This is a genomic window from Corynebacterium sp. KPL1824 (assembly GCF_000478095.1).
Classification (GTDB): domain Bacteria; phylum Actinomycetota; class Actinomycetes; order Mycobacteriales; family Mycobacteriaceae; genus Corynebacterium; species Corynebacterium accolens.
The window spans coordinates 903,189-959,677 of the sequence record NZ_KI515750.1; the positions used below are offsets into that span (position 1 = coordinate 903,189).

A 56,489-nucleotide genomic window follows, 5' to 3' on the forward strand; every position below is an offset into this window, starting at 1 on the left:
CATTATTCCATGCCTGCCCTCCCCCGTGGCTACTTGCTAGATAGAAATTTCACCGGCTGCCGCGCGCTTGCCGATGTCCCCCCGAACAAACCCGCCCGCAAACTCAATGCCCTGGACGGTGGCGTAGGCATTCTCGCGCGCGGCGTCTAGCGTGTCGCCCTTGCCCAGCACGTTGAGCACGCGGCCACCATTGCTGCGGAATGCCCCATTGGAGTATTCCGTGCCGGCGTGCAGCACGCGCTCTGGATCCTCGAGGCCCTCGCCCGTAATGGCATCGCCCTTGCGGGGCGAGGCGGGGTATCCCTCGGCCGCCATGACCACGGTGATGGCATAGCCATCTTCCCACTGAAGGGGCTCGAGTTCTGCCAGCGTGCCGGTGGCAGTGGCGTTGAGCGCTTGTGCCAGCGGGGACTGTAGGAGCGAGAGCACCGCTTGGGTCTCTGGGTCACCAAAGCGGCAGTTAAATTCCACCACCGCTGGGCCCTCTTCGCCCCAGGCCAGCCCGGCATAGAGCAGGCCGGAATACGGGGTGCCGCGGCGCACCATTTCCTTGGCAACCGGGGTGCATACCTCGTCGACGATGCGCTGCACGTCGTCCCTGCCAAGCCACGGCAGCGGTGTGTACGCGCCCATGCCGCCGGTATTGGGGCCCTCGTCATTGTCGTAAGCGCGCTTGTGGTCCTGGGTGGGCAACAGCGGCACGACGGTCTCGCCATCGACAAGGCAAAATAGCGATACCTCAGGCCCGTCCAGGAAAGATTCCAGCAGCACGGGGTTGCCGGCGCCTAAGACCGCATCCACGTGGGCGCGGGCATCGGCGCGCTCGCTCGTGACCACCACGCCCTTGCCGCCTGCTAGACCATCATCCTTAACCACGAACTGCGGGCCAAAATTATCCAGCGCGGCCTCAATATCGGCCTCGCTAGCTCCTGGGCGCAGCTGCTGCGCGCGGGCCGTCTTGACCCCAGCGGCCTCCATGACTTCCTTGGCAAAGGCCTTGGAGCCTTCAATCTGGGCCGCGTCCTTATTCGGCCCGAAGACGGCGATGCCTTCTGCGCGCAGTGCATCCGCCACGCCGGCGACCAGCGGCACCTCGGGGCCGATGACCACGAGCTCGGCATTGATCTCCCGGGCGAGTTCCACCATGCGTTCTGGGTTATCTACCTGGGAGTATTCCGGGTGCAGGGTAGCCAGCGGTGCCATGGCCGCGCTGCCCGGCGCGACGTGGATCTCCGCAGCTTGTGGATCAGCGTGCAGTCCTTTCACGAGGGCGTGTTCACGGCCGCCCGAACCAATTACGAGAATGCGCATGCCCACCATCATAGCTGGGGTAGCCTGGCAGCTATGGCTTCTGTATTTAGCAAAATCATCACTGGTGACCTACCCGCCCGCTTTGTCTACCGCGATAAGACCTGCGTGGCTTTCTTATCCATCGAGCCGCTGCGCTACGGCCACACCCTGGTCGTGCCCGTAGAGGAAGTAGATAAGTGGACCGACCTGGATCCACAGACCTGGACGCACCTGAACGAGGTGGCCCTAGAAATCGGTGAGGCCATCAAGAACGCGTACGATACCCCGCGCACCGGCTACGTCATCGCCGGCTTCGATGTGCCGCACACCCACATCCACCTCTTCCCCACCGAGAAGATGGAAGAGTACGACTTTTCCAAGGCCTATGCCGCCGAGGACACCGACGATGCCGCCATGGATGAGGCGGCCGCGCGCATCCGCCAGCACCTGGGCACCAACGAGGACGGCTACCGCGAGGACTAATCCTCCGGTTCCTCCAGCGCGGGCAGGCGCACCGTAAAGGTGGTGCCCTGGCCCAGCTTGGAGTCCACACTGATGCTGCCGCCGTGCTGTTCCACTAGGGAATGCACGATGGCAAGGCCCAAACCGGATCCGCCGGTATCGCGCGTGCGCGAGGAATCCGCGCGGTAGAAGCGCTCGAAGATGTGGGCGGCGTCCTCGGACGACATTCCCTTGCCGTCATCGATGACGTCTACCAGGATGTCCTTGTTGTCGCGGCGCAGTTGAAGGGTTACCGTGGCATCCTCGCCGCCGTGGCGCAGGCCATTGGAAATCAGGTTCAGCAGCACCTGGTGGAGGCGATCCGCATCGCCATTGACCACTGGGATGGACTGCGCATTATTAACCACCTTGACCTCGCGCTCTGGGAAGGCAGCGCGCGCGGACGAGCCCACCGAAAGGGAAAGCTCCAAAAGGTCCACCGGCCGCAGGTCTAGGCGCGTGCCTTCCGCGCGGGTCAGCGCCAGCAGGTCCTCTACCAGCAGCGACATGCGCTTGGATTCCTTATCGATCTTGGAAAAGACCAGATCGACATCGTTTGTCGCCCCAGAGCGGTAAAGCTCCGTGTAACCGCGCAGGCTGGTCAGCGGGGTGCGCAGCTCGTGGGAGGCATCGCCGACAAAGCGGCGCATCTGTTCCTCTTTTTCTTGCGCCGTCACGACGGAGCGTTGCAGGTGGCCCAGCATGATATTGAGCGCGGCGGCCAATTGGCCGACCTCTGTATGCAACGGCCATTCGGGCACGCGCTTGTCCAGGTCGCCTGCCGCGATTTCCGATGCCGTCGATTCCACCACCCGCAGCGGCCGCAACGCCCTGCGGATGAACCAGAAGCCCACGCCGGCCATGGCCGCCAAGGCGATCGCTGCAATGGATACCTGCACCATGGCTAGGCCGTGCAGGATTTCCTTTTCATGGGTCATGTCCTTGGCAATGACGGTGATAACGCCATTGGAATCCGCAAAGGCCAGCGCGCGCCACTTGGTGTTATTTTCAATCGAGCCCACCGTCGTGGGGTAGCCACCCAAGGGAACGCCCTCTACGTCCGGGGTCGTAGACGTGGGCCCCGAATAGCGAATCGTGCCATCCGGAAGGTAATTGAGCACGACGTATTCCGTGGGCGGGCGCTTGGTGTGATCACCTAGGAAGAAGTCATTGCCCACATCGCGGGCCCAGGAGGACGACGCCGAGCGCAGTTCGCTATCGACGTTGTTATAGAGCACGTTGCGCATGATCGAGTTCACGGCAAAGGACGAGCCCGTTAACCCGAGGCCGGAGATAACCACGAGGAGAACCACAAGCCAGGTGCGAAGCGGCATCGCCTGCGGAATCTGCCTGATGTAGTCGCGCTTGGAGCGCTTCTTTTTTCCCTGCCCCTGCTGCGGCAGCTGGTCCAGCTGCTCATGCCACTTCTTGGGCGGCTGTTGCGGCTGCTGTGCCCGCTGGGGCTGGGACTGCGCCTGCGCGGGCCTGTCCGCAGCGGGGTTCTCCTGTGAATCTGCCATTATAAAACGTCAGTTTAGGATCGCGGGGTGCGCAGCACATAGCCAACGCCGCGCACGGTGTGGATAAGCTGCGTATCGCCGGTATCGATCTTGCGGCGCAGGTAAGAAATATAGGATTCCACGACGTTGCCATCGCCGCCGAAGTCGTAGTGCCAAACATTGTCCAGGATCTTGGACTTAGAGAGCACCACTTCCTTGTTTTGCATGAGGTAGCGCAGGAGGTTGAATTCCGTGGGAGAAAGCTCGATGAGCTCGCCGCCCTTGGTGACCTCGTGGGTATCGTCATTCAAGGTCAGATCGGCATAGCTCATGGTGGCGTCGTTGGAGGACTCCTCGGCGGCACCGCCGCGGCGCATGATCACGCGCAGGCGGGTAATGACCTCTTCAAGGCTAAAGGGTTTGGTGACGTAATCGTCCGCGCCAATGGTCAGGCCGTGGATGCGCTGATCCACGCCGTCCTTGGCGGTCAGGTACAGCACTGGGCCATCCAGGCCCTCCTGGCGCAGCTTGCCCAAGAGCTCAAAACCGTCCATGCCCGGCATCATGACGTCCAAAATATAGGCATCCGGGTTGACCTCGCGCGCCACGCGCAGCGCCTCATTGCCCGAGTTAGCGCTGTAGACCTCAAAATTTTGGAACTTCAACGATACCGTCAGTAGTTCCACGATATTCGGCTCGTCATCAACGACGAGGACTTTGGCAAGTTTATTGTCTTCCATGCGTCCTGTAGCTCCTATTACTTCCTGTTATCTGCACACCTGCGTGCGTGCAAGCTTCACTAAGCCATCATGGCAAACCCAGTTTCTAACCTACTGATAAGTTTCTGGCTGAAACCTGTGAAAGCAAAAAGCCACGCTTCCCCCTCCACCCGGACCGAAATCCGCGGTAGGAAAAGAAAGCGTGGCTAGCGCGCTATTTGGCAGTTACGGCTTAGAAGTCCTGCGGGCGCGGGATATTGCGCAGGTTGGACTTGGCCATGGACAGCATGGAGCCCACGCCGCCGCCGAAGACCGTGCGGGTAGCGGCCTTGGAGAAGCCCAGGAGCTGATCGAAGGTCAGCGTCGGTGGCAGGGACAGGGCGTTGGGGTCAGTGACGACATCAATAAGCGCAGGGCCGTTATAAGCCAAGGCCTTCTTGATCTGCTTTGGAGCCTGCTTCGGATCCTCGATGCGGAAGGTCTTGATGCCTGCGGCTTCTGCGATCTTGGAAAAGTCCACGGACTCGTGGTCGGTCTCGTGCTCCGGAATGCCGCCAACCAGCATCTCCAGCTTGACCATGCCCAGCGAGGAGTTATTGAACACGAACATCTTGACCGGCAGCTGGTGCAGCTTAACCGTCAGCAGCTCGCCCATGAGCATGGACAATCCGCCATCGCCAGAGAAAGTAATGACCTGGCGGCCAGGATTAGCCTGCTGCGCGCCGATGGCCTGCGGCAGGGCGTTTGCCATCGTGCCGTGGCGGAAGGAGCCGATCTGCTCGCGCTTGCCATTCGGGGTGATGTAGCGCGCGCCCCAGACATTGCACATGCCGGTATCGACGGTGAAGATGGCGTCATCGTCGGCTTCTTGGTCAATGAGGTCCGCGATGTACTCAGGGTGGATTGGAGTGTGCTTTTCCACGTTGGAGGTATAAGCCTCCACGACGTGCTCCAGCTTGTCGTAGTGCTTCTTCAGCATCTTGTCCAAGAAGGAGCGGTCCTTCTTCTCCTCCACGTGCGGCAGGATGTTGTCGATGGTGGCGGCAACGTCACCGGTCACGGGGTAGGAGATCTTGGTGCGGCGGCCAATGTGGGAGCCGTTGATATCCACCTGTGCCACATTGCCCTTAGGCAGGAAGTCGTTATACGGGAAGTCCGTGCCCAAGAGGATCAACAGGTCCGCCTCGTGGGTGGCCTCGTGCGCGGCACCGTAGCCAAGCAGGCCGGACATGCCCACGTCAAACGGGTTATCGTACTGGATGTACATCTTGCCGCCGAGCGCGTGGCCAATGGGGGCCTTGACCTTTTCTGCCAGCTTCAGCACCTGCTCGCGGGCATCTTTCACACCGGCGCCCACGAAGAAGGCGACGGAATCGGCCTCATTGATGGCCTGGGTCAGGGCTGCGGCCTCTGCCGGGTCCGGGTAAACCACCGGGCGGCCGGTGGAGATCTTGGATTCTACGAAGGTGTCATCATCAACCTCTTCGGTAGAAACGTCGCCGGGGATAACCAGCACGGAGACGCCATTGCCCGCCATGGTGGACTGGATGGCGTGGTGGAGTACTACTCCGCCCTGGTCACCGGACATGACCATTTCGCAGTAGCCGGAGCACTCCTGGAAGATCTGCTCTGGGTGGGTCTCCTGGAAGAAGTGGGAGCCAATCTGGCGGGAAGGAATGTGCGATGCTAGGGCCAGCACCTTGGCGCCATTGCGGTTGGCATCATAAAGGCCCTGGATGAGATGGGTATTGCCCGGGCCACAGGAGGCCGCACACACGGCGAGCTTGCCGGTGGTCAGCGAGTCCGCCTCGGCGGCAAAGGCCGCTGCTTCCTCGTTGCGCACGTGGATCCACTCGATGGAGGAGCGGCGCACCGCGTCCACGATCGGGTTGAGGGAGTCTCCCACGAGGCCATAAATGTGCTCGACGCCCTGCTTTTCTAGCGTCTCAACAAGTTGTTCTGCGTAATTACGTGCCATTAAACATCATCCTTAACTCTTTAACTGTTCTAGTACCACTGTGCTACTAAACGTGCAGGAAAGTCCAGCAATTCCTACATACTCACACCACCCGCCTACTTGTGAGGAAGGCAATACTAACCTGAAATATCACAGGCGTATTCGCTACGGTTGCTAGCGATGAGCATCGAGTCACCTGATACCGCCACTAAGCCCCCGCACCGCGCAGCCGCGGCGTCCTCCACCCCAGCGCAGCGGTGGTCCTTCTTTGCCGTGGTGTCCCTGGGACTGCTCATGGTGGGCCTGGATAATTCCATCCTTTATACGGCACTGCCGCAGCTCACACAGCAGCTGCACGCCACTGACATGCAGCAATTGTGGATCATCAATGCCTATACGCTGGTTCTATCGGGCTTGCTCCTCGGTACCGGCACATTGGGCGATCGCATTGGCCACCGCCTGATGTTCCTTATTGGCCTGGCCACCTTCGGCACCGCCTCCCTCGTGGCGGCTTATTCGCCCAATGCCTGGCTGCTCATTTCCGGCCGCGCCTTATTGGGTCTGGGCGCTGCCATCATGCTGCCTTCCACCCTGGCGCTTATCCGCCTGACCTTTCCCAATGAGGTAGAGCGCAATAAAGCCATCGGTATCTGGAGTTCCGTCGCCGTCGTGGGCGCTGCCGCAGGGCCCACCGTGGGCGGATTCCTCTTAGAGCATTTCTGGTGGGGCTCGGTCTTTTTGATCAACGTACCCATCGTGGCCATCGCCATTATTCTTACCTTCCTCCTTGGCCCGCCCAACCTACCGAACCCGCACAAGCACTGGGATTTCCCCTCCTCGTTCTATGCGCTAATCACCCTGTCCAGCCTGGTCCTGGCCATCAAAACGGCGGCGGCCACCCAGATCAATGTCGCGCTGCTAGTCTGTTCCATTGCCGCTTTCTTGCTCGGCGCCGCGGCCTTTGCCCACCGGCAAGCCCGGCTTAGTGATCCACTTTTAACCTTTGACATCTTCTACTCGCCCACCTTTACCGGTGGCGTGCTTACCGCCGGTGGCGCCATGTTTGGCCTTACGGGGCTTGAATTACTTACCACCCAAAAGCTGCAGCTTGTCGATGCCCTCTCGCCCCTCGACGCCGGCCTTTTCATCTCCGCCATGGCGGTTGCGGCCATCCCCACCGCCATTGTGGGCGGCAGCGTCTTGCACCGCGTGGGCTTTTTGCCCATCATCAGCGGCGGTTTCCTCAGCATGGGCATCGGCATGCTGGGCATCATCTGGGCCGACCGCGCCGATAACCTCGCGGTATTTATTACCGGCCTCATCCTCACCGGCCTGGGCGCGGGTTCCTCAATGTCCGTTTCTTCCACCGCCATCATCAATGCCGCCCCCTCCCACCGCGCGGGCATGGCCTCTGGCGTGGAAGCTGTCTCCTACGAGTTCGGCACGCTGCTTTCCATCGCCATTACCGGCTCCCTCGTGCCGCTGCTGATGACGCACAAGCTTCCCGATGCCCTCGCCCCGCAAGGCACCGACGCCCTCCTATCGCCCGCCACGCACGACACCGCCGCCGCGGCGTATGACTCCGCGTATTTCCTCACCGTCGGCGGGCTTGCCTGCCTGGCCCTAGTCTTCGCAGCACTGACCGCCTGGTGCTTCCGCGATAACCCGAAGTCTGGGGCGCTGTCTGCGCAAAGTAGCCGATAAATAGCCACCTAGCTAACTTGTAAACTTTTACCCCCTAACTGTTTGTGCAGCTAGGGGGTAATTTTTGAGCTGGAGACGAGACTTGAACTCGCAACCTACGCATTACAAGTGCGTTGCGCTACCAATTGCGCCACTCCAGCACCGCGGAATTTCTTCCGCTCGTTGCATGGTACCCGAGGACCTCGCCCAAGTGGAAAGCCGGTCCCCCTTGTATGCATTTGCGCCCCACAAGGGTTAAAGTTCAGGCTGAAATTATTACTAGTGTCCCACCGCTTTTTCGAGGGTTATTTTCGTGTCACTACTGTCCGCTATGCGGGAGCGCCTGCGCGTATCCGCAGGCCAAGTCGCCATCATTGACGCGGCCAAAGCCGCACCCCCACCATCGCCACTCGCCCCGGTCGATCTGACCGATGCCGCCCAGGTCACGGGCGTGATGGAGATTGCCGCGCGCATCGGCGAGCTGCTCATTAGCGCAGGATCCGCGAACTCGGATGCACGCGCGCAGGTGCACCTGGCGGCGTCGTCGTACGGTTTGCACTACTGCCACGTGGATATCTTGATGAATACCATCACCATCCACACCGCGATCGGCACGGGCGATAAGCGCCAGAACCTCCACGTCTTTCGCGTGGTGCCGGATGTGGGCGTGAACTTTTCCAAGCTTTCGGAAGTAGACCGGCTCATCCGCGATATCCACTCCGGTAGGGTGCCGCCCGCGATGGCGGAAAAGCGCCTGGATGACATCGACCGAATGCCGGCGCCGTATAAGCCGTCCACGGTGATGCTCGGCTGGGGCGGCATGGGTGGCCTGATTTCCATGATGCTTGGCGGCGATCTCCTCGTTGGCCTCATTGCCTTCGTGGTTTCCGCGCTGATTATGGGGCTTAATGATTGGTTGGCCAATTACCGCCTGCCGCCCTTTTATCAAAACGTCGTCGGTGGCTTCTTGGCCGTCTTCCCGGCCGCGATTTTGTATAACGTTGCCGCCGCCTTCGGCATTAATATGTCGCCGGCACAGATTATTGCCTCCGGAATCATCGTGCTGGTGGCGGGGCTGACGTTGGTGCAATCGCTTGTCGATGGCATTACCCGCTCTCCCGTCACCGCTTCCGCGCGTTTTTTCTCTGCGCTGTTGTCAACGGGCGCGATCATCGCCGGCGTGGGTGTGGGCATCCAGCTGGCCTCTGCCATGGGCTTTGATTTGCCGCCGATGGGTACCCTCGCGCCGCCGGTTTATCACAAGATTCCCCTCTTGGTGCTGCTCGGCGGCACGGGTTCGGCCGCATTCGCGCTGGCCTGCGGGGCTAATTGGATAGAAATTACCCTCTCAGGCCTCACGGCGGCCGCCGGTATGGTCTTCTACTACTTCGTGGTCGTGCCCTTCGGCGTCGGCCCGGTGATTGCCTCCGGCATATCCGCCATCGTGGTGGGCCTGGCCGGCGGCTTGATGTCCCGCCGGTGGGGCATCCCGCCACTCATCACGATGATCGTGGGCTATACGCCCATGCTGCCGGGCCTCATGCTCTACCGCGGCATGTATGCCGCCATCAACGAGCAGATGATTACCGGCTTTACCAACCTGGCCACCGCGCTGGCCATCTCCGGCGCGCTGGCAGCCGGCGTCGTCTTTGGCGAGCGCGTCGCCCGCCGCCTGCGCCGCCCGAAGTACTTCCGCCCGTACTCCGCCTTCAAGCGCATCGGCCGGTTCTCCTTCCACAAGGCAACGAACCTGGCGCGCAAGGCCCCGCGCATCCCGCGCGTGCCGATGTCCCCCTTCGCCCCGCGCGTCAACCGCCCCGAATTGCCGCCCACGCTGGGGCCAAAGCCACCGCAGCAGGCGCGCGCGCAACAGCACGCGCCGGGGACCACGCCAGCGGAGGAGTTGTGGCCAGCGGGCTCCCAGTGGCCGGCCCAGCCGCAGGATACCGAGCGCACCACCTACACGGTGCCCGGCCAGAAATCGCCCGCGCCGGAGGAATCCGATCACACCAAGCCCGGCGGGGAGGAACCCAAGGAGCCCTAAACGCCGCCGGTAGCGTACAATATTTAGCCTGATAGCTTTCCCAACATTCAGGAGGACTCGCCGTGCCACCCAAGGTCCAAGACACGCACCCACAGGCAGAACAAGATATTGCCCTGGCAGAGGAAACCGCCCGCGCCGCCCGCCGCGTGGTGGCCACCTACTCCCAAGACTTCTTGGACGGCGTGACCTTGATGTCCATGCTGGGTGTCGAGCCCAAGGGCCTGGTGCACAAGAAGGTATTGGCAGAACAAGCCGATGCCGCGCCGAAGAAGTCTACGAAGAAGGCCACCAAGAAGTCGACCTCCAAGGCTTCGAAGAAGTCCACCAAAAAGTCGACTAAGAAGACCACTAAGGCTGCCAAAAAGTCCACCAAGAAGTCGACGAAGAAAGCAACGAAGAAGTCGACCAAGAAGTCTTAAGTTAGTCTTGGGCTATGAGTGAGCGCGGCAATGACTTCGTAGTAGTGGCAAACCGCCTGCCGGTAGATTTAACTACCGCGGCCGATGGCAGCCAGGCGTGGACGCCCTCGCCCGGCGGCCTGGTCACCGCGCTCTCGCCGGTGCTGGAAGCGCACCAGGGCTGCTGGGTGGGGTGGCCCGGCGTTGCCGATGCCGCGCCCGAGCCCTTCCGCACCGAGGCCGGAGTGCTATTGCACCCGGTCAGGCTGACCGAGGCCGACTTTGAGGCCTTCTACGAGGGCTTTTCCAATGCCACGCTGTGGCCGCTCTACCACGATCTCATCGTCACCCCGACCTATGAGCGCGACTGGTGGGATGCCTACCGCGAGGTCAACCTCCGCTTCGCGGACGAGGTAGCCCACGTGGCCGCAGAGGGCGCGACGGTCTGGGTGCAGGACTATCAGCTGCAATTATTGCCGGGCATCCTGCGCCAAATGCGCCCCGATCTCACCATCGGGTTCTTCCTGCACATCCCCTTCCCCTCCCCCGATCTCTTCCGGCAGCTGCCCTGGCGCGAGGAAACGGTGCGCGGCATCTTGGGTGCCGATCTCATTGGCTTCCACTTGGAGGCTAATGCCCGCAATTTCTTGGAATTGGCCCGCCGCCAGGGCCTCGAGGTGCGCGGGGAGGCCACCACCCGCGACGTCACCGCCCATATTCGCCTCCCCGGCGGCCGCACCGTAGGCGTGGGCGCGTTCCCCATTTCCATCGCTGCGCAGGATTTCGGCCAATTTAGCGACGAGGATAAACGCCGCGTGGCCCAATTGCGCAAGGATTTGGGCAGCCCCAAGCGCATCATTTTGGGCGTGGATCGCCTCGATTACACCAAGGGGATCCTGCAGCGACTGGCCGCCTTCGAGGAGCTCTTGGAAACCGGTGCCTTGGATCCGGAAGAGGTCACCTTGGTGCAGCTGGCCACGCCCTCGCGCGAGCGCCTCGACCACTACAAGGCCACCCGCTCCCAGGTGGAGGAGGCCGTCGGCCGCATCAACGGCCGCTTTTCCCGCATGGGCCACCCCGTGGTGCACTACCAGCACCGCGGCGTGCCCAAGGACGTGCTGCGCTGCTACTACCGCATGGCCGATATCATGCTGGTCACGCCTTTTAAGGACGGCATGAACCTCGTGGCCAAGGAGTTCGTGGCCTGCCACGATGACGGTTCCGGCGCCCTGGTGCTCTCGGAATTCGCCGGCGCGGCCGCGGAGCTCGATGAGGCCTACCTGTGCAATCCCTTCGACATCGAATCCGTCAAACGCGCCCTGCTCAACGCCGTGCGGGCGCTTTCCGATGCCCCCTTCACCATGACCCAGCGCATGCTCACCATGCACGAACAGGTCATGAGCCACGATGTGCGGCTGTGGTCGCAGTCCTTTTTGGGCTGCCTGCGAATTACCCGCACCGGCACCACCTCGCACGCTCCCGATCCGCACGGAAAGGACTCCTAATGCTTCCTTCCCACCCCCGCGCACGCGCCGCTGCAGCGACCGCGCTGGGCGCCGTTACGCTGCTTACCGCCTGCGGATCCGAGGACGATGCCCCGCAGCCTGCGGGCGATGACCGGATTGTGGACAAGCAGTGGCAGGTCGTCTCCATCAATATCGCGCCCGACGCGGCCTCTACCATCCCGGAGTCGATTCCCCACGCGCCGGAATTTAGCTTTGGCGAATCCACCATGGTGGGCACCACTGGCTGCACCCGCCTTGCGGCCCGGCTGAGCTACACCGCCGATGATGAGCGTGAAAATATCCGCGATGGCAAAAAGCTGCACTTCGATGAGGTCAAATACGACGACACCGATAAGGACTGCGAGGGCGGTTCCGTGTGGGCCGATAACCTGCTGCGCAAGCTCATTAGCTCGGATAATGATTTCATCTACACCGTCAACAGCAATAACCAGCTCATCCTGGAGCTGGATACCGATGAGGTAGATTCGCCCTCCATCAAGCTGGTCTCCCGCGGGTAGCATGTGATGCCATGACGCTTTCTACCACCATTAAGGCCTTGGCCGCGGCAGAAGAGCTCGCCGTGGTCTCTGATTTTGACGGCACGCTTTCTCCGTTTGCCACCGCCATTTATGACGTGGAAATCAACGCCGATGCCGCCCGCGCCCTCGACCAATTGGCCCACCTGCCGCGCACCACCGCCGCGGTGCTATCCGGGCGCCACCTCGAGGGCCTGCAGCGCGTGTGCCCCCTGCGCGAGCCCGTCCTCTTCGGCGGCTCCCATGGCGCCGAGTCCTCCTGGCAGCAGACCGAGCTCACCCCCGCCATGCATGAGCACCTTGCGCGCAAGGAGGAAGAAATCCGCGGCATCATAGACCGCTTCCCCGGCGCGGAGCTTGAGGTCAAGCCCTTCCAGCGCGTGCTGCACCTGCGCTCGCTCGAGCTGGAGAACCCGGAGCAGGCCGCGGCCGCCTATGCGGCGGGCTTGGCGCTCGATACCGCCGGTTTCCCGCGCACTGCCGGCAAATCCGTCATCGAGTTCTCTGCCACCACCGCCACCAAGGGCACGTGGCTTGAAACCCTCCGCGAGCGCACCGGCGCCACCGCCATGGTTTTCTTGGGCGATGATGTCACCGATGAGGACGGCTTCCGCGCCCTCCACCAGCCGCCGGACGTGGGCGTCAAGGTGGGCGAGGGCGATTCCATCGCAGCCGTGCAGCTTGCCGATGTCGACGCCGTCGCCCACTTTCTCACCGAGCTCGCTACCGCCCGCGCGGCCGCGGTGCAGTAACCGACTTGCCCGGCGCGAACCGCGTCTGCAACACCCGCCGCGGCACCGCCTGCGCCTCGTCAGCACCTTGGGCTCCTGCTTTCGCGCGGGCCGCGCCCGCCGTATCTGTTGCGCCGGCGATGAGCTTTTCCAGCATGTGCCCGGCCGCAGCCCCCTTGGCCTTATTGGGCTGGATGACGGTGGCCAGGTCGAGGCGCTGCGCCGCATCGATGCCGTCAAAGCCGGTCACTGATAAATCTTCTGGCACGCTCAGCCCGCGCTCGCGGGCATAGGCCAGCACGCCGAGCGCCATGGAGTCGGTCGTGCACAGCACGGCCGTCAGCTCCGGATGGGCGTCGAGCAGGAGCTCGGCGGCGGCGCGGGTTGTATGGGCATCGTTAATGTGCTGCGTAATCACGGGCACGGACTCGGGCGCGATACCAGCCTCGGCGAAGACGTCGAGCGCGCCCATCACCCGCGAGCGCTGCACGTGCATCTCCGCATCTTGGACTTCCTGCCAGGAAATCGGGCCGTCGTGGCGCTGCAGGCGCAGGCGGATGGCGAGGATGCCAATGTGGCGGTGCCCGGCATCGATAAGCGCACGCGCCGCTGGGGCAATCGCCGCGCGATCATCAATGCCCACGAACGGCAGCCCCGCATCGGTGGGCTGATCGCAGACCACCAGCGGCAGGCCCCGGCCCCGCGCGGCCGCGAGGTAGGCATCGCCCGCGGCGACCGAATAGACCACGAAGCCATCGACCGCGGCCGAACCCACCAGGCTGGTCGCCTCCGCCTCGCCTTCCGGGCCGGCGGGAATCAGCGTCAGCGTGATCTGCGCGCCTGCCGATGCCTCCGCCATGCCCGCCAAGAAATCCACCGACGCCATGTCTTCGAAGGCATAGGACAGGTGCTCGGTCAGCAGCACGCCCACCGACCCGGCGCGGCGGGTGCGCAGGCTGCGGGCCGTAGGATCGGGCCCCGGGTACCCGCGAGCCTTGGCCGCCGCCAAAATGCGCTCCCTCGTTGCCGGCGAGAGCTGGTCAGGGCGGCTATAGGCATTGGATACGGTTGTGCGCGAAACGCCCAACTCCGCGGCGAGGGAGGCCAGTGTCTTCCGGGTGGGGCTGCGTTTAACCATGCCTGTTACCTTACCCTGCGCCCCACCACCCGATTTTCAATGCATGTTCAATTGACAACGATTGCCAGCAAACGCACACTGGAGGGTATGCACACGTCACTACGCGCAACAACAGCCCTACTCGCAGCAAGTGGCCTCCTTTTTACCGCCGCGTGCTCATCAGATTCTGATTCTGGATCCGGATCCGATGCCGGCTCCGGCGACTCCGGCGAAAAGAAGCTTTCCATCGTCGCCTCCACCTCCATCTGGGCCGATGTTGCCCAGGCCGTGGCCGATACCGCCTCCGGCATCGACATCGAGGTCGACCCCATCGTGGAAGGCAACGACACCGACCCCCACCACTTCGAGCCCACCGCGACCGATATAGCCAAGGCCAATGACGCCGACATGCTCGTGGTCAACGGCGGCGGCTACGACGCCTGGATTTACCAGGCCGTTTCCGATCAGGACAACATCATCTCCGCCCTGCCGCTGACGGACCACGGCAAGCTGGACGAGGATCCCGATGTCATGACCATCGATGCTGCGAAGGCCACCGCCAAGGATGACCCAGACAAGGTCACCAATATCGAGGGCAACGAGCACATCTGGTACGACCCCGCCGCCCTGGAGGAGGTCGCCGGATCCATCGCGGACCAGATCAACGAGAAGTACTCCGATGCCGGCGCCACCACCGAGAAGATCGACTCCCACGTGGACCAGCTGCGCGATAAGCTCAAGGAGCTTCCCGATGGCCTCAATTACGCCCAGACCGAGCCCATCGCCGATTACCTCATGAAGTACACCGACACCAAGGACGTCACCCCCGAGGGCTTCCGCAAGGCCACCATCTCCGAGGGCGAGCCCGCTACTGCCGATGTCGCCGCCTTCATCAAGGCCATTGACGATGGCGAGGTCGATCTCCTCATCTTCAACCCCCAGACCGAAACCGATACCGCTAGCCGCATCAAGTCCGCCGCAGAGGACAACGACGTCGATATCGTAGAAATCGGCGAAACCCCGCCAGACGGCAAGAAGTTCTGGGAATACTACGACGAAGTCACCAGCAAGCTGGGGAAGCACTAGTGCTCGTTGAATTCCATGAGGCCGCAGTAGACCCGCTGTGGTCGCAGCTTAATCTCGCCGTGGACAGCGGCGAGTTTATCGCCGTTTTAGGCCCCAATGGCGTGGGCAAGTCCACCCTGCTGGGCACCATCCTCGGCACCCGCACGCTGACCAGCGGCCGCGTCGACGTTAAGTGCCGGGTCGGGTTCATCCCCCAGCAGCGCATGTTCCCCGCTGACCTTCCACTGCGCGCCCGCGACTTGGTTTCGCTCTCCGTGGCGCACGGGGTATTCCGGCACCGGCACCCACCCCGTGGACGGGTGGACGAGCTTTTGGAAGAGGTGGGTGCCACGGGGCTGCGGGACCGGCGCGTCGGCCAGCTATCCGGCGGCCAGCAGCAGCTCATCCGCCAGGCCCAAGCCCTGGCCAATGACCCGGACCTCATTCTTGCCGATGAGCCCCTCCTCTCCCTCGACCCCACCCGGCAAAACGCCACGGTTGACAAGCTGGACTCGCTGCGCCGCGAGCGCGGGACGTCCATCGTCTTTGTCACCCACGGCATCAACCCCGTGCTCGGGGTGACGGATAAGGTCCTCTACATCGCGCCCAATGGCCACACCTTCGGCGCGGTCGATGAAGTCATGCGCTCCGAGGTCCTTTCGGAACTGTACGGTTCCAAGGTCAATGTCTTAAACGTCGACGGGAGGCTCATCGTTGTCTAATTTCTGGGAAGATACCCAATACCTGCTCAGCGTGGACTTCGTGCAGTCCTCGCTCATCGCCTCCGCGCTGCTGGGCATCCTGTCTGGCGTGATGACCTCGCTCATCGTGCTGCGCCAGATGTCCTTTTCCGTCCACGCCACCTCTGAGCTGGCGCTCATGGGTGCCTCCGCGGCGCTGCTTTTCGGCCTCAACCTGGGCTTCGGTGCTGTCGCCGGCGCCATCGTCGCCGCCATCATCCTGGCTATGCTGGGCTTTAAAGGCCAGCAAGACAGCGCCATCGGCGTGGTCATGAGCTTTGGCCTGGGCCTTTCGGTGCTGTTTTTGCACCTCTACCCCGGCAATTCCAATACGGCTATGACCCTTCTGACCGGCCAAATCGTCGGCGTATCCTCCGCCTCAGTGTGGCTGCTGGCCGCCACCACGGTCATCATCGTCGCCGCCGTCGGCTTCCTCTGGCGGCCCATGCTTTTCGCCTCCGCCGATCCCGATATGGCGCGCGCCGCCGGTGTCCCCACCCGCGCCATCTCCGTCGCCTTCGCCGTCCTCGTCGGCCTCGCCGCAGCGCAGTCGGTGCAAATCGTCGGCTCGCTGCTCGTCATGGCGCTGCTTATCACCCCCGGCGCGGCGGCAGTACAGATCACTTCCTCGCCCCTGCGCGCGGTGCTGTGGTCCACCATCTTCGCCGAAGTCTCCGCCGTGGGCGGTTTCATCCTCTCCCTGGCGCCTGGCCTGCCGGTCTCCGTCTTCGTGACCACCATTTCTTTTGTGATCTACCTGGTGTGCCGGTTCATCGGCTGGCGGCAGGGCAAGCGCGCCATCCGCGATGAGGTGGCGGCCAAGCATTTCCACGCCGATAACCGCACCGCCGCAGAGGCCCACCACGCCGACTAAACTCGGCGGGCATGCATATTCATCGCCGCACCGCGGATGTGGCTGGCCACACCCGCCGCTTCATCGTCATCGAGCCCGAGCACCTCGGGCCCAGCCGGACCTGCTGCTGTTTTTCCACGGCTCCCACCAGTCCGCCAACGTCATTCGCCGCTTTACCAACGGCACGGTGGACGCGCTTGCCGATGCCACCAATACCCTCGTCGTCTACCCCGACGGCATCGGCCACCACTTCAACGACACCCGCGCCAACCTGCCGGTCCGCGCCCGGGAGCTCGGGGTGGACGATGTTGCTTTTAGCACCTTCCTCATCGAGACCATGCAGCGCGAGTACGCCATCGCGCGCACCTTCGCCGCCGGCTATTCCAATGGCGGGCAGATGGTGCTGCGCCTGCTTTACGATGCCCCCTTCACCCTCACCGGCGCCTGCGTCTTCGCCTCCACTTTGGGCGAGGGTTCCAATCACGCGCCCACCCACCCCGATGGCTACCGGCCTACCCCGCTGCTGTTTATCCACGGCACCGAAGATCCGATTGCGCCCTATTATGGCGGGCTTGCCGCCATCGATGGGCAGCAAACTCGCGGGTGCGTGATTTCTGCTCCCGCCACCGCGGAGCACTTCGCCCTTGCCAATGGCTGCCGCCCGCCCAGCGAAAGCCAGCCCATTCCCGGGATAACCTCCACCTACTACGACGGCGACTTTCCCGTGGAGCTGTGGACCATGGAGGGCCTCGGGCACGTGATTCCCTCTAGCAAAGAAACGCCAGCGAGCATAGGGCCAAATACGGATTCCTTCAATGCTGTGGATAAAGTCCGCGATTTCTTCGGCTTAGGTGACGTGGAGGCGTAGTTGTCCACAGGGAGGTGGGGCATCGGCTAGCGCGGGCTTGCGGGGCCCTTTAGTCTCTGGGTCATGAACGCGCTGCAGACATTTCTCAAGGGCCTGGCACCCGGCATGGATATCATCGCCGACTGCCACGGCCTCTCGCTGCGCGCGCTGCTTGCGGCCGGCTGCCCCGATACCACCGCCACCCGCCTGCTCACGCTTGCCAATACCTACTTCGGCACCACCGCCTTCCGCCGCCAACAGCGCGAATCCATCGCCGCCAGCCGCGCCAACGGGCACAGCCTGACGGCCCTGCTAACCATCGAGCGTCACGCTGCCAAGCTGAAGAAGAAGCGCGATGCCTGGGCGCTGCGGCGCGAATTGTGTGGGATGAAGGGGAAGGTCTCGGATATTGATAAGCGGGGCCGCGCCCGCGTCAAAGAGCTCAAAGGCCCCGTCAAGCGCCAGCCCGGCGTGAAGATTTATCGCCGCGCCGACGGCCCGTGGACCATGTCCATTACCGGCCCGTCCGCCGATATCGCCGATATGCACGCCGCGATTGATAAAGACTCCCCGCTTGCTTCCGTGCAGAATATCTTCCACGGCGAGGCCGCCGCCCGCCCCAGCGTGACAACCAATGTCGTGCTTCGCCTCGACGAGCTCGATCGCATCGTCGATTTCGGCTCCGGCCCCAAGCCCGCCGCTGGCTCCAAGTCTGCCACTGACCACAAGCCTGGCTCTAGCACTAGCCCTCAGCCCGGCTCGAGCTCCAACGCCCGCGCCGGCTCATCAGCCGGCACAAACTCGAACCCCAGCGCCGGTTCCGCCTCTAACGCCGCCGCTGGCGCTGACTCTACCCATGGTTCTGACTCTGACGGCGATATCGTGGTCCAGCTGACCAATGGCGCCACGATGACCGGCGCCGAACTGGTGCGACGGGCGTTTACCGAGCACGGATACGTCACGCTCATTCATCCAGTGGAAGGTCCGGTCAACCTCTACCGCACCTCGCGCTTTGCTTCTGCAAAGCAACGACTGATGGCAGCGGCCGAAAACCCGGTCTGCCCATGGCCGGAGTGCCGTTATCCCGCCGATGAATGCCAGGTTCACCACCTCAATGCCTGGAAAAACGGTGGAGAGACCAACTCTCGAAACTTAACCATCGCTTGTCCGTACCACAATGGCGTGAACGACGATGATCCCAACGCCCCGCCCCTGCGCGGGCACTTAGCCCGGGTCAACGGAACCATCCGATGGCTGCCACCCTGGGCAAATAATGGTTAATTGTTGCAGGCCACAACGATTCGCACTGAGAACGTTGTGCCCCGCAAAGGACCTAGCGCGCCTTTGACGCTAGCTGCGCCGACAACCGCACCGGCGGCTGGGGAGGCGATTCTGCGCGCTCGACTTTGCCAGCACCGAACGCGGGTGGCGCTTATCCGTCGCGGCGAGCTGGCGCGGCGGGAATGGGTTATTTTTCGGCGACGCGGCGTTGGCGCGCGAACTCGGATAGGACCGAACCCGCGGCGACGGAGGCGTTGAGGGACTCAACCCACCCGGTCATGGGAATGGACATGAGGACATCGCAGGTCTCGCTGACCAAGCGCGAAATGCCCTTGCCCTCGGAACCGATGACGATGACGACGGGATCCGTGCCGCCTTCATAGGTATCCAGCGTGTGATCGCCGCCGGCATCGAGGCCGACGACCTGGTAGCCGTTTTTCTGGAATTCCTTCACGGTGCGGGTGATATTCGTTGCGCGGGCGACCGGCAAGCGGGCCGCGGTGCCAGCCGAGGTGCGCCACGCCACCGCGGTGACAGAAGCAGAACGGCGCTCTGGGATGATCACGCCATCGCCGCCGAAAGCGGCCACGGAACGGATCACGGCACCCAGGTTGCGCGGATCGGTGATGTTATCCAGGATGACGAACATGCCGGGGCGCGGGTTCTCGGCGGCGTTGGCAATCAAATCCTCCACCGCGGCGTACTTGTACGGCGGGATCTGCAAGCCGATGCCCTGGTGCATGCCATTTCCCGTCATGCGGTCCATCTCGTGGCGCTGAACCTCGATGATGGGGATATTGCGGGTATTGCACATCGACACCGCCTCAGAAAGCCGCTTATCGTTGCGTGTTCCCGCTGCGATATAAAGCGTGGTGGCCGGCACCTTGGCGTGCAAACACTCGATGACCGGGTTGCGGCCCACCACCATCTCTGCGGTTTCTTTCTGGTGACGCCCAGAGTTGCGGCGCTCGCGCTCCAGCTTCGCCTTGTGCTTGGCGTGGTAGACGCGGTCCTCGGCCTTCGGGGTGGGTCCCTTGCCTTCTAGGCCCTTGCGTCGTTGGCCGCCGGAGCCTTTGGTAGCGCCCTTCTTATTCGTCTTGCGGATGCCCGCGCCACCGCGGCCATGGGTTCGTGCCATCGTTTCAGTCCTTTCGAGGAAACCGTTCAATAACCAGCGGAAATAACGGCGTAAAGCTTTCTAGCGCTGGGTCAACGACCACGTGGGGCCGTCTGGGGTATCGGTAATGGTGATGCCGGCGGCGGTAAGGCGGTCACGCACGGCATCGGCAGTAGCGAAGTCTTTTTCCGCGCGGGCCTGCGTGCGCCGTTCCAGTTCTGCCTGGACCAGCGCATCAAGCGCCGCGTCTGCCCCGCTAGCTTCGCCTCCATCTTCCCACTCCAGCGGGTCAAATCCAAGTACGTGCGCCATCCCGCGCACCTGGGCGGCCTTCGCGCGGGCGGCGTCCTCGTCCCCGGCGGCCAGGTCCTTATTGCCCGCGCGCACGGTGGTGTGGATGGCGGCCAGCGCCTTGGGCACGGCGATATCGTCGTTCATGGCGTCCTCGAAGTCCGGCGTCCAGTCGCCGCGCTCGACGCTTGCAAAGCGCTTGACGAAGCCCTCAATACGCCGGTAGCCCGCCGCCGCCTCCGTCAGGGCGGATTCGGAGTATTCCAGTACGGAGCGGTAATGCGCAGAGCCCAGGTAGTAGCGCAGCTCTACCGGGCGCACGAGCTCCAGCATGTTGGAGATGGAAAGCACGTTGCCGAGCGATTTCGACATCTTCTCGCCAGCCATGGTCACCCAGTGGTTGTGCATCCAGTAATTGGCAAACTTATCGCCGGCCGCGTGCGATTGCGCGATCTCGTTTTCGTGGTGCGGGAATTGCAGGTCCAAGCCGCCGCAGTGGATATCGAAATTAGAGCCCAGGTAGTAGGTAGACATGGCGGAGCACTCCAGGTGCCAGCCCGGGCGGCCGCGACCCCACGGGGTGGGCCAGCTCGGCTCGCCTGGCTTGGCGGCCTTCCACAGGGCGAAGTCGAGCGGGCTGCGCTTGCCCGCATTGTCTGACTCGCCCTGTTCCATCTCCTCGACGCGGTTGCCAGACAGCGCGCCGTAGTCGGATCCCTCCGCCTTGGTCCAGGCCTCGACGTCAAAGTACACGGATCCGGCCGCATCGGCGGGGGTGGCCTCGGCGTCTTGGGCGGGAACGGGGTAGGCAAAGCCGGCATCGATAAGCCGCTGCATGTACTCGACCATCTGGGTGACAAACCCCGTCGCGCGCGGTTCCACGGACGGCGGGAGCACGCCGAGCAGGTTATAGGCCTTGGTGAACTCGCGCTCGTAGGTGGACACCCACTCCCACCAGGGGCGATTATTCTCGGCGGCCTTGGTGAGAATCTTGTCATCGATATCGGTGACATTGCGCACGAGCGCGACGTCATAGCCTTGCGCGAGCAGCCAGCGGCGCAGGATATCGAAAGCCACGCCGGAGCGCAGGTGACCGATGTGCGGCTGCGCCTGCGGGGTGGCGCCACACAAGTAGATGGAGGCGTGGCCGGGGCGGATCGGCTCGAAGTCGCGTTGGCTGCGGGTGGCTGTGTCAAAAATGCGCAAAGTACTCACGCCACCCAGTCTAAATCACCCGTGCGCGGGGTTAGTGTTGGCGCCGCCAGACAACGGCCGTTGCCACCGCCGCGCGGCCCTCTTTGCGGCCGGTAAAGCCCAAATGGTCGGTCGTGGTGGCGGAAATGGACACATCGGCACCGAGGATTTCCGAAAGCACGGCCTCAGCCTCCTCGCGGCGCGGGCCCATCTTCGGCGTCTGGCCAATGAGCTGGACAGCGGCGTTGCCGATGATAAAACCTTCCGCTTCCAGCAGCTCGCGGCACTCGCGCAGAAGCTGGGCACCGGAGACCCCATCGTATTCGGGCCGGCCCACCCCCACGAAGGAGCCGAGATCGCCGAGGTGGGAGGCGGAAAGGAGGGCATCGACAAGCGCGTGGGCTACGACGTCGCCGTCGGAGTGGCCTTCGCAGCCGGAGGCGTCATCGAAAAGCAGCCCGGCAATCCAGCAGGGCTTGCCGGCTTCAATCTGGTGGGCGTCGGTCGCGATGCCGACGCGGGGGATGATGGGCTCAGTCATGCTGCTCCTCTGCAAGGGCGTGGGCCAGGGTCAGGTCCGTGGGGGTGGTGATTTTGAAGGCGAGGATATCGCCCGGCACGGTCTCCACGCGCTGGCCGTGCCATTCCATGAGGCTGGCATCGTCCGTGGCGGTGAAATCCGGCTGGTCACGCCAATAATCCAGGTTGGCCTGGCGCAGCGCGGCGAGGCGGAAACCCTGCGGTGTCTGCACGGCGCGCAGGCGGGCGCGATCGGGGGTGCCAACCACGGCGTTACCGGTAACTTCCTTGATGGTATCGGTCACGGGAAGCACCGGAATAACGGCGGGCGCACCGGCAAGAACGCGCCGCGCCACGCGCTCGACCATCGCGGTGGGCGTAAGCGCACGGGCGGCATCATGGATGAGCACCACAGCATCCTCGTCCGGAATTGCCTGCAGCCCGGCCCAAATTGAATCGGCGCGCTCGCCACGGCCATGCACGAGGCGCACCGGGATATCTGCGCCCACGCGCTTGACGATGCCCCCAGCTTCCCCCTCCATGGCCGGGCTCACCACCGCGATGACCTCGTCCACGAGTCCGGAGTTGGCCATGGTGCGTATGGATCGCTCCAGGAGGGTGCGGCCGCGAAGTTCGACGTAGGCCTTGGGCACCTCCGCGCCGAGGCGGGTGCCTTGCCCGGCCGCGGCGATTAAGGCGATAACGCGGGGTTTAGTCTTCGTCGTCGAAGGAGAGGTCATCGAGATCGATGTCGTTGTCGATATCGGTGGTAATGGACTGGTCATCGACTAGACCTGCGGCGCGGTGGCGCTCGATGGTGGCGTCGATTTCTTCCATCATGGTATCGGCTTTTTTATCATCGACAGGCTGCGCCAGCGCCAGCTCGCCCACCAAGATGGTGCGGGCCTTGCCCAGCATGCGCTTCTCACCGGCTGACAGGCCGCGGTCCTGGTCGCGGCGCCAGAGATCGCGCACCACTTCTGCGACCTTGTTGATATCGCCGGAGGCCAGGCGCTCCTGGTTGGCCTTGTAGCGGCGGGACCAGTTGCCGGCTTCTTCCACGTCCTCATCGCGCAGCACGGAGAAGACCTTTTCCAGGCCCTCCTTGCCCACGACATCGCGCACGCCGACGTTATCCGCATTCTTCTTGGGCACGCGGACGACGAGATCGGATTGGTTAATGTGCAGCACGAGGTATTCCAGCTCTTCGCCGCCCATTTCGCGGGTTTCGATATCCTCGATGACCGCCGCGCCGTGGTGCGGGTAGACGACGACCTCGCCGACCTTATATTCCATTGCCACTCCTTATAATCCCGTGAATATGCCGATAACTAAGGCCGCCATTTTATCACGCGCGCCATGCCTACCACCGGATGCCCCCGATTACCCCCACGGACTACCCGCTAGCTTAGCGAGAAACTGTGTACTTTATATCAAAAGGGACTAGGCTAAAGATTTGATAAGCCCTGAGATCGCAATTGATGGAGGATGCTCAACGTGCAGTCCCTGAAGTCCGCCGCCCGTCGCGGTGCCATTATTTCCGTTACCGCCGTCTCCGCTTTGGCGCTGGCTTCGTGCTCGGCAGGCCACGTCGCCCAGACGGCAGAGAAGGTAGCTGCGGTTGATGGTGCTTCTGCCAGCACCGATGACGATAAGATTGCCGTCCGCGATGTCACCATCCTGGCCGAGCCAGACGGTGGCGCCGCGTTGAAGTTCAACGCTGTCAACCAGGGCTATGAAACCGATGTCATCACCTTGAAGTCCGTGAAGGTGGACGGCCAGACCGTCGAGATGAAGCAGCCCCAGCCGCTCAAGCGCGATCACTCCATCGTGGCGGACTCCCAGAAGAACCTGGACGCAACCCCAGACCACGATTCCGAGACCGTGCAGTACGTGGCCACCCACCTGGATAACGATGACTTTGGCTACGCCGGCCACCGCCCGGTGACCTTCGAGTTCTCCAACGGCACCATCGAGATCGACGCCACCGTCGCTGCCTCCCAGATGGAGTCCGGTAAGTACGACCGCGATGTGGAATCCCCAGAGGGCTACACCACCGACGCGAATACCGGTGACTCGCACCACTAAAAGCCCCCACCGCACGCGCGCCCTGCTCTCCCCGTGGAGCACGGGCGCGTTCGTTGTTTTTCCCGCCACGTTCTAGGCTCTACACCATGGCCAAAAAATCTCGCCCCGTCCACACCTGCTCTGAATGCGGTTATGTCTCCCCCAAGTGGCTCGGGCGCTGTCCCGATTGCGGTTCGTGGGGGACGATGGAGGAAAAGGCACCGGTGGTGGCGGGGGCATCGGCAAGCGGCGGGCAGGCAAGCGTGGCACCCACGAGCCCGGTACAGCCCATTACGCAGGTGGGCGCGCAGGCGACGAAGACGGTGCGCACGGGCATCGGCGAGCTCGACCGCGTGCTGGGCTCCGGTATCGTGCCAGGGTCCGTGGTTCTTATGGCCGGTGAACCCGGTGTAGGCAAATCCACGTTGCTTCTCGAGGTCGCCTCCCGATGGGCCCAGCTCGACCGCACCGTCCTCTACGCCACCGCCGAGGAATCCGCCGGCCAGGTCCGCGCCCGCGCCGAACGCACCGGGGCGCTGCAAGAATCGCTGTACCTCGCGGCGGAGTCCAACCTGGATGCCGTCTTTGGGCACGTCGATGCCATCAAGCCCGGGCTCATCATCGTGGACTCCGTGCAGACCATGCATGCAGTGGGGGTAGAAGGCGTGCCCGGCGGCGTCGCGCAATCGCGCGCCGTGACCGCGGCGCTGACCTCGCTTGCGAAATCCACCGGCATCCCCGTGCTGCTGGTGGGGCACGTGACCAAGGACGGAAACGTGGCGGGACCGCGGGTTTTGGAGCATCTTGTCGATGTCGTCCTAAACTTCGAGGGCGACCGCCAGTCCAGCCTGCGCATGCTGCGCGGGATGAAAAATCGCTTCGGCGCGACCGACGAGGTGGGCTGTTTCGAGCAAACCACCGGGGGTATTCGGGAGGTCGCGGACCCGTCGGGGCTCTTCCTTTCCCACCGGGGTACGACGCCGGATGGCTCCGCGGTGACCGTCGCCATGGACGGCGTGCGGCCCATCCTTGCCGAGGTCCAGGCGTTGACCGTTGACCCCGTAGCGAAGAACCCGCGGCGCGTGGTCACGGGGCTCGATGCCAACCGCGTGCCCATGGTGCTGGCCGTGTTGCAGGCGCGCGCCGGCCAGCGCACGAACGATAAGGATGCGTATGTGGCCACGGTGGGCGGGATGCGGATTACCGAAACCGCCACCGACCTCGCGGTGGCGCTGGCCACGTGGTCCTCGCTGCACGAGCAGCCGCTGCCGGCAAAGACCGTGGTCATCGGCGAGGTGGGCTTGGCCGGTGAGCTGCGGCCGGTGCCCAATGTTGAGCGGCGCCTGCAGGAGGCAGCGCGGCTGGGCTATAAGCGGGCGATCGTCCCGCGCGGGGAAATCAACCCCGTGGACGGCATGCAGGTGCGCCAAGTCGCGACGCTCGGCGAGGCCCTCGCCGCAGTCCAGCCGTAGTTCAACCGTAACTGGTGGCCGGTTCTTGCCGAGCTGTTGCCGAAGGCAGGGTCTTCCGGCGGCGCGGGCTCCCGCGCAGCCTGCTCCCGCGCGGCCGACTGCAAGGAGGCCGCGCGCTTAGCGGAGGGTGAAGTCCTGCGGCGGGGAGGAATTATCGCCGATGACCGTGTGGGCGAAGTAGGCGCCTGGCTCGGCGGTCGGGCGGTCGGTGCACTTGCCCGGTTCGGAGGCCTGGCGGGACCATTCGGCCTCGAATTTCAGGTTCTTGCCCGCGGGGAAGGTCTGCTCGCCGGTCTGCACGGAGGCGTAGCAATCGGTATCGGACCATACGCGCTGGTTATCGGCCATCTTGTAGACCTCGAAGCGCAGCGAGTTCTCGTCCAAGTCGATCTTGCAATCCGCGGCGGTGGGGTTGGTGACGGTCATGAAGAACTTCGGCAGTTCGCCGTCCGGCACGGAGTAGTTGAGCATGGAGGTGCGCACCTCCAAATCCTCAAGCGAGCAGGTGTCCTTCGCGGCGTGCACGGATTCCTCGGGCTCCTTGCTTTCCGATGCCCCATCCTTAGCTTCCGGCTCCGAGGCAGAATCGGATTCGGACTCGGACTCGGATTCGCTCGTCGAATCCGCGGACGTGGTGGAGGATTCGCTGGTAGTTTCTGCGGAGGTAGTTGCCGCCGAAGACTCTGAGGACGCGGCAACGGAATCGTCGCTTTCGCCGCCGAAGGCGGCCACCGCCGCCCAGATTAGCACCACGGCCAGGACGATCACGATGATAAGCGCGGCAACCCGGCGGCGCTTATAGATCTCTTCTGGAAGGGGCTTATTCTGGTTCACGCACTCAATTTTAAGTGGTAGACGCGCCAGGATCCGCTAAGCGCGCTCCGCGTGTCAACTCAACGCCGTAAGAGTACAATGGCTCCACGCGCGAGTCCTCGAGGAGGTAGCGGGCGCCGACGATGCCGAAGGAGCCATCGTCAAGCTGCTTGCGCACATTAGGGATGCTGGCCACGACCTGGGTGACGGTTTGGAGGGTGTGTTGGCGCTCGACATCGGCAAGCGTGGCATCAGGCCCCGCAGTCCACGCGGACGTCGCGACCTTCTCGATGATGGGTCGCTGCAGGCCGATGGGCAGCTCGCCGCCGCGGACAAAATCCACCGCGGCCGCCACCGCACCGCAGGACTGGTGGCCCAGGACCACCAACAGGTTGGGGTGCAGGTGGTCGAGCGCATAATCCAAGGAAGCCAACACGGAGGCATCCAGAATGTGGCCGGCGGTGCGGATGACAAAGGCATCGCCGAAACCGATATTGAAGATGTGCTCGATGGGCGCGCGGGAATCCGAGCAAGCCAGGACCACCACGCGGGGATCCTGGCCCTTGGTGAGCCCTTCGCGCTCATAAATCTTGTTGAGATCCATGATGGTGCCGTCGATGACGCGCTGGTTTCCGGCCTGGAGGGCCTCCCAGACGGCCTGCGGCTCGTGGGCAACGTTACTTAATGGCATGAAGTATATTTTAATGCCCTAGACTGTCCTGCGAGATGGATACGCACGCACTTCTTTCCTGGTTTGACGCCAATGAACGCGATTTGCCCTGGCGACGCCCCGGCACCTCCGCCTGGGGAGTGCTGATTTCCGAGGTCATGAGCCAGCAAACCCCCGTCGCGCGCGTCGCCCCCGTATGGGAGGAGTGGATGCGGCGCTGGCCCACCCCCGCGGACTTCGCCAAAGCCTCCCGCGCCGAGGTGTTGCGCGCGTGGGGCAAGCTCGGCTACCCGCGGCGCGCGCTGCGGCTCTGGGAGTGCGCGGGGGTAATGGACGAGGTTCCGTCAGATGTGGATGAGCTGCTGGCGCTGCCTGGAATTGGCGACTACACCGCCCGCGCCGTGGCGTGCTTTCACTTTGGCCAGAACGTGCCGGTGGTCGATACCAACGTGCGCCGTGTCTATGCCCGCGCCGAGGACGGCAATTTCCTCGCCCCGCCGCCCTCCAAACGCGAGCTCGCCGCTGTGGCCGCGCTGTTGCCCGAGCGCAACGGGCCCCGGTTTTCTGCCGCGCTCATGGAACTCGGCGCGCTGGTGTGTACTGCGAAAAATCCCGATTGCAAGCGTTGTCCCTTGCGCGCGACCTGCGCCTGGCAGCTCGCCGGGTGCCCCGAGCCTTCCGCCGCGGAACAATCCCGCGCCAAAAAGCGCGTGCAAAAATTTGCCGGGACCGATAGACAGGTACGCGGCAAGATCCTAGACGTGCTGCGCGCCGCCGATCACCCGGTGCCGCAGTCCGCAATCGACGTGGTCTGGCCCGATGCCGCGCAGCGTTCCCGCGCGTTGGCTTCGCTGCTTGACGATGGCCTCGCCGAGCAAAACCCCGCCGGCCTCTTCCACTTGCCGGACTAACCACCTGCCGGTTTAACCGCCCGCCGGGCCGGTCAGCGTTTAAGCGCAGCGACTCGCTACCGCCAGCGGCCGCGGAAGTTGAGCCCGCCGGGGAGGTTGACCCACATGCCACCGCGGGAATTAAAGGTCACCGGCCCAATCTTCGTGGACATGGAGGCACCGGATCCGGAAATGTTTATCCAGCTATTCTTGCCGGTCTTTTTGCGCGAACGATATTGAAGTCCCATAACGGGTCATTCTAGCAATACCCCCGTGCACGACGCTGCGCCACAGAACCATCGGGCCGCTGTACCGCCATACCGCCGGACAGAGGCATTCGCCCGCCCCGGCTGGTTAGCAAATTGACCATGGGTGGGCGCATACGAAAACCACCCAGGGTTCGCGGTGGAACCGTGGGTGGTTATGTGGCGCCGCGCGCGGCCGGTAGGCGCGGAGCCGGCACGCGCGGGCCGGGCTGGGGCGCGGCGGGACGAGCCAAGCCCGAGCCGGGTCGGGGCGAGCCGATTAGTTACATCGGCTGGCCAGCACCTGCTGGTGGCGGGTTCTTGCCATCATCGTCGGAGTTGCCGAGGCCCGGCTTTTCCGAAGGCACGTCCGGGGAAATGACATCTGGCTCGCCGTTGGTGTCAATGCCATCATTGCCGGAACCGGAACCGCCGTCCTTCGGGCCACCATCCTTCGGATCGTCGCCCTCGGGGCCGCCGTTGCCGTTGCCGTCGCCGTTGTCACCGTCGGAATCGGAATCCGAATCGGAACCGTCGGCGGCGTCTTCGGAGGGGTTATTGTCGCGCACGGAGGCATCGGCAAGCGAGGGCTCATCGATGTCATCCGGCAACGGCTTCGGGCGCGGGGTGAAGGTGAACGTAGCGCCGGAGTCGTCCTTGGACTCGCCGTCCCAGCCTTCGACGTCGACCGAGATGATCTCGCCGGCGCCAATCTCGCCGAAGAGGATCTTCTCCGAGAGCTGGTCCTCGATATCGCGCTGAATGGTGCGGCGCAACGGGCGGGCACCAAGAACCGGGTCGAAGCCGCGCTGGGCCAGGAGGTTCTGGGCCTTGTCGGTGAGCTCGATGCCCATATCGCGCTCCTCCAGCTGGGTGCCCACGCGGCCAATGAGCAGGTTAACCATCTGCACGATCTGCTCGCGGGTGAGCTGGTGGAAGACCACGACGTCATCGATACGGTTCAGGAACTCGGGGCGGAAGTGCTTCTTCAGCTCGTCGTTGACCTTCGCCTTCATGCGCTCGTACTGGGCGTCCGAATCGTTCTCGCTGGCGCCGGTAAAGCCCAAGCCCACCGGCTTCGAGATGTCCTGGGTACCCAGGTTCGAGGTGAAGATGAGGACGGTGTTCTTGAAGTCGACGACGCGACCCTGGCCATCGGTAAGCCGGCCGTCTTCCAGCACCTGCAGCAAGGTGTTGTAGATCTCCTTGTGGGCCTTTTCGATCTCATCGAAAAGCACCACGGAGAACGGCTTGCGGCGAACCTTTTCGGTCAGCTGGCCGCCCTCTTCGTAGCCAACGTATCCCGGAGGAGCACCGAAGAGGCGGGAGGCGGTAAAGCGGTCGTGGAACTCACCCATATCGATCTGGATGAGGTCATCATCCGAACCGAAGAGGAAGTTAGCCAGCGACTTCGACAGCTCGGTCTTACCCACACCGGACGGGCCGGCGAAGATGAAGGAACCGGAAGGACGGCGTGGATCCTTGAGGCCTGCACGGGTGCGGCGGATGGCGCGGGAGACGGACTTGACCGCCTCGTCCTGGCCAATGATGCGCTTGTGCAGCTCTTCTTCCATGTTGAGCAGGCGGGAAGATTCCTTCTCCGTCAGCTTCAGCACGGGGATGCCGGTCCAGTGCGCCAGGACCTCAGCAATTTGGTCCTCGCCCACCTCGGCGATTTCCTCCAGGTCGCCGGAGCGCCACTGCTTTTCCTTCTCGGAACGCTCCTCGCCCAGCTTACGCTCGTCATCGCGCAGGCCGGCGGCCTTTTCAAAGTCTTGGGCATCGATAGCCGCTTCCTTTTCCCGGCGGACTTCCGCGATGCGGTCATCGACCTCGCGCAGGCCCTTCGGGGCGGTCATGCGCTTGATGCGCATGCGGGCACCGGCCTCATCGAGGAGGTCGACGGCCTTATCCGGCAAGAAGCGGTCATTGATGTAGCGGTCCGCCAGCTGCGCGGCAGCGTGCAGCGCCTCATCGGTGTAGGACACGCGGTGGTGCGCCTCGTACTTATCGCGCAGGCCCTTCAGGATGAGGAAGGTATCATCCAGCGAAGGTTCATCGACCTGCACCGGCTGGAAACGACGCTCCAGCGCGGCATCCTTTTCGATGTGCTTGCGGTACTCATCCAGGGTGGTAGCACCGATGGTCTGCAGCTCGCCGCGAGCCAGCTTGGGTTTGAGCAGCGAAGCAGCGTCGATGGCACCCTCGGCAGCACCGGCACCGACGAGGGTGTGAATCTCGTCGATGAACAAGATGATGTCGCCGCGCTGGTTAATTTCTTTAAGAACCTTCTTCAGGCGTTCCTCAAAGTCACCGCGGTAGCGGGAACCGGCAACCAAGGAACCCAGGTCAAGCGAGTACAGCTGCTTGTCCTTGAGCGTTTCTGGGACCTTGCCGTTGACGATGTCCAGCGCCAGGCCTTCTACCACGGCGGTCTTACCAACGCCGGGCTCACCGATGAGCACCGGGTTGTTCTTCGTGCGGCGCGAGAGCACCTGCATGATGCGCTCAACCTCAGACTCGCGGCCAACGACGGGGTCTAGCTTGCCGTCCTTGGCTGCCTGGGTGAGGTTGCGGCCGAACTGGTCCAGCACGAGCGAGTTGGAGCGCTCGCCCGAGCCGCCGGAGCCACCGCGCCCACCAGCGCCGGCACCGGAACCTGCGCCCGCGCCGATGGGGCCTGGGGCCTGGTTCGAGTCGCCGCCGCCTTCTTGCTGGCCGCCCTCGTAGCCGGACAGCAGCTGGATAACCTGCTGACGCACGCGCGGCAGGTCCGCGCCGAGCTTCGTCAGCACCTGTGCGGCAACGCCGTCACCCTCACGGATAAGTCCGAGCAGGAGGAACTCCGTGCCGATATACTTGTGCCCCATCTGCAGGCCCTCGCGCAAGGACAGCTCGAGGACCTTCTTGGCGCGCGGGGTAAAAGGAATGTGGCCGGTGTGCGGCTGGCTGCCCTGGCCGATGATCTCTTCTACCTCACGGCGCACGTCCTCCAAGGAAATACCCATGGACTCTAGAGCCTTGGCGGCTACACCTTCTCCCTCGTGGATAAGGCCGAGCAGGATGTGCTCGGTTCCGATGTAGTTGTGGTTAAGCATGCGTGCTTCTTCTTGCGCCAAAACGATGACGCGACGAGCACGGTCTGTAAACCTCTCGAACATGACTCCCCTAAACTTTCGCTTCTAATGTGGTACCCACTGTAACGCCGCACGCCCCAAAGGATTTCCTCTTTTTGGCCCCCATTGGCCTATAAACGCCCCAAACCGCCCATACTCGCAGCTCACATGGGTGTACGCCGGTAGCGAACAGGGCCTTTTTGCCCTAGAATCTTCTTCATTCTCCCTGTCGCCTCGTAGATACAAAGGAATAAAACAGCCGTGCCGCACCTTCCCGAATTCTTTGCCTCCCAGCACAACCTGCACGAAAAGGCAGTGCTGGATGAGGGCCCTAATTCCACCCTTTTTGCCGTGGAGGATGGCTCCACGCAGGAGGAATTTACGGTGGAGATCTTCGCGGCGAAGGCAAAGGGCATCGTCAAGGCCTCTACCGCCCTGCACGGCCTGCACCACCCCGCGCTCGCCGCCCTGGTGGGCTCCGGCACGACGGCGGATGGCCAGGAATTCTTAGTCCGCAAGGCCTGCTCGGGTACCGCTTTACCCGCGCTTGCCGATGCCCCCGCCAAACCCCACGCCCAAGAAATCCTCACCCCCGTGGCAGGCGCTGTGGATTTCCTGATTAGCCGCAACCGCGCGGATTTCGCCGTCCACGGGCTCAAGGCCGATCGCGTGTTTGTGGATGAGGATAATAAGGTCGCCGTCCTCGCCGCCGCGGGTCCAGGTGGTGCAAGCACGGCGGAGGAATCCGCCGAGAACGATGGGGAGAAATCGGCGGAGGAAACCGCCGAGAAAGCTGCGAAGAGCGTGACCGGCGCCGATGCCGTCCGCGCCTTCCAAAAACTCGTCGCCGCCACGTGCCCTTCCTTCACGCCGGAGGAGGATTATTCGAGCGCCAAAGAGGTCGTGGCGGCGCTGCGCCCCGAGCGCGATCTCGATACCTCACAATTCCCGCCGGTACAGGCCGAAGAAACCGAGTCCCAGCCGCAGCAACACTTCCCGCCGCAACCGCAGCAGCAGTTCCCGCCGCAGAACCAGGCGGGACCGCAGTATCAGCCGCAGTATCAACAGCAATACCAACAGCAGCCGATGCCACCGATGAATGCGGCCCCGCCAAAGAAGAAGGGCAAGGGCGGGCTCATCGCGCTCATTTCCGTTCTGGCCGTCATCGCGGTGGCCGCCGCGGGAGCGTTGTGGTTCTTCCTGTCCTACCCCAGCTGGGATGCCAAGGAAAAGAACCTAGCGGATGCTTATCCGAGCCTGATTGGCTCGCGCAGCGGCCAAGACGGCGCGCTCGGCGCGGAGTGTTCCTCCCGCACCCCAGAGGACGGGCAAGAAGCGAAGATCACCTGCTCGGGGGATGGTTTCAGCTACACTGCCGCCTACTACCCCAGCGTGGAAGAACGCGATGCGGTCCTCCCGGATGCCGATCCGGTAGAGCTATCTAATGATAAGTGCACCATCCAAAGCTACGAGGCCTCAACAGATCCGCAGACCTACGTTATGGCTGTGGAAGGCACCCAGTCCATCTTCATGGTGTGGGGCGACGATGCCGAATCCGCGCGGCTAAAGCTGCCGCTGTGCGCGCAGTAGGCGCCGGAGGAGAGCTGGCGAGGCTGACCGGTCCGCGCTCTCCCGGCAGGGGTTACTCCGCGCGGCGCTAGTCCGCGCGGCGCTAGTCGGCGGCGGGCACGCGCTTGAGCAGCGGCGCTAGCACGAGCACGAAAAGCGAGAGCACGCCGGCGAAAAGGAAGGCCCAGTGTGCGCCTTGGGCGGTGGCGGCGGCCTCACTCATGCCCTCGGCCTGGCCGGACTTGGTGCCGCTGGTCAAAAAGGCCACGAGGAAGGCGGTACCGGCCGCGCCGGCCAGCTGCTGCAGCGTATTTAGAATGGCGGAGCCGTGGGAGTAGAGGTCATCGGGAAGCGAGGACAGCGAGACCGTCATCAGCGGGGTCATCATGAGCGCGATGCCCACGGCGAACAGCACATGCATGCAAATGACCATCCACACCTCGCTGTTTTCTGTCAGTAGGGTCATCAGCCAAATGCCGGTAGAAAACATGATGGCGCCGGGAATCAACAGGGGCCGGGGTCCAAGGGCGTCATAAATCCGCCCCACAATCGGGGAAATACCGCCCTGCAGGAGGCCGCCGGGCATCACCACGAGGCCGGTGACCAGCGAGGATACCGCCAGCGAGGTCTGCAGATAAATGGGCAAGATATTCACCGTACCCAGCAGCAGGGCGAACATGAGCAGTATGGCGATGACCGCGAGGGTGAAATTGCGGACCTTGAACGGGCGCAGATCCAAAAGCGCGCGATTTACCTTGGCCAGCCGGAGTTGGCGCACGGTAAAGGTGATGAGGGCGAGGATGCCGAGGAGGAGCAGGAGGGCATCGGCAAGCGAGCCGCCCTCCGCCATCTTTTCGATGGACGATAGGCCATATATAAGCCCGCCGAAGGCGAGGGCGGATAGGAATACCGACGGGATATCGAGCGGAGTATCCCTGCGCTCGCCCACGTTGACCAGGCGGAAGTAGCCGGCGATGCTGATGGCGGCGATGAGCGGGACCATGGTCCAGAAGATGACGTGCCAAGTCGCCATGCTCAAGATGAACCCGCCGACGGTGGGGCCCAAGGCCGGCGCCACGGAGATGACCACGGTGATAATGCCCATGACGGTGCCGCGGCGTTGCGGTGGAACCAGCGTCATGGCCACGGTCATAAGGGTGGGAATCATCAGCGCGGTACCGGCGGCCTGCAGCACGCGGCCGACAAGGAGCAGCCCAAAGGCCGGGGCGAGGGCCGCCAACACCGTGCCCGTGAGGAAAACGCCGGTAGAGGCGCCAAAAATCTGCCGGGTGGTGAATTTATCCATCAGGAACCCGGTGGTGGGAATGACCACACCCATGGTGAGCAAGAAGCCGGTCAGCAGCCACTGCGCGGAAGTCGCCGGGATGGAGAAATCCGCCATGATGGTGGGCAGCGCCACCGAAAGCGCGGTTTCGTTCAAAATCATCACCATCGCGGAGAGCACCAAGATGGTGAGGTTGGCTATGACCTCTGCGGAGATTTTCGGGGCGGGATTCTGAGACACCAAATCAGGATACTGAGTTGGCTTAACCTGCAAAACTTGGGGCGTATGATTTAGATGTCTTTTCCTGCACCCTCGATTCACGTTAGGCAATCCCACAGTGCATTTCCTCAATGATTCCCGCCCACCCTACGAGCTGACCTACTCGGATGTATTTATGGTGCCGAATCACTCGGATGTTGGCTCGCGGCAGGCGGTCGACCTCACCGCAGCCGATGGCACGGGCAATACCATCCCGCTCATCGTGGCGAATATGACCGCGGTGGCTGGCCGTCGCATGGCAGAGACCATCGCCCGGCGCGGCGGCATGGCCATCCTGCCCCAAGACCTCAGCCTGGAGGCCGCGGCGGAAACGATCGCCTCGGTGAAGGCCGCCGACCTGGTCTATGACACCCCTATCACCATCAAGCCGCACCACACGGTGGGCTATGCCAGCAACCTGTTGCACAAGCGCGCCCACGGCGCGGCCATCGTGGTCGACGGTGCGCTGCCCGTGGGCATCATTACGCCAAAGGATCTGCGCGGGCAGGATAATTTCACCGCCGTGGGCGAGCTCATGACCACGGATTTGGTGACCCTGCCGGTGGGCATCGACCCGCAGGAGGCCTTTACCCGCCTGCGCACAACCTCGCGCAAGCTCGCCCCAGTGGTCAATCCGGATGGCACGCTGGCGGGCATTTTGACGCGCAAGGGTGCGCTGCGGGCGACGATGTATCAGCCGGGCATCGACAAGCAGGGGCGCCTGCACATCGGTGCCGCGGTGGGCATTAATGGCGACGTTGAGAGCAGGGCGCGGGCGCTTGCCGATGCCGGCGCTGACGTCCTCGTCATCGATACCGCCCACGGGCATCAAGACAGCATGCTGGCGGCGCTGCGCAAGGTCAAGGCCCTGGATCTGGGCCTGCCGATTGTTGCTGGCAACGTGGTCACGGCCGCCGGCGTGCGCGAGCTGGCCGCGGCGGGCGCGGATATTATTAAGGTCGGAGTGGGCCCCGGCGCGATGTGCACCACCCGCATGCAAACCGGCGTGGGACGGCCGCAATTTTCCGCCGTGCTGGAGTGCGCCGCCGCGGCCCGCGAAGTCGGCGCGCACGTGTGGGCCGATGGCGGCGTGCGCGATCCCCGGGACGTGGCCCTGGCGCTGGCTGCGGGCGCGTCCAATGTGATGATTGGCTCCTGGTTCGCCGGCACCTTTGAATCACCCGGTGACCTGCACAAAGACGCCGATGGCTCGTTCTACAAGGAATCGTTCGGCATGGCCTCGCGCCGGGCGGTGCGCGGGCGCAATTCCGCCACCGAAGCCTTCGAGCGCGCCCGCCGGGAGATGTTTGAGGAAGGCATTTCCACCTCCCGCATCTACCTCGATCCGGAGCACGGCGGCGTGGAGTACTTGGTGGACCGCATCATCTCCGGCGTGCGCTCATCCTGTACTTATGCCGGGGCCGATTCGCTGGCTAGCTTCCACGAGCGCGCCACCGTGGGCGTGCAATCAGCCGCCGGCTTTGCCGAGGGCCAGCCGCGGGCCACCAACCGCTAGGGTGATTCAGGCGCGTGCTACTTTTGCAAGTATGTTGACTCGCTATGACCAGGCGGCCTCGCGCGCGGCCGCGCAGGTTATGGGGCAGTATTCCACCAGTTTTTCCCTGGCCACGCGCCTGTTGCGCGGGCGGGTGCGCGAAGACATCCGCCACCTTTATGCCGTGGTGCGCATCGCCGACGAGCTTGTCGATGGCACCGCTGACCAAGCCAGCATCGATGCCGCCGCCGCGCTCGACGCCTACGAGGCCGCTATCCTGGCAGCGCCCGAGAAACGGCTGCACACCGATCCCGTCGTGCACTCCTATGCCATTACCGCCAGGCGCTGCGGATTCCAGCGCGAGCACCTCGTGGCCTTTTTCGATTCCATGCGCGCAGACCTTAACCAGCGGGAGTATTCCGCTTCCGAGCTCGCCAAGTATATCTACGGCTCCGCCGAGGTCATCGGCCTATTGTGCGTGCAAGTCTTCCTAGCGGAAGAGACCGTCTCTGCCGCCGACCGCGCCGCGATGGACCGCGGTGCGCGCCACTTGGGCTCCGCGTTTCAAAAGATTAACTTCCTGCGGGACCTGGGCGAGGACTCCTCGGTCCTCGGCCGGGCCTATTTCCCGCAGGCTGCTGGTGGCGTGCTTTCCGAGGCCGCCAAATCCGCCCTCATCGCCGAAATCCGCCGCGAGCTCGCCGCCGCCGAAGAAGCCATTAACCTCTTGCCGCTTTCCGCCCGCGTTGGCGTGCGCGCGGCCGCCGATATCTTTGCCGAGCTCACCAACCGGCTCGCTGCTACCCCCGCCGCGGAGTTAAACACCACCCGCATATCCGTGCCGAATCGCACCAAGGCCTGGCTGGCCGCCCGCGCCGCGCGTGCGGTGCGCGCGGTGCGGTAGTGCACCGCGCGGAGATGGGCTCACGCGTAGATGAAGGACCCCCGCCAAATACCGCAGACTAAGGAGAATATGATGCGCGCCGTTGTCATCGGGGCCGGCATCGCCGGCCTGGCTACCGCTGCCCTACTGGGCAAAGAGGGCTACGAGGTCACCGTCGTAGATTCCCTAGAAGAAGTAGGCGGGCGCGCGGGCAGCTATACGGAGGCCGGGTTCCGCTGGGATACCGGACCGTCCTGGTACCTCATGCCGGATGCCTTCGACCACTTCTTTTCCCTCTGCGGCACCTCAACGGAGGCGGAGCTCGACTTGGTGGGCCTCTCGCCCGATTACCGCGTCTTTACCGGTACTACCCCCGTGGACATGCACTCTGGCGTGCAGGAAGTTGCCGCGCTTTTCGAGTCCCTCGAGCCCGGCGCGGGCCCACGCATACGCACCTATTTGGACGAGGCCGATGAGGTCTACCGCATGGCGCTAGACCATTTCTTGTACACCACCTTTTCCGCCCCGCTCAACCTGGTGCACCGGGATATCCGCAGCCGCCTGCGGTGGATTGCCGCGCTGCTGAGCACGAGCCTGCAGGATCACGTAAATGATCGCTTTTCCGATACCCGCCTGCGCCAGATTTTAAGCTACCCCGCGGTCTTTTTATCCTCCGAGCCCGCCGCGGCCCCCGCGCTGTATTCGCTAATGAGTCATACCGACTTGGTGGAGGGCGTGCGCTATCCCCAGGGCGGTTTCGCGGCCGTCGTCGAAGCCATTCATCGGCAGGCGCAGAAGTTCGGCGCTACCTTCCGCTTGGGCGAGGAGGTCACCGCCATTACTACCACCGCAGGGGCTTCCCGCCGCGCTAAGCGTTGGCCTTTTGCCGGCGCAACTTCTCCCCGGGTTACGGGCGTGCGCACCAATAAGGGCACCATCGCCGCCGATATCGTGGTCTCTGCCGCGGACTTGCACCATACCGAAACCCAGCTGCTCCCGCCGAAGCTGCGCACCTACCCGGAACGCTATTGGGCTCGGCGCAACCCGGGACTCGGCACGGTGCTCGTATTGGCCGGTGTAAAGGGCGCGCTGCCGCAGCTGGCGCACCACACGCTGCTTTTTAGCGAGGACTGGGATCCCGATTTCCGCGCGGTTTATTCCGGTCCGGAGCCCACCCGCCCACTGGGCGCTTCGCAGTCCATCTACATCTCAAAGACCTCGGCCACCGATCCGGATGTAGCCCCCGCGGGCCACGAGAACCTCTTCCTGCTCATCCCCGTCCCGGCATCCCAGACGCACGGCCACGGCGATACCTACCACGCCGAGGCTTCCCCGCGTGTTGCCGCGATTGCCGATGCCGCCCTCAACCAGCTCGCCCACACCGCCAACATTCCTGACCTGCGCGAGCGAATCACCATCACGCGCAGTCTCGGACCGGCCGACTTTGCCGAGCGCTACCATGCCTGGTCCGCCGGCTCTATCGGGCCGGCGCACACCCTTTTCCAATCCGCCTTCCTGCGGGGGCGCAATGCCTCGCGCAAGGTGGCTGGCCTCTACTACGCTGGTGCGACCACCGTGCCAGGCGTCGGCGTGCCGATGTGCCTGATTTCTGCAGAAAACATCATCAAGCGCCTGCGTGATGACCGCTCCGCTGGCCCGCTTCCCACAGATGATGATGCCTGAGGCCGCTCGCCGGCTCGTTCTCCACTTACCGCTCACTTCTCGCAGCGCAACCTCCTTTGTGCAGACTCCGGTGTGCAACCTTCGATGCACAACCTCCTTTGTGCACCCTCCTATGCAATAGGTCCTCGGTGCTAACTGAGCAAACTTGGCCCTGAAATGTAGCATTTTTCGCTCAGATATCACCGAGGAGGTTGCACTTTTGTGAAGTCGATAGAAGTACGTAGATGTAGGCGGAAGTAGGGAGAAGTAGGCACACAAAAAGGCTGCAGCCAAAGGGAGGCTGCAGCCGGTGTCGGGGCGCTAACGTGTGCCCGCGTGGGCGGGCACCGAGTGGGCGCCGGGTATGGCTACTTCTGTTCTGGCTTTACCAGCGGGAAAAGCACGGTCTCGCGGATGCCCAGGCCGGTCAGGGCCATGAGCAGGCGGTCCATACCCATGCCGGTGCCGGCCGTAGGTGGCATGCCCTGCTCCATCGCGGCGAGGAAGTCCTCGTCCAAAACCATGGCTTCCTCGTCGCCGCCGGCGGCAAGGCGGGCCTGATCCTCGAAGCGCTCGCGCTGGACGACGGGATCGACAAGCTCCGAGTAGCCGGTGGCCAGCTCGAAGCCGCGCACGTAGAGGTCCCACTTTTCGGTCACGCCGGGCTCGGAGCGGTGCTGGCGGGTCAGCGGGGAGGTCTCGACTGGGAAGTTCTTCACAAAGATGGGGCCTTCCAGTTGGTCCTCGCACAGGACCTCCCAGATTTCCTCCACCAGCTTGCCGTGGCCCCAGCCCTCGCCCTGCGGCACGTCGAGGCCGATGACCTTGGCAATGCCCTTCAGGGTCTCCACGTCGGTATCGATGGTGACCTCCGGCTGGCCGGGGAACTTGCGCTGCAAGGCCTCGTTCAGGGAAGGATACATCTCGATTTCGGGCCATTGCTCGCCGCCGAAGTCGAAATCGGTGCCGTCGGCAAGCGTGACGGTGGTGGAACCAAAGACCTCGCGGGCAACGGACTGGATGGACTCGCGAGTCATGCGGGCGCAATCGTTGTAATCGCCCCAGGCGGCGTAGGTCTCCAGCATGGCGAACTCCGGCGAGTGGGAGCGGTCCACGCCCTCATTGCGGAAGTTGCGGTTGATTTCAAAGACGCGGTCGATGCCACCAACGACGGCGCGCTTCAAGTACAGCTCCGGGGCAATGCGCAGGTAGAGGTCAATATCGAGAGCATTGGAGTGGGTGATAAACGGGCGAGCGGCCGCACCACCGTGCAGGGTCTGCAGCATCGGGGTTTCGATCTCTACAAAGTCCTGGCTTTCCAGGTAATTGCGCAGCGCGCGCATGACCTTCACGCGCACCATGGCGTTCTTGCGGGCCTCTTCGCGGATAATGAGGTCGTTATAGCGCTGGCGCACGCGGGTATCTTCAGCCATATCCGCGAAGGACACCGGCAGCGGGCGCAGGGACTTGGCCGCCATGGTCCATTCCTCAGCCATGATGGACAGCTCGCCGCGGCGGGAAGCAACCACGTGGCCGCTAACGGAGATGAAGTCGCCCAAGTCCACGTCGGACTTCCAGGCATCGAGGCGCTCCTTGCCCACCTTGGCCTGCGAAAGCATAGCCTGCATCTGGGTGCCATCGCCGTCCTGCAAGGTGGCAAAGCACAGCTTACCGGTATTGCGCATGAAGATAAGGCGGCCAGCGATGGCGTGGGTGACCTCGGTTTCCTCACCAGCGGCCAGGTAGGTCACGCCCTCTTCATTGCCCGGCTCTTCGCCCTCGGCCACTACGCGGAAATCATGGCGCAGATCCTTTAGCGCGATGGTGCGCTCGACGGATACCGGGTAGGCCTCCACGCCGGATTCGAGCAGGCGGTCGCGCTTTTCGCGGCGGATGCGCAGCTGCTCAGGGACATCGTTTACTTCAGTATTCTTCTGCTCGCTCACGTTAGCCAAGGGTAGTCGATCCCGCCCGCTACCCGCGATTTGGCCCAGCCATGTCTGCCAAAGCAACGAAAGAGCGCACAGACAGCAAGTACACACCATGATGAAGTGTCCCAGGTTTTGTTCCGTTTGAGTAGATGGGAAAATCTGGAACATGCTAAGAAAAATTTTGATCAGGATTTAAAGGACCGTGTGGTTCGTCTTGTAGAGGACCGCATCGTGGCGGAAAACATGTCAATGCGCCCCGCATGCCAGGCAGTAGCTCCAAAGTTGGGGGTTTCATGGCACACAGCTCGTCAATGGACTTAAGCCTGCTCGCCGTGCAGGAAGAACCCCAGAACCTGTTCCTGAAGACGTGGCTGCCGAAAATGCCAGGCTACGCCGCGAAAATCACCAGCTTCGAGATACCAACGAGTTGCTGAAGGCCGCGTCAGCTTTTTCGCCTCACGACCAGGCCCCAAGCCTCGATTATGATCCGGTTCATCGATAAATACCGGAATTGTTTCTCTGTCGAGTTCATCTGCAAGACGTTGAAAAATAACCGGGCTGGCGGGTTTATCACCTCGCGTGGTTATCGCCAGTCCAAAGCCCGAGGGCTTAAGTGCTCGTCGCCTTCGTGACGGTTGTGCTAATTGAACGCATTAGTGCTATTCATCGGGATAATGACGGTGTCTTAGGCGTGCGGACAATGTGGCATGCACTTCACCGTGATGGAATCTGTTGTGACCGGCTATTTGGTAGCAGTGTCGTGACCATCCGGTAGCGCTTGAGTGTGAAACCGGTAGCAGTTCACAATGCTCGGGACACTTCATTCCGGGAGATACACCGCTCGGGTGCGGCACGTACCGGAAGGACTCCGGTTACGACGGATTACCGTGCGGTGATAGCGCTGTCAGATGCGAGGTTTTGGTACCGGTGTACTGGGGACTCGGTACTGCTGTGTTCTGGGTAGTTGGTACTGCGGCGGGCCGACGGAGTCGGCTCGGCTGTTTCCTTTATTCGTCCGGTTCTATTGGGGAGGTGGCTTTGCGCATGTCAAAGTCTCCTATGCGGATTCGGTGGCCGCTATTGAGAGAGTGTCTAATGGTTTGTGTGTAGGTTCCCAACCTGCATAAGGAGATAAGCCAGAATGACTAGTGTGGCACGACGAGATCTAAGTTGATAAGGCCAAGATTGATGCGATTGAAAAGAAGCTTCTTGCTAACCCTGAAATCGCGAAACTGATTGATGACCTAGGCACGTCTACAACGGATGCCAACGACCTGGTTCGGGGCATGTTGCAAGTCTCGATCACTAGAGGTTTAAATGCTGAGATGGATGCCCACCTTGGCTATGAGCCCGGCGATAGGGAAGGCAAAGCTGCTGCTGGAACAGACAGTTACCGCAACGGCACCTACCCGAAAACCGTGGATTCTAACTACAGGCCAGTGACCGTTGGTGTGCCGAGAGATCGGGCTGGAACATTCTTGCTAACTATGGTCCCTAAGGAGTTGTCAAAAGATAAGTGTGCGGTTCGAGTCGACCTTATGGCCTAGATCGTTTTCCATTACTACGTGTTCTTTTAAAGAGATTTATCTTCTTCCTTCTGGGGTCCGAAAAGTTCAGGAGCGTGAACGGAAATGGGTATGGGGAAGCGTCGACCGGTAGATGGATCAGTCATCTCTAGGCACTCAACATGGAAGGTTTCGCGTACGAGTTCAGCGGTCATAACTTCCTCGGTGGGCCCTTCGGCCACAATGCGCCCCTCACGCATAGCTACGATTCGATCGGCGTAACGCGCGGCATGAACCATATCGTGGACCACCATGACCACCGTAGTCTCGGCACGGTTAAGCTCTCGGATGAGGTCCAAGATGGACAATTGGTGCGCGGGGTCGAGGTAAGTAGTTGGCTCATCAAGCAAGGTAATTGGTGTTTCTTGCGCCAACGTCATAGCGAGGAAAACGCGCTGGCGCTGGCCGCCCGAAAGGTCTGCGGCGGGGGTATCAAGCAGCTCGCTCACCCCAGCACGTCTGGCTGCACGCTCAACCGCTTCATGATCTCCGGCCCGCATCGTTGCTAGCGCCCCCGTATAGGGATAGCGGCCGTAGCCGATGACATCGCGCACTACTACACCTTCCGGGGCCACGGGGTGTTGTGGCAGGAAAGAAACTTCCCGGGCAAAAGCGCGCGAGGAATACTCGCTGATATCTTTTCCTAAGAGGTAGGCTGCACCTGAGCTGGGTGTAAGTTGGCGGCCCAAGGTCTTGAGAAGCGTCGACTTACCGCAGCCATTTGGCCCGATAAGGGCAGTTACTTGACCGCTGGCTAAGTGGAGATTTACATTCTTGACCACATCTGGACCACCGTAGCCCACGGTTAATGCGCTACACGTCAGTGTCATGTCTAGCCTCCGTTTCGCACTCGGGTCAGCCGAGTCAATAAGAAAATGAAGTAAGGTGCGCCAATCAACGCGATGAGCGCACCGACGGGAATTTCCGTGGGCGCAAAGGCCCACCGGCCTACCGAATCGCATGCGGTGACAAGGACCGCGCCGCCGAGCGCCGCCACGGGTATTTGCCGGCGCAGATTCGTACCGACCACCAAACGGGCAGCATGCGGGACGATAAGCCCGGCGAACCCCAAGACCCCGGCCGCGGCGACCCCTGCGGCGCCGAGGATGACCGCCAAGGCGATGGCTACGAGGCGCCACGTCCTAGTCCTAACACCGATACCGGCCATGGTGGAATCATCCAGCGCCAGCATATCCAGGTGTTTTGCCACCACCATCGCAACGGTTAGGGCGAAAAGGATAAAAGGGGCGACAATAGTGGCATCGCCAAGCGAGCGGGCGTAAAGCGAACCTTTCAGCCATGTCATGGCCGCGCCCGCTTCTGGGGCGGCGCGCACCAGCAGCAGTTCGGTGATTGCACCCAGCCCAAAAGATACCGCTACCCCGGTAAGCGGCAAGCGTACCGGGTCACTCGCCCCACGTCCAGCGAGGAGGAGAACCAGCGCGGTTCCCGCCAACGCACCGATAAAGACAATAAAAGTCAACAGGTGGGCCGGCAGGGCGCCTGCTCCCATGAGTACCGCAACGGCCGCGAGTCCACCGCCGGAGGTAATACCCACCGTATCTGGTGCGGCCAAGGGGTTGCGCAGCGCGGATTGCAATAGGCAGCCGGAAACGGCCATGGCAACGCCTGCGCATATACCCACCAAGATCCGCGGGGCGCGGTACTTCCAGATGAGCGGCTCTCCGGTAAAGAAAGCGGTGACAACCTCAGCCGGCGGCTTCATCACTGCACCGACGCCCATGCCGATAACTGCGCTACACACCAACGCCAGGGTGAGTCCTACTAGCACCACAATAAATCTCTTATGCCGCATGCTTGCTCCTCCCCAGCGTATGGACGGACCACAGCACCAGTGGCATGCCAGCCAAAGAAGTCACGATGCCCACTGGGGTCTCGGCCGGCGCCCAGATTGCTTGGCCAATCGAATCGGCAACTAGGAGCACCGCCGCTCCAACAATTCCAGCCACGCACAACCCCATGCGGTGATGCGGACCACACACGCGCCACGCAACTGCTGCGGCCATTAACCCCAAGAAACCAATCGGCCCGGTTGCGGCCACCGCCGGAGCAATGAGCACTACCGCCGCCACAATGGCAGCCAACCGAATTCGCTCCGGCTTCGCTCCTACAGCACCGGCCACGGCATCGCCAGCTACGAGTAAGTCCAATCTTTTCGCACTGACTAAGGTCAAGGGCACCACGACCAGCACGGAAACCAGCGCGGGGACAATTTCGCCCAGACGCACCCCTGCAAGCCGCCCAGAAAGCCATGACATCACCGTAGCCAGTTGAGCCTCATCGATTACTAGGAAAATGGAGGTCAAAGCGCTACACAGCGTGGAAACGGCAACGCCAACAAGTACCATGCGCTGGATCGCACCGCTCTTACCGACGCCCACAGTCACCCCCACAGCAATCCCTGCGCCCAACAGTGCGCCGGGCAGCTGGTCGACGCTCGAGGTTTCGCTTCCTACAAACATTGCGGTCGCGACTGCACCGAGTGCCGCGCCGGAGTTCACGCCAGTAATGGACGGATCGGCAAGCGGGTTCGCGGTAGCCGTTCGCAGCAATAGCCCACCCACACCTAAAGCGATACCCACCACCGTGGTAGCAAGGAGGCGGTCAAAAGCCACGCTATGTAACTCTTCTTCCAGCCACGGGGCATCAACTGGCACCCGAACATGGCGAAGCCGCCACCACCACACGAACGCGGCGACAGCGGTGGCAAGGACCAAGCAGGAACCGGTTTTAGTTCGTAGTGCCACTACTTTTCAGCTGTAATAATGTCATCGAGCATGTGCTCAGCAGAAAGCGGCCCGCGGGCGCGTGACCAGATATCTTGGTCTACTTCTACGATGTCACCGCTTCCTTTGACGTAGGGCGTCTTCTTAAACGCATCGACGTCCTTGTACATAAAGACCCGGTCAGCCTTCATACCGGGGAGCTTATCTCCAGTCAGCTCCGCTACATCGGTCTTGGATTCGATGGATGACTTCTCACCTTCAAAGGCGTAGTCATAGCCCACCTCACTCAGCAGGGACTGGGGGAAGGAAGGATTGACCCAGGTATAGAGCAGCTCGCTGGACCAACCGGCCACAACAGCACGGCTGCCTGGCTTTACCGTGTCCTTCGTCTGAGCGATCTTGTCCTCGATGCGCTGACGGACCTCTTTGGCTTTTTCCTCTTTACCGAGCTTGGCCGCGATCTCATCCATCGAGTCCAGCACGTCCGAGTAAGTCTCATCTGAGTAGGATTCGGTATCCGCAATCTCTTCTAGCTGCGGCATGATATTGGCCTGACGGGTAGGGCTAGCCAGGATCAGATCTGGCTCCAAGGATTGGATAACCTCTAGGTTCGGTTGCTTGGCTTGGCCCACTGAAGTGGCCTGCTCCAACTGCCCCTTCAAGGTGGTCGGCGCCTCCGACTTACCGATTTCCACGATTCCCACTGGGGTCACATCGAGAGCCTTGAGGATTTCCTCGTAGCGCCAATCGAGCGCCACAACTCGCTCGATCTTCTTATCTCCGTTCTCTTCCGTAGAAGAAGAATCAGAAGAACACGCCACAAGGCCTGCCCCTAGAGCTAAGGCGGATACGAGCGCGAGAACTACACGCCCTTTTGTAAACGATTTTAGCATAGCCTTACTTTATATTAATAAGAGTTTACTGTCTAGTGTCAGATGCGAGTGGGGTTGCCCGCAAATCGTGGGCACGTAGTCAAGATACCTAGTGGTTAGGCAGCTATTTCTTCTTCGTTTCTGGTTTGGGTGATATGGTTCTCGAAATCGATAGGGCTGACCATCCCGAGTGCGGAGTGCCGGCGTCGACGGTTGTAGACTACTTCAATCCAGTAGGCAACGGCCTTGCGTGCGGCATCACGGGTTGGCCAGCGCTTACGGTCGTAGAACTTAAGTTTTCAGCGTCGACCAGAACGACTCGGCCATCGCATTATCGAAACACACCCCGGTACGCCCCACGGATTGAGCAACGCCCAGATTGCGGCACGCCTCCCAGAGCTTCTCACTGGTGAATTGTGTCCCACGGTCGGCGTGAAACACCAGCCCGTCAGGAACATCACCGCGCAATGTATGCGCCATCCGCAGGGCCCGTTCGGCCAAACTTGTGTCTTGCACGCTATCCATAGCCCAGCCCAGTAACCTGCGGGAATGGCCGTCGCGGACCGCGCACAAGTACAACCATCCTTCACCGGTGCGCAGGTAGGTAATATCCGACATTGAAGTGTCCCAGGTTTTGTTCCGTTTGAGTAGATGGGAAAATCTGGGACACTTCAGATCGAAGCTGCTAGTAGTTACTACTATTAGAGCGTGATTATTAACGAACTTCGGGAATTAACGGCCAAAGCAGCCGCCCATGCGCAGCGCTTCCAAGACGGAGGAGACCACACCGTAGCCGCAGCTCTCCTGACCAAATCAGGAAAACACGTTCTCGGTTTAAACGCACACCATTTCCTTGGTGGCCCCTGTGGCGAAGTCTCTGCTTTAGCAAACCATGCCGCTAGTTATCCAGGGGATCCCATCCAAGCAGTAGTCGCCATATATGGACCTACCGGACAAGTAATTTCACCCTGTGGTAAATGCCGCCAGGTACTTTTTGATGTCGATCCATCTATCCAGTGTATTGTGCGCGGAAGCAACGGCCTCGTTGCGCCCACTGTGGAAGAACTTCTTCCATTCGCGTTTAACTTGCAAGACTTGGAAAAAGAGCAGCGCATCTACATGTGGGAAGGCTACGAGGATTCCATTCGGAGCGGAGAAAAGCGTCAAACAATCCGAGTAGATGATCCCTTCAATGAAGGAAAAGCCCAAATAGTCTTTGAGAAGGAAACCGGGGAAGTCGTCAGCTTACCCGCACAGGTCACAGCCGTTGTATCTACCCAGCGCGGGCTGCTGTCGGAAAAGCAAGCTAAAAATGACGGGTTCAATTCTCTATCCGAGCTTCACGAAGCTCTAGATACTCACTACCCCGGATTAGCGGATACAGACGAAGTTGACGTTGTAGAATTCGAGCTCCAGTAGACTAGCCAGACCGAAAATCGAATCATTCGCTACCTCGCCAAAAAGCCGCTGTTCGGAAATTTTTGAGATATTTCGTCAAGATTTACAAGTGCCGCCACCAAAGGGCTCCCAACTGGAGGAAGCGAGATAACGACTCCTCCATAAGTCCAGTCGATTGAGCCTTCGCCGTTAACCACGGTACTTCGGCACGACTGGCTCCATGCCGCGCCAGCAGGGTCCTTTAATCCCGCCCGCTACCCGCGATTTGGCCCAGATATGTCCGCCAAGCCACGCCGAGCGCGCAAAGGAACGCATAAGCCCCTCCACCGCGTCCACATAGTGGGATACCACCCCCTTAATTCACCCGCACTGCAAGAATTTGTGTGAACCGTGACATACTGTTCAGGCCTGTGATACAGAACACCCCACCTTCGACACGCAAGGAGACACAGCCATGAACTCTCTCATCCTTGTCATCATCGGCGTGGCGATGATGCTGGTCGGCTACCTGCTCTATTCCAAGTTCCTGGGCAAGAGCATCTTCCGGTTATCTGAGAACTACACCACCCCGGCGCACCGCCTCAAAGACGGCGTGGATTATGTTCCCACCAATAAATACGTGCTGTGGGGCCACCACTTCACCTCAGTGGCGGGTGCGGCACCGATTATCGGCCCGGCAGTAGCCGTCATTTGGGGCTGGCTCCCGGCATTCCTGTGGGTCACATTCGGCACCGTTTTCATCGCCGGCATGCACGACCTCGGTGCGCTATGGGCCTCGCAAAGGCACAAGGGTCAGTCGATTGGTACGTTGTCGGGGCGCTACATCGGCAAGCGCGGGCGCAACCTCTTCCTCATTGTGATCTTCTTGCTGCTGCTCATGGTCAATGCCGCCTTCGCCGTGGTCATTTCAAACCTGCTCATCTCCACGCCCTCGGCGGTCATCCCCACGTGGGGTGCCATTGCCGTTGCCCTACTTATCGGCCAGGCCATCTACCGCCTGAACTGGAACCTGCCGCTAGTGTCCCTCGTGGGCGTGATGGCGCTGTATTCGCTGATGGTCCTGGGTGACCGCTTCCCGGTCGTGCTGCCGGAGACGGTCCTGGGCATTCCCGCCAACGGCGTGTGGATCATCTTGCTATTTATCTACGCCTTCATCGCTTCGCTGCTGCCGGTGTGGGTGCTGCTCCAGCCGCGCGATTACATCAATGGCCTGCAGCTTTTCGTCGGTCTTATCATTTTGTACGGCTCCTTCCTCATCACCCGTCCGGAGCTCGCCGCCCCTGCCGTGCGCGAGAACGTTCCTGACGGGACCCCAGGCATTTTCCCGCTGCTTTTTGTCACCATCGCCTGCGGCGCCATCTCTGGTTTCCACGGCATCGTGGCCTCGGGTACCTCGTCGAAGCAGATTGATAAGGAAACCGACGTTCGCTTCGTGGGTTACTTCGGCGCGGTGGGCGAGGGCCTGCTGGCGCTCGGCACCATCATCGCCACTACCGCCGGCTTTAAGACCCTGGCGAATTGGGAGGAAATCTACGCCGAGTGGAACGCCGGCGGCGTCAACGCCTTCGTGCAGGGCGGCGGCGCGCTGATGAACGAGGGCCTGGGCATTCCCACCTCGCTGTCTGCCACCATCCTGGCGACGATGGCCGTGCTCTTCGCCGCCACCACCATGGACTCCGGCGTGCGCCTGCAGCGCATCGTGGTCCAGGAGATTGGCGAGATCATGGGCATCCGCATCACGGCGCTGGTTTCCACCATCATCGCGGTGGGCCTGGCCTTCGGCCTGACCTTCTCGGCGGGTGCGGACGGCTCCGGCGGTATGACCATCTGGCCGCTCTTTGGTACCACCAACCAGCTCATGGCCAGCCTATCCTTGGCCATCGTCGTGGTCATCCTCACCCACCTGCGCCGGCCTACCCTGCCGGTTATCATCCCGCTCATCTTCGTCACCATCATGTCGCTGTGGGCAGCGCTGCTACAGCTGAAATCCCTGTTTGCGGATCAGAACTGGCTGCTCTTCGGCATGGACGTCGTCATCGTCATCGCCTCCATCTGGGTCATCGTGGAGTCGATCGGCGCCATCTCCAACGCGCGCAAGGAACCACCGCTGGAGTGGACCGACGACGATACCGACGCTCCCCTTCCCCAGCATGCTCGACAAGCTTAAGGCCTTCGGCGCGGGACTCAATGAGTTCTACCAGGCCCCGTACCGCGCCGTCTTTGCCAAGGCCCAGCAGCAAGAAGATGACCTATTTATGATGCTGGTGGCCTCGGAGGCGCTCGGCATCCCCAACCCCGCCAGCTACTACACGCTGGAGCTATTGCCGCTGGTCTACGAAGATTTCCACGCCTGGCACACACGCATGGGCATGGATAAATCACCCCTGGAGAATATTCAATGCTGCTAGAAACCGCGCCCATCATGTTCTTTGGCGGCAAGGGCGGCGTGGGCAAGACCACCCTCGCCACCGCCACAGCCCTGTCGCTTTCCCAGGACCACAACGTGTTGTTGGTCTCCACGGATCCGGCGCACAACCTGGGGCATATCTTTGATGCCACGCTTTCCGATGCCCCCTCTCACCTCACCCCCTCCCTCTCCGCCATCGAGCTCGATCCGGCCCGCGCCACCGAGGAACACCTCGCGACCGTGGGCGCCTCGATGCGCCGGTTCATGCCGGAGCACTTGCACCGCGAGGTAACAAAGCACCTAGATTTGGCCCGGCAATCCCCCGGCACGCAGGAGGCGGCGCTCTTGGAGCGCATGGCCACCTTGGTCGCTAACGCGGACGAGTATGACTACCTCATCTTCGATACCGCCCCGTCCGGTCACACCTCCCGGCTGATGGCCCTGCCGGAAATCATGGCGGCCTATACCGATGGGCTGCTTGCCCGGCGCGAGAAATCCGATAAATTCGGCTCGCTGGTGCGCGGGATGTCCGCGGAGTCCGGTGCCGATAACGATCCGGTGGACCGGCGCAATCAGGAAATCCGAGCCACGCTCTTCCAGCGCCGCGAGCGCTTCGAGCACCTGCGCGCTGCGCTGACCTCTCAACGCACCGTATTTCATATCGTGCTCACCGCCGAGCGCCTGCCCGTCTTGGAGTCTTCCGAGTTCCACGCGGATCTCACCGGCAATGGCGTGCGGGTAGGCTCCATGTTGGTCAACCGCCGCACGCCTGCGGACCAAGGCGAGTTCTTGGCCTCCCGCCGCGCCGCCGAGGACGAGGCCCTAGCGCTCTTGCACGATAAGCTTCCCGATACCCCGGTTCACGAGATCCCCTGGCTCCCAGAAGAGGTGGGAAGCCCCGAAGCCGTGGCGCGGCTGGCGGAGCATCTATAGCGGTTTGTAGCGATCTCTAACGGCCATCCAGTACCCAGCGGCCCCGAGTGAGATCGCAATCTGCTAAAACAGAGAATATGACTTTGCTCACCAATGACTTCCTGTCCCAATTGCGCGAGGAGGCCGCAGCGGACTCCCAGCTGCGCGTCGCGCGCAATGCCATTACCAGCGTAGGGGTGGCCAAGGCGGCCCTCGACCGTGACCGCATTACCGCCCTCTACCCCACCACCGAGGTAAAACTCGATAGCCTCGGGGTTACCGACCAGATGCGCTCCGGGCGCTGCTGGATGTTTGCCGCGCTCAACGTGTTCCGCCACCGCGCGGCCAAGGAGCTCAATATCGATGACTTTGAGTTTTCCTTTACCTACCTGCAGTACTTCGACAAACTAGAGCGCGCCAACTTCGCGCTCAACCAACTGCTGGATCTCACCGAAGACGGCACCGACTGGGATGACCGCGACGTGGCTACTTCCCTCGAGCTCACAGGCGACGACGGCGGCTGGTGGTCATTTTTCACCAACCTCGTGGACAAGTACGGTGCCGTACCGGCCGAGGTCATGCCTGAGGTGCACTCGTCCGGCCACACCGACCAGATGAACCGCGATATCGCCACCATCATCCGCCGCGCCGCGCACCGTGCGGTGGAAGGCGAGGGGGATCGCGGGGGCATTATCAAGCAAGCCCGCACCGATATCCAACGCGTGCTCGCCATTCACCTGGGCACCCCGCCCGAGGAATTCACGTGGAGCTACCGCACCAAGGACGATCAATTCTTCCGCGTGCACTCCACCCCGCGCGAGTTTGCGGATAAGTACCTGCCAAAGTTGGACGAGTACGTCGTGCTTGCCGATGATCCCCGTACCACCAACGACAAGCACCGCCTCTACACCAGCGCCGGCGTGAACAACGTCGCTGGTAGACAGGCTGCCGACTACCTCAACGTCGATGTGGACGAGCTGCGCTCCGCCGCGCGCGCCAGCATCGAGGCCGGCGAACCTGTGTGGTTTAGCTGCGATGTCGACCGCCAGTTCTCCTTCCAGAACGCCGTGTGGGACGAGGGCCTCGTCGATACCGATGGCCTCTACGGCATCGATTCCACCATGAGCAAGGAGGAGCGCTTTACCTCCGGCGAATCTGCGCCCACCCACGCGATGGCGCTGACCGGCATCGATGGTGCACCCCGGGCATGGCGCGTGGAGAACTCCTGGGGCACCAAGCCGCCGCGCAAGGACGACGCCGACGAGGTACCCGGCAAGGGCTTTGCCACGATGTCGGACGAATGGTTCGGCGAAAACGTCTTCCACATCGTCGTGCGCAAGGAATTCCTCACTCCCCAGCAACAACAAGCGCTAGAGACCGAGCCCATCGAGCTTCCCTTCTGGGACCGGATGAACTAAGGAGCATCGAAAAATGAATGAGATCAATCCACAGGAAGTTCACACCACCAATGCCACCCTCACCAGCGAGCCGGCCATCAAGGCGGCACGGAATGCGGTGGCGCAGGAGGGCATCGATAAGCTGAGCGTCGACCGCGACCTCGTGCGTGAACTCACCACGGCGACCAGCCACAAGCTCGATAAGTGGGGCGCGGCCAATCAGAAGGCTTCTGGCCGCTGCTGGATATTTGCGGGCCTGAATTCCCTGCGCGGTGACATCATGGACCGCACCAACATCAAGGATTTCGAGCTTTCGCAGACCTACCTGTACTTCTACGACAAGCTGGAAAAGGCCAATTGGTTCCTCACCGCGGTAGATGAGCTCAAGGACCGCGATATGACGGATCGCACGCTGACCAAGCTCATGGATGACCCCATTGGCGATGGCGGCCAGTGGTCCATGTTCGTCTCCCTGGTGGAAAAGTACGGTGTGGTGCCCAAGTACGCCATGCCGGAGACCGCGTCCTCCGAGGCCAGCGCCATGCTCAACCGCAACCTGGAGACCGTCCTGCGCCGCGCCGCCCACCAGATCCGCGCGGGCAAGTCAGGCGCACAGGAGCACGCGCTTGCCGATGTCTACCGCATCCTCACCGCCAACCTCGGCCTCCCGCCCACAGATTTCCAGTGGCAGTACCGCGATAAGGACGATAACTTCCACCGCGAGGGCACTTTTACCCCGCAGGACTTCGCCCGCGAATACCTCCCGAAGGATCTGGGCGAGTACGTCTGCGTGGTCAATGACCCGCGCAATAACTACGGCGAGCTCTACACCGTGGACTACCTGGGCAACGTCGCCGGCGAAAAGGTCACCTACCTCAACGCCCCGGTCGAGGTATTGCGCGATGCCACTCGCTCTGCCATCGAGGATGGCCAGCCCGTCTGGTTCGGCTGCGATACCGGCCAGCAATCCGATGCCGATAGCGGCGTCTGGGCCAAGCGCCTGCACGATTATGAGGGGCTGTATGGGGTGGAAATGGGCATCGAGAAGCCGGACCGCCTCCGCCTCCACGAGTCCCTGATGACGCACGCGATGGTCTTTACCGGCGCGGATATCGCCGAGGGCGGCGACGTCACCCGCTGGCGCGTGGAGAATTCCTGGGGCACCGAGAAGGGCGATAAGGGCTTTTGGACCATGGCCGATGACTGGTTTGACGAGTACGTCTTCGAAATCGCCGTCCACCCGTCCCGCCTGCCTGAGCAATACCAAGAGGCGCTCAAGTCCGCCGAAATCACCACCCTGCCGGCGTGGGATCCGATGGGCGCGCTGGCGAACTAACGCGCCGCGAAAAATCGTGCCGCGAAGTCTGTAGCGTTCGCCGATGTAGCTGCGTTGCGTGAAGCCGTGCTCATTTGCGTGGCGTGACGCTCCGTTCTTTTGCGTGGCGTGACGCGGTAGCCTCACGCCACGTGGCGGACGTACAGCATGCAGGTAAGGTCGCGGTCCTCATCGATGGAGATTTCCTTCTCCCCCACCCGCTCAAAACCGCGGGAATCGTAGAACTGATAGGTGCAGCCATCGTCGGTGTAGAGATAAATATCCTTGCCGGGGTGGCGCTCCTCAAAGGCCTCAAGGAGCGCGGTGCCCACGCCCTTCACACCCGAGTTCGGGTCAGCGACGAGGAAACCGATTTCACCATCCACGGTGTTTTCGGCCAGGTAGCTGACCAACATATCCTCGTTCGCGGCATCGTAGTCCTCGCGGTGGCCGCCAGGGCGCAGGCTATTGAAGAGATCTACGGCCTTGACATAGGCCTTGCGCCACCACGGATACGGCAGCGCTGGTTCGCCTTTAATCGATGCCAAAATCACGCCGAGGAAGCGCCCGTCATCGGCGTAGGCGGCCAAGATATCGGTGGCCTGGGCGCGCTCTAGATCCCAAAAATAACGGCCGTAGGCACGCTCAAAGCGCGGGTTCTTCACAAACCAGTGCAGGTGCATGCCTTCGATGGCAAACTCAATCGCCTTGGGTTCATCGCGCGGGTCAAGGTCGCGGATGTGAATTTCGGTCATTAGTCCTCCGGGGATTGGTTTTGTTCGCGCTGCTTTTCGCGCTCGATCTCGGCCTTAGCCTCGTGCTCTTCAATATTAGTGAATCCAATCCCCAGCGGCAGGCCGACGTTGTCAATTAACCTGACTCCGCCAATGGTGGCAGCAACCAGCAGGCGGGCATCACCCTCGGCGGGTGGCTTGCCCAGATCGCGGCCTCGTACTTCTAGGTATTCCGGTTCTACTCCGGCGGCTTCTAGGACACCTGCGGCAACCTCGCGGACCTTGTCCGCGCCCGCCTCTGCCGCATGTGCCCCGGCGGTAAGCGCGGCGGACAGGGCGGCTACGTCCTCTCGCTTATCCTCGGGCACGCGGGTATTGCGCAGGCTCATCACCACGCCATCGGGCATGCGCACGGCGGGAACGCCCTGCACGCGAACCCCGAGGTGCAGGTCCTGCACTGCATGGTGAATGCCTAAGAGCAGCTCGTAGTCTTTCTCCCCGATGAGGACATCGGTAGGCGACAGCGCCATCATCAGCGTGAGGTATAGGGTGAGCTCGCCGGATAGGTCTGGCTCTAAGGCTGCTGAGCCAGATTGGGTGCCCGGCGTCTGCTCGGCAGCGGCGGAGTTCGCGGCGTCGTGTGCGTCCGCGACGCTGCGAGCCACGATGGTAATCCGGCGGCCATGAGGCCAGAGTTTTTCGGGAATGTAATCCCAGATGACGTCCACGCCCTCGGCGCGCAAGAGATCCACATCTTCGGCGCGGGGTTCTTGGAGGGCCACGACGGTCACCGCGCCGCGGATGCGGCGGGCCGCGCGCACCAGCGCGATGTGCCCCGCATGCACGCCGGTGGTTAGTGGCACAAAGGCTACGGGGCGACCGGTCTTGCGCAGGGCGCTTCCCACCATGCGGATGCGGTCGACCTCGCTGACAACGGTGGCTTGTCCCATCTTCAAGCTCATCGCGATTCCTCCTGCAGGGCCCACATTTCTAATTCTGTGCGATCTTCTACTTCGCCTAAGCGCCGAGCGGTTTCTAAGTAATGGCGGCGCATTCCGGGATCCGTGGCGCCGCGATAGGCCGCAATGATGTCCTCTGTATCAATGTCGAATTCAGACGGTGGGATCTCATCAAACTCGGCAAAGAAATTGGCCTCAACTGCTGCGGCTAGGTGCAAGCGGCTGAGCATTTCTATGTAGTAGGAACGGGCGGCAAAGGCGGGACGTTCGGCATCGGAAAGCGGCACTGCCTGCCCCCGAAATTCGGCCACTACGAAGTCAGCGATGTTTTCGCCCAGCTCATCCAGCGTGGATACTGCCCAGCGCCCACCTGCCATGGGTGCTATGGCCGCCACGATGCAACCATGGGTCTCCAGCGGATCGAGGCCTTGCACGCCCCGGGACAAGCAGGTGTGGAAAGCGATAAGCCCCTTGTGCACGTGGTCCTGGACAAGCTCGACGGCAGCATCCAGCCGTGCCTCACCCACGGCCAGAATCAGCGCCTGGAAGGAGCCAAGTTCGGCCGGATCATTGAGCATCTCCACGGTGTGGCCGGCACGCTCCATGGCATTGGCCAGGGAGATCCCGGCGAGGCTGCGTCCGAAAAGGGCAACGCGCATGCGCGGTGGACGCATTTATTTATCCTTCTTCATCTGTGCCAACAGCTCCGAAACGGACACGGAACCATCGCGCTGCTCGTCGCTGCGGCGGCGGCCACGGGTCTGCTGCTGGCGGCGCGATGCCGTTTGCTTCTGCTCGGCCGCCACGTGGTGGCCCGAGCCCTTGTATTCCTCGCGCGCGTCCTTGCCGGTTGCCTGCTGCGGGATATTCTGGGTCACCGCATCGGAAGCGGGCTCAGCTGCGGTGTCATCTTCCGGCTTGCGGTGGCTGCCGCGGGAACCAGAGTGTGCCGCTGCGCTATCGGTACCCGCGTGCTGGGAGCCGTGGCGCTTGATGTCGGAGTCTCCGCCCGAATCCCAGCGCACGGCCTGGAAGCTGCCGGTATCGAAGGAAACGTCCTTCGGTTCCTTCGCACCCGCGGCCTCGCTGGACGTGGCAGGCGTGGGGGCATCGGCAAGCGGCTCTGCGTGGGCGGGCTGAGCGGCGCTGCGCTGCGCGCGGGTGTTTTCACTGATGATGTCATTGAGCGGGTTGGAGTCCGCGTGCGCACCAGTTGGCTGATTGCCCAGGCGGCCGGCGATGGCATCGGCAGAAGGCGCGCCGGTAGAAGCCTGCTCAAAGTCGATCTCTTCTTCCCGGTGGTGGGACGCCGCGGCGGTCTGTGCCTCCAGCTCCATAATGCGTCGCGCCTCCGCGTGCAAGGCGGCGGGCTCGTAGGTGAACTCGTGGCCGGACAAATCCTCGATTTGCTTGCGAATAGAAGCGAGCTCGGTGCGGATCTCATCGAGGATCTGCTGATCCGGCAGCTCCTTGCCTTCGGCCGCGCGGGCCTGCTTGAGCTCCGCGCGGTGGGCGCGCTCCTGCAGCTCCAGCTTGGTCACGGATTCCTCGGCCTGGCGGCGGTAGCGCATCACCAAGAAAAAGCCCACCACCGCGGCCCACAGGGCGGCAATCAGCGCAATCTTGAGCGCCGCTGCCGAGCCGGAAATGAGCATGACGATGCTGGCGATAACGGCCAAGATGACGAGGGCGATAATCCCAATTTGTCCCAAATCCGGCGAGGACGACGAGTTTTTGGAAGAAGAGCGCGGCTGAGTCATGCTCCCTAATGTACCGCTTGAAGCCCGTCTGGTGGCGGCGGGGTCTCGCAGTGTCGCTCCAATCGCAGGCCAGCCGCGGACATGGCGACGCCGCCGATAGCAGAAGCGAGCACTCCCACCAGATCATCGGAAGCGGCGACAAGGGTGCCCGCATTCGGGATCACGTACACGGCCACTCCG

At 62.4% G+C, this 56,489-nt stretch carries 53 protein-coding genes, 1 tRNA gene and 2 pseudogenes (2 of these 56 cut by a window edge); 28 read left to right on the forward strand and 28 right to left on the reverse strand.

Annotated features, from left to right (window positions below; genetic code table 11):
* Together purB and purD are read right to left on the reverse strand one after the other, a co-directional pair.
* Positions 1-3: the 5' portion of an adenylosuccinate lyase gene (purB, locus tag HMPREF1267_RS10515; RefSeq protein ID WP_005279575.1), read on the reverse strand. 1,437 nt of this gene lie to the left of the window's left edge; the window shows 3 of its 1,440 coding nt (coding positions 1-3); the start codon lies at positions 1-3; its stop codon lies beyond the left edge, outside the window.
* A 33-nt stretch (positions 4-36) separates the two neighbouring features.
* Complete coding sequence (purD, locus tag HMPREF1267_RS10520) at positions 37-1,311, reverse strand: phosphoribosylamine--glycine ligase (RefSeq protein WP_034667392.1); 1,275 nt, start codon at positions 1,309-1,311, stop codon at positions 37-39.
* Between the two features lie 33 nt (positions 1,312-1,344).
* Between purD and HMPREF1267_RS10525 the strand changes: the two genes are divergently transcribed.
* A complete protein-coding gene (locus HMPREF1267_RS10525) occupies positions 1,345-1,773 on the forward strand; it encodes an HIT family protein (protein ID WP_005279571.1) in 429 nt (142 codons plus the stop codon).
* On the opposite strand, the gene HMPREF1267_RS10530 is transcribed toward HMPREF1267_RS10525, so the two are convergent.
* The 3 genes from HMPREF1267_RS10530 to HMPREF1267_RS10540 form a co-directional block, all read right to left on the reverse strand.
* Complete coding sequence (locus HMPREF1267_RS10530; RefSeq protein WP_023029210.1) at positions 1,770-3,311, reverse strand: cell wall metabolism sensor histidine kinase WalK; 1,542 nt, start codon at positions 3,309-3,311, stop codon at positions 1,770-1,772. The two genes, HMPREF1267_RS10525 and HMPREF1267_RS10530, sit on opposite strands and share 4 nt — an antisense overlap.
* 14 nt (positions 3,312-3,325) lie before the next feature.
* On the reverse strand, positions 3,326-4,030 hold the full coding sequence (locus HMPREF1267_RS10535) for a response regulator transcription factor (protein WP_005279568.1): 705 nt from the start codon (positions 4,028-4,030) through the stop codon (positions 3,326-3,328).
* A gap of 211 nt (positions 4,031-4,241) precedes the next feature.
* Positions 4,242-5,987: a pyruvate dehydrogenase gene (locus HMPREF1267_RS10540; protein WP_023029211.1), complete on the reverse strand. Its 1,746-nt coding sequence runs from the start codon at positions 5,985-5,987 to the stop codon at positions 4,242-4,244.
* A 159-nt stretch (positions 5,988-6,146) separates the two neighbouring features.
* Here HMPREF1267_RS10540 and HMPREF1267_RS10545 point away from each other — a divergent pair, with 159 nt between their 5' ends.
* A complete protein-coding gene (locus HMPREF1267_RS10545; RefSeq protein ID WP_023029212.1) occupies positions 6,147-7,670 on the forward strand; it encodes an MFS transporter in 1,524 nt (507 codons plus the stop codon).
* Between the two features lie 67 nt (positions 7,671-7,737).
* Here the strand turns inward: HMPREF1267_RS10545 and HMPREF1267_RS10550 are convergent.
* Positions 7,738-7,810: transfer RNA gene (locus tag HMPREF1267_RS10550), tRNA-Thr, on the reverse strand.
* 152 nt (positions 7,811-7,962) lie between these two features.
* Between HMPREF1267_RS10550 and HMPREF1267_RS10555 the strand changes: the two genes are divergently transcribed.
* The 5 genes from HMPREF1267_RS10555 (at position 7,963) to otsB (ending at position 12,884) form a co-directional block, all read left to right on the forward strand.
* On the forward strand, positions 7,963-9,693 hold the full coding sequence (locus HMPREF1267_RS10555) for a threonine/serine exporter ThrE family protein (RefSeq protein WP_023029213.1): 1,731 nt from the start codon (positions 7,963-7,965) through the stop codon (positions 9,691-9,693).
* A gap of 62 nt (positions 9,694-9,755) precedes the next feature.
* A complete protein-coding gene (locus tag HMPREF1267_RS10560; protein WP_023017948.1) occupies positions 9,756-10,112 on the forward strand; it encodes a hypothetical protein in 357 nt (118 codons plus the stop codon).
* A 14-nt stretch (positions 10,113-10,126) separates the two neighbouring features.
* Positions 10,127-11,596, forward strand: coding sequence for a trehalose-6-phosphate synthase (locus HMPREF1267_RS10565; protein ID WP_023029214.1), 1,470 nt, complete (start codon positions 10,127-10,129; stop codon positions 11,594-11,596).
* Positions 11,596-12,114, forward strand: coding sequence for a hypothetical protein (locus tag HMPREF1267_RS10570; RefSeq protein ID WP_023029215.1), 519 nt, complete (start codon positions 11,596-11,598; stop codon positions 12,112-12,114). Before HMPREF1267_RS10565 ends, HMPREF1267_RS10570 begins: the two co-directional genes overlap by 1 nt.
* 11 nt (positions 12,115-12,125) lie before the next feature.
* Positions 12,126-12,884, forward strand: a complete 759-nt coding sequence (gene otsB / locus HMPREF1267_RS10575; protein WP_023029216.1) for a trehalose-phosphatase — start codon at positions 12,126-12,128, stop codon at positions 12,882-12,884.
* On the opposite strand, the gene HMPREF1267_RS10580 is transcribed toward otsB, so the two are convergent.
* The gene (locus tag HMPREF1267_RS10580; protein WP_023029217.1) at positions 12,856-14,001 is read right to left on the reverse strand and encodes a LacI family DNA-binding transcriptional regulator; all 1,146 of its coding nucleotides are present in this window, start codon (positions 13,999-14,001) and stop codon (positions 12,856-12,858) included. The two genes, otsB and HMPREF1267_RS10580, sit on opposite strands and share 29 nt — an antisense overlap.
* 39 nt (positions 14,002-14,040) lie before the next feature.
* Between HMPREF1267_RS10580 and HMPREF1267_RS10585 the strand changes: the two genes are divergently transcribed.
* The 5 genes from HMPREF1267_RS10585 to HMPREF1267_RS10605 all read left to right on the forward strand — a co-directional run bounded on the left by HMPREF1267_RS10585 (position 14,041) and on the right by HMPREF1267_RS10605 (position 18,766).
* The gene (locus tag HMPREF1267_RS10585) at positions 14,041-15,066 is read left to right on the forward strand and encodes a metal ABC transporter solute-binding protein, Zn/Mn family (protein ID WP_034667242.1); all 1,026 of its coding nucleotides are present in this window, start codon (positions 14,041-14,043) and stop codon (positions 15,064-15,066) included.
* Positions 15,066-15,767: a metal ABC transporter ATP-binding protein gene (locus tag HMPREF1267_RS10590; protein WP_023029219.1), complete on the forward strand. Its 702-nt coding sequence runs from the start codon at positions 15,066-15,068 to the stop codon at positions 15,765-15,767. Before HMPREF1267_RS10585 ends, HMPREF1267_RS10590 begins: the two co-directional genes overlap by 1 nt.
* The gene (locus HMPREF1267_RS10595) at positions 15,760-16,659 is read left to right on the forward strand and encodes a metal ABC transporter permease (RefSeq protein WP_023029220.1); all 900 of its coding nucleotides are present in this window, start codon (positions 15,760-15,762) and stop codon (positions 16,657-16,659) included. The genes HMPREF1267_RS10590 and HMPREF1267_RS10595 overlap by 8 nt, the downstream gene beginning before the upstream one ends.
* Before the next feature lie 166 nt (positions 16,660-16,825).
* On the forward strand, positions 16,826-17,506 hold the full coding sequence (locus HMPREF1267_RS10600) for a PHB depolymerase family esterase (protein ID WP_023029221.1): 681 nt from the start codon (positions 16,826-16,828) through the stop codon (positions 17,504-17,506).
* Positions 17,507-17,569: 63 nt separating this feature from the next.
* A complete protein-coding gene (locus HMPREF1267_RS10605; protein WP_023029222.1) occupies positions 17,570-18,766 on the forward strand; it encodes an HNH endonuclease signature motif containing protein in 1,197 nt (398 codons plus the stop codon).
* A 187-nt stretch (positions 18,767-18,953) separates the two neighbouring features.
* On the opposite strand, the gene rlmB is transcribed toward HMPREF1267_RS10605, so the two are convergent.
* The 5 genes from rlmB to HMPREF1267_RS10630 are packed head-to-tail and all read right to left on the reverse strand — an operon-like array spanning position 18,954 to position 23,183.
* Entirely contained in the window at positions 18,954-19,904 is a 951-nt protein-coding gene (gene rlmB, locus HMPREF1267_RS10610; RefSeq protein ID WP_023029223.1) for a 23S rRNA (guanosine(2251)-2'-O)-methyltransferase RlmB, read from the reverse strand.
* A 60-nt stretch (positions 19,905-19,964) separates the two neighbouring features.
* Complete coding sequence (gene cysS, locus HMPREF1267_RS10615; protein WP_023029224.1) at positions 19,965-21,389, reverse strand: cysteine--tRNA ligase; 1,425 nt, start codon at positions 21,387-21,389, stop codon at positions 19,965-19,967.
* A 31-nt stretch (positions 21,390-21,420) separates the two neighbouring features.
* Positions 21,421-21,909 (reverse strand): 2-C-methyl-D-erythritol 2,4-cyclodiphosphate synthase, encoded by a 489-nt coding sequence (gene ispF / locus HMPREF1267_RS10620; RefSeq protein ID WP_023029225.1) that lies wholly within the window; start codon positions 21,907-21,909, stop codon positions 21,421-21,423.
* Entirely contained in the window at positions 21,902-22,627 is a 726-nt protein-coding gene (ispD, locus tag HMPREF1267_RS10625) for a 2-C-methyl-D-erythritol 4-phosphate cytidylyltransferase (protein WP_023029226.1), read from the reverse strand. Before ispD ends, ispF begins: the two co-directional genes overlap by 8 nt.
* A complete protein-coding gene (locus HMPREF1267_RS10630) occupies positions 22,599-23,183 on the reverse strand; it encodes a CarD family transcriptional regulator (RefSeq protein WP_005279544.1) in 585 nt (194 codons plus the stop codon). The genes ispD and HMPREF1267_RS10630 overlap by 29 nt, the downstream gene beginning before the upstream one ends.
* 192 nt (positions 23,184-23,375) lie before the next feature.
* Between HMPREF1267_RS10630 and HMPREF1267_RS10635 the strand changes: the two genes are divergently transcribed.
* Positions 23,376-23,975, forward strand: a complete 600-nt coding sequence (locus tag HMPREF1267_RS10635) for a hypothetical protein (RefSeq protein ID WP_034667245.1) — start codon at positions 23,376-23,378, stop codon at positions 23,973-23,975.
* An 86-nt stretch (positions 23,976-24,061) separates the two neighbouring features.
* Positions 24,062-25,426, forward strand: coding sequence for a DNA repair protein RadA (gene radA / locus HMPREF1267_RS10640; protein WP_023029228.1), 1,365 nt, complete (start codon positions 24,062-24,064; stop codon positions 25,424-25,426).
* Positions 25,427-25,543: 117 nt separating this feature from the next.
* Here radA and HMPREF1267_RS10645 read toward each other — a convergent pair whose 3' ends face one another.
* Positions 25,544-26,260 (reverse strand): hypothetical protein, encoded by a 717-nt coding sequence (locus tag HMPREF1267_RS10645; RefSeq protein WP_023029229.1) that lies wholly within the window; start codon positions 26,258-26,260, stop codon positions 25,544-25,546.
* 10 nt (positions 26,261-26,270) lie between these two features.
* Complete coding sequence (locus HMPREF1267_RS10650) at positions 26,271-26,930, reverse strand: carbonic anhydrase (protein WP_023017962.1); 660 nt, start codon at positions 26,928-26,930, stop codon at positions 26,271-26,273.
* 35 nt (positions 26,931-26,965) lie between these two features.
* Here HMPREF1267_RS10650 and HMPREF1267_RS10655 point away from each other — a divergent pair, with 35 nt between their 5' ends.
* Positions 26,966-27,820, forward strand: a complete 855-nt coding sequence (locus HMPREF1267_RS10655) for an A/G-specific adenine glycosylase (protein ID WP_023029230.1) — start codon at positions 26,966-26,968, stop codon at positions 27,818-27,820.
* A gap of 56 nt (positions 27,821-27,876) precedes the next feature.
* Here the strand turns inward: HMPREF1267_RS10655 and HMPREF1267_RS12840 are convergent, their stop codons facing one another.
* The gene (locus HMPREF1267_RS12840; protein ID WP_081443674.1) at positions 27,877-28,047 is read right to left on the reverse strand and encodes a DUF4236 domain-containing protein; all 171 of its coding nucleotides are present in this window, start codon (positions 28,045-28,047) and stop codon (positions 27,877-27,879) included.
* Between the two features lie 281 nt (positions 28,048-28,328).
* The gene (locus tag HMPREF1267_RS10660) at positions 28,329-31,205 is read right to left on the reverse strand and encodes an ATP-dependent Clp protease ATP-binding subunit (RefSeq protein WP_023029231.1); all 2,877 of its coding nucleotides are present in this window, start codon (positions 31,203-31,205) and stop codon (positions 28,329-28,331) included.
* A 216-nt stretch (positions 31,206-31,421) separates the two neighbouring features.
* Here HMPREF1267_RS10660 and HMPREF1267_RS10665 point away from each other — a divergent pair, with 216 nt between their 5' ends.
* Positions 31,422-32,750, forward strand: coding sequence for a hypothetical protein (locus HMPREF1267_RS10665; RefSeq protein WP_023029232.1), 1,329 nt, complete (start codon positions 31,422-31,424; stop codon positions 32,748-32,750).
* Between the two features lie 82 nt (positions 32,751-32,832).
* Here HMPREF1267_RS10665 and HMPREF1267_RS10670 read toward each other — a convergent pair whose 3' ends face one another.
* Positions 32,833-34,254, reverse strand: a complete 1,422-nt coding sequence (locus HMPREF1267_RS10670) for an MDR family MFS transporter (protein WP_023029233.1) — start codon at positions 34,252-34,254, stop codon at positions 32,833-32,835.
* Positions 34,255-34,351: 97 nt separating this feature from the next.
* Between HMPREF1267_RS10670 and HMPREF1267_RS10675 the strand changes: the two genes are divergently transcribed.
* The 3 genes from HMPREF1267_RS10675 to crtI all read left to right on the forward strand — a co-directional run bounded on the left by HMPREF1267_RS10675 (position 34,352) and on the right by crtI (position 38,333).
* Positions 34,352-35,788, forward strand: a complete 1,437-nt coding sequence (locus HMPREF1267_RS10675) for a GuaB1 family IMP dehydrogenase-related protein (protein ID WP_023029234.1) — start codon at positions 34,352-34,354, stop codon at positions 35,786-35,788.
* A 31-nt stretch (positions 35,789-35,819) separates the two neighbouring features.
* Positions 35,820-36,671: a squalene/phytoene synthase family protein gene (locus HMPREF1267_RS10680; protein WP_023029235.1), complete on the forward strand. Its 852-nt coding sequence runs from the start codon at positions 35,820-35,822 to the stop codon at positions 36,669-36,671.
* 69 nt (positions 36,672-36,740) lie between these two features.
* Positions 36,741-38,333, forward strand: a complete 1,593-nt coding sequence (gene crtI, locus HMPREF1267_RS10685) for a phytoene desaturase family protein (RefSeq protein ID WP_034667247.1) — start codon at positions 36,741-36,743, stop codon at positions 38,331-38,333.
* A 347-nt stretch (positions 38,334-38,680) separates the two neighbouring features.
* Here crtI and lysS read toward each other — a convergent pair whose 3' ends face one another.
* Positions 38,681-40,258, reverse strand: a complete 1,578-nt coding sequence (gene lysS, locus HMPREF1267_RS10690) for a lysine--tRNA ligase (protein WP_034654464.1) — start codon at positions 40,256-40,258, stop codon at positions 38,681-38,683.
* Positions 40,259-40,363: 105 nt separating this feature from the next.
* Here lysS and HMPREF1267_RS13420 point away from each other — a divergent pair, with 105 nt between their 5' ends.
* From HMPREF1267_RS13420 to HMPREF1267_RS12850, 3 genes and pseudogenes are all read left to right on the forward strand, one after another.
* Positions 40,364-40,564, forward strand: a complete 201-nt coding sequence (locus HMPREF1267_RS13420; RefSeq protein ID WP_232018276.1) for a hypothetical protein — start codon at positions 40,364-40,366, stop codon at positions 40,562-40,564.
* Between the two features lie 316 nt (positions 40,565-40,880).
* Entirely contained in the window at positions 40,881-41,018 is a 138-nt protein-coding gene (locus HMPREF1267_RS13605) for an IS3 family transposase (RefSeq protein ID WP_349819793.1), read from the forward strand.
* A 430-nt stretch (positions 41,019-41,448) separates the two neighbouring features.
* Positions 41,449-41,742: pseudogene (locus HMPREF1267_RS12850) on the forward strand (transposase); the annotation flags it as partial.
* A gap of 74 nt (positions 41,743-41,816) precedes the next feature.
* On the opposite strand, the gene HMPREF1267_RS10695 reads toward HMPREF1267_RS12850, so the two are convergent.
* From HMPREF1267_RS10695 to HMPREF1267_RS10715, 5 genes and pseudogenes are all read right to left on the reverse strand, one after another.
* Positions 41,817-42,638 (reverse strand): ABC transporter ATP-binding protein, encoded by an 822-nt coding sequence (locus HMPREF1267_RS10695; RefSeq protein WP_023029238.1) that lies wholly within the window; start codon positions 42,636-42,638, stop codon positions 41,817-41,819.
* A 2-nt stretch (positions 42,639-42,640) separates the two neighbouring features.
* Complete coding sequence (locus tag HMPREF1267_RS10700; RefSeq protein ID WP_005284805.1) at positions 42,641-43,624, reverse strand: iron ABC transporter permease; 984 nt, start codon at positions 43,622-43,624, stop codon at positions 42,641-42,643.
* Entirely contained in the window at positions 43,614-44,576 is a 963-nt protein-coding gene (locus HMPREF1267_RS10705) for an iron ABC transporter permease (protein WP_023029239.1), read from the reverse strand. The genes HMPREF1267_RS10700 and HMPREF1267_RS10705 overlap by 11 nt, the downstream gene beginning before the upstream one ends.
* Entirely contained in the window at positions 44,576-45,448 is an 873-nt protein-coding gene (locus tag HMPREF1267_RS10710; protein ID WP_005284808.1) for an ABC transporter substrate-binding protein, read from the reverse strand. Before HMPREF1267_RS10710 ends, HMPREF1267_RS10705 begins: the two co-directional genes overlap by 1 nt.
* A 95-nt stretch (positions 45,449-45,543) precedes the next feature.
* Positions 45,544-46,045: pseudogene (locus HMPREF1267_RS10715) on the reverse strand (IS3 family transposase); the annotation flags it as partial.
* A 90-nt stretch (positions 46,046-46,135) separates the two neighbouring features.
* Here HMPREF1267_RS10715 and HMPREF1267_RS10720 point away from each other — a divergent pair.
* The 6 genes from HMPREF1267_RS10720 to HMPREF1267_RS10745 all read left to right on the forward strand — a co-directional run bounded on the left by HMPREF1267_RS10720 (position 46,136) and on the right by HMPREF1267_RS10745 (position 52,877).
* Entirely contained in the window at positions 46,136-46,846 is a 711-nt protein-coding gene (locus HMPREF1267_RS10720) for an ASCH domain-containing protein (RefSeq protein ID WP_034667249.1), read from the forward strand.
* A 433-nt stretch (positions 46,847-47,279) separates the two neighbouring features.
* Positions 47,280-48,992 (forward strand): carbon starvation protein A, encoded by a 1,713-nt coding sequence (locus HMPREF1267_RS10725; RefSeq protein ID WP_023029242.1) that lies wholly within the window; start codon positions 47,280-47,282, stop codon positions 48,990-48,992.
* Complete coding sequence (locus HMPREF1267_RS10730; protein WP_023029243.1) at positions 48,976-49,233, forward strand: cory-CC-star protein; 258 nt, start codon at positions 48,976-48,978, stop codon at positions 49,231-49,233. The genes HMPREF1267_RS10725 and HMPREF1267_RS10730 overlap by 17 nt, the downstream gene beginning before the upstream one ends.
* On the forward strand, positions 49,224-50,165 hold the full coding sequence (locus tag HMPREF1267_RS10735; RefSeq protein WP_023029244.1) for an ArsA family ATPase: 942 nt from the start codon (positions 49,224-49,226) through the stop codon (positions 50,163-50,165). The genes HMPREF1267_RS10730 and HMPREF1267_RS10735 overlap by 10 nt, the downstream gene beginning before the upstream one ends.
* Positions 50,166-50,242: 77 nt before the next feature.
* On the forward strand, positions 50,243-51,562 hold the full coding sequence (locus HMPREF1267_RS10740; protein ID WP_023029245.1) for an aminopeptidase C: 1,320 nt from the start codon (positions 50,243-50,245) through the stop codon (positions 51,560-51,562).
* Between the two features lie 13 nt (positions 51,563-51,575).
* Positions 51,576-52,877: an aminopeptidase C gene (locus HMPREF1267_RS10745; RefSeq protein WP_023029246.1), complete on the forward strand. Its 1,302-nt coding sequence runs from the start codon at positions 51,576-51,578 to the stop codon at positions 52,875-52,877.
* 122 nt (positions 52,878-52,999) lie between these two features.
* Here HMPREF1267_RS10745 and HMPREF1267_RS10750 read toward each other — a convergent pair whose 3' ends face one another.
* The 5 genes in view from HMPREF1267_RS10750 to HMPREF1267_RS10770 are tightly spaced (at most 5 nt apart) and all read right to left on the reverse strand, a layout consistent with a single transcriptional unit that may run on beyond the window.
* Positions 53,000-53,611 carry a GNAT family N-acetyltransferase gene (locus tag HMPREF1267_RS10750; protein ID WP_005284832.1) on the reverse strand — a complete coding sequence of 204 codons (612 nt, stop codon included), beginning with the start codon at positions 53,609-53,611 and terminating at the stop codon, positions 53,000-53,002.
* Positions 53,611-54,552, reverse strand: a complete 942-nt coding sequence (locus HMPREF1267_RS10755; RefSeq protein WP_023029247.1) for a pantoate--beta-alanine ligase — start codon at positions 54,550-54,552, stop codon at positions 53,611-53,613. Before HMPREF1267_RS10755 ends, HMPREF1267_RS10750 begins: the two co-directional genes overlap by 1 nt.
* Complete coding sequence (locus tag HMPREF1267_RS10760; protein WP_023029248.1) at positions 54,549-55,223, reverse strand: hypothetical protein; 675 nt, start codon at positions 55,221-55,223, stop codon at positions 54,549-54,551. The genes HMPREF1267_RS10755 and HMPREF1267_RS10760 overlap by 4 nt, the downstream gene beginning before the upstream one ends.
* Positions 55,224-56,309 (reverse strand): DUF6779 domain-containing protein, encoded by a 1,086-nt coding sequence (locus HMPREF1267_RS10765; RefSeq protein ID WP_023017988.1) that lies wholly within the window; start codon positions 56,307-56,309, stop codon positions 55,224-55,226.
* A 5-nt stretch (positions 56,310-56,314) separates the two neighbouring features.
* On the reverse strand, positions 56,315-56,489 hold the final stretch of the coding sequence (locus HMPREF1267_RS10770) for a DUF3180 domain-containing protein (protein WP_005284844.1). The gene runs 299 nt beyond the window's last position; 175 of the gene's 474 nt are visible here — the last part of the coding sequence; the start codon falls outside the window, past its right edge; its stop codon occupies positions 56,315-56,317.

Coding starts and splice junctions, on each gene's coding strand:
- purD (WP_034667392.1), bottom strand. CDS start 1,311: ATGCGCATTCTCGTAATTGGTTCGGGCGGCCGTGAACACGCCCTCGTG.
- HMPREF1267_RS10525 (WP_005279571.1), top strand. CDS start 1,345: ATGGCTTCTGTATTTAGCAAAATCATCACTGGTGACCTACCCGCCCGC.
- HMPREF1267_RS10530 (WP_023029210.1), bottom strand. CDS start 3,311: ATGGCAGATTCACAGGAGAACCCCGCTGCGGACAGGCCCGCGCAGGCG.
- HMPREF1267_RS10535 (WP_005279568.1), bottom strand. CDS start 4,030: ATGGAAGACAATAAACTTGCCAAAGTCCTCGTCGTTGATGACGAGCCG.
- HMPREF1267_RS10540 (WP_023029211.1), bottom strand. CDS start 5,987: ATGGCACGTAATTACGCAGAACAACTTGTTGAGACGCTAGAAAAGCAG.
- HMPREF1267_RS10545 (WP_023029212.1), top strand. CDS start 6,147: ATGAGCATCGAGTCACCTGATACCGCCACTAAGCCCCCGCACCGCGCA.
- HMPREF1267_RS10565 (WP_023029214.1), top strand. CDS start 10,127: ATGAGTGAGCGCGGCAATGACTTCGTAGTAGTGGCAAACCGCCTGCCG.
- HMPREF1267_RS10570 (WP_023029215.1), top strand. CDS start 11,596: ATGCTTCCTTCCCACCCCCGCGCACGCGCCGCTGCAGCGACCGCGCTG.
- otsB (WP_023029216.1), top strand. CDS start 12,126: ATGACGCTTTCTACCACCATTAAGGCCTTGGCCGCGGCAGAAGAGCTC.
- HMPREF1267_RS10580 (WP_023029217.1), bottom strand. CDS start 14,001: ATGGTTAAACGCAGCCCCACCCGGAAGACACTGGCCTCCCTCGCCGCG.
- HMPREF1267_RS10585 (WP_034667242.1), top strand. CDS start 14,041: ATGCATGTTCAATTGACAACGATTGCCAGCAAACGCACACTGGAGGGT.
- HMPREF1267_RS10605 (WP_023029222.1), top strand. CDS start 17,570: ATGAACGCGCTGCAGACATTTCTCAAGGGCCTGGCACCCGGCATGGAT.
- rlmB (WP_023029223.1), bottom strand. CDS start 19,904: ATGGCACGAACCCATGGCCGCGGTGGCGCGGGCATCCGCAAGACGAAT.
- ispF (WP_023029225.1), bottom strand. CDS start 21,909: ATGACTGAGCCCATCATCCCCCGCGTCGGCATCGCGACCGACGCCCAC.
- ispD (WP_023029226.1), bottom strand. CDS start 22,627: ATGACCTCTCCTTCGACGACGAAGACTAAACCCCGCGTTATCGCCTTA.
- HMPREF1267_RS10630 (WP_005279544.1), bottom strand. CDS start 23,183: ATGGAATATAAGGTCGGCGAGGTCGTCGTCTACCCGCACCACGGCGCG.
- HMPREF1267_RS10635 (WP_034667245.1), top strand. CDS start 23,376: ATGCTCAACGTGCAGTCCCTGAAGTCCGCCGCCCGTCGCGGTGCCATT.
- radA (WP_023029228.1), top strand. CDS start 24,062: ATGGCCAAAAAATCTCGCCCCGTCCACACCTGCTCTGAATGCGGTTAT.
- HMPREF1267_RS10650 (WP_023017962.1), bottom strand. CDS start 26,930: ATGCCATTAAGTAACGTTGCCCACGAGCCGCAGGCCGTCTGGGAGGCC.
- HMPREF1267_RS10655 (WP_023029230.1), top strand. CDS start 26,966: ATGGATACGCACGCACTTCTTTCCTGGTTTGACGCCAATGAACGCGAT.
- HMPREF1267_RS12840 (WP_081443674.1), bottom strand. CDS start 28,047: ATGGGACTTCAATATCGTTCGCGCAAAAAGACCGGCAAGAATAGCTGG.
- HMPREF1267_RS10660 (WP_023029231.1), bottom strand. CDS start 31,205: ATGTTCGAGAGGTTTACAGACCGTGCTCGTCGCGTCATCGTTTTGGCG.
- HMPREF1267_RS10680 (WP_023029235.1), top strand. CDS start 35,820: ATGTTGACTCGCTATGACCAGGCGGCCTCGCGCGCGGCCGCGCAGGTT.
- crtI (WP_034667247.1), top strand. CDS start 36,741: ATGATGCGCGCCGTTGTCATCGGGGCCGGCATCGCCGGCCTGGCTACC.
- HMPREF1267_RS10695 (WP_023029238.1), bottom strand. CDS start 42,638: ATGACACTGACGTGTAGCGCATTAACCGTGGGCTACGGTGGTCCAGAT.
- HMPREF1267_RS10700 (WP_005284805.1), bottom strand. CDS start 43,624: ATGCGGCATAAGAGATTTATTGTGGTGCTAGTAGGACTCACCCTGGCG.
- HMPREF1267_RS10710 (WP_005284808.1), bottom strand. CDS start 45,448: ATGCTAAAATCGTTTACAAAAGGGCGTGTAGTTCTCGCGCTCGTATCC.
- HMPREF1267_RS10725 (WP_023029242.1), top strand. CDS start 47,280: ATGAACTCTCTCATCCTTGTCATCATCGGCGTGGCGATGATGCTGGTC.
- HMPREF1267_RS10730 (WP_023029243.1), top strand. CDS start 48,976: ATGCTCGACAAGCTTAAGGCCTTCGGCGCGGGACTCAATGAGTTCTAC.
- HMPREF1267_RS10735 (WP_023029244.1), top strand. CDS start 49,224: ATGCTGCTAGAAACCGCGCCCATCATGTTCTTTGGCGGCAAGGGCGGC.
- HMPREF1267_RS10740 (WP_023029245.1), top strand. CDS start 50,243: ATGACTTTGCTCACCAATGACTTCCTGTCCCAATTGCGCGAGGAGGCC.
- HMPREF1267_RS10745 (WP_023029246.1), top strand. CDS start 51,576: ATGAATGAGATCAATCCACAGGAAGTTCACACCACCAATGCCACCCTC.
- HMPREF1267_RS10750 (WP_005284832.1), bottom strand. CDS start 53,611: ATGACCGAAATTCACATCCGCGACCTTGACCCGCGCGATGAACCCAAG.
- HMPREF1267_RS10755 (WP_023029247.1), bottom strand. CDS start 54,552: ATGAGCTTGAAGATGGGACAAGCCACCGTTGTCAGCGAGGTCGACCGC.
- HMPREF1267_RS10760 (WP_023029248.1), bottom strand. CDS start 55,223: ATGCGTCCACCGCGCATGCGCGTTGCCCTTTTCGGACGCAGCCTCGCC.
- HMPREF1267_RS10765 (WP_023017988.1), bottom strand. CDS start 56,309: ATGACTCAGCCGCGCTCTTCTTCCAAAAACTCGTCGTCCTCGCCGGAT.